We start from the raw sequence: 56967 nt of genomic DNA, 5'->3' as shown, positions 1-56967 counted from the left end.
GACGCGGGAGACAAGCAGGTCAAGTCCTACTCCGGCGGCATGCGCCGACGCCTCGACCTCGCCGTCAGCCTGATCGCGGCCCCGCCGGTGCTGTTCCTCGACGAGCCGACCACCGGCCTCGACCCGCGCAGCCGCACCGAACTGTGGGATGTCCTGCGCGACCTCGTCGCCGGCGGCACCACACTGCTGCTGACCACGCAGTACCTGGAAGAGGCAGATCAGCTCGCCGACGACATCGTCGTCATCGACAAGGGCAGGATCATCGCCCACGGCACCCCGCTACAACTCAAGGAGCAGGCGGGCGCGGCCAGCCTCGTGCTGACCGTCTCGCACGCCGAGGACCTCCCGGCGGCCGAGGCGCTGCTACGCAAGAACGGCACCGAGGTGTTCGTCGACGTCCCCGCACGACGCCTCACCGCCGCGACCGGCGGCCTGGGCGACCTCCCCCGCGTGGCCGCCTGGTTCGAGGAGAGCGGGATCTCGGTCGACGACTTCGGCCTCGCCCGCCCGAGCCTCGACGACGTGTTCCTGTCCCTGACCGGACACCGCGCCACCGACGACACCACCACCGACGACACCGACGAGGAGAAGTCCTGATGACCGCCACTGCCCAGACCGACGCGGTGGTCGACGACACCCCGCGCACCCATCCCACGACGCTCTGGCAGCAGTCGTGGATCATGGTGAAGCGCAACATGATCCACACCAAGCGGATGCCGGAGATGCTCTCCGACGTCACGATCCAGCCGATCATGTTCGTGCTGCTGTTCGCGTACGTCTTCGGTGCGTCGATCCAGACCGACAGCGGGTCCTACAAGGAGTTCCTGCTCCCCGGCATCATGGGACAGACGATCGTCTTCACCGCGTTCATCGTCGCCTCGGGCATCACCGCCGACCTGGAGAAGGGGATCATCGACCGCTTCCGCGCGTTGCCCATCCAGCGGTCGTCGGTGCTGATCGGACGCAGCATCGCGAGCCTGCTGCACAGCAGCATCGGCATCGTGGTGATGGCGGTGACCGGTCTCGCGATCGGCTGGCGCATCCGCGGGTCGTTCGCCGAGGCGGTGCTCGCCTTCGCCCTGCTGTTGCTGTTCGGGTTCGCGATGATCTGGTTCGGCATCCTCGTCGGGTCCTGGTTGCGCACCGTCGAGGCCGTGAACGGCTTCATGTTCTCGACGCTGTTCCCGATCACGTTCCTGTCGAACGCCTTCGTCCCGACCGCGCCGATGCCGACGTGGCTGCGGACCATCGCCGAGTGGAACCCGATGTCCTCACTCGTGCAGGCGATGCGCGTGCTGTGGGGCAACGGCCCCGCATTCGGCTCCGATGTCGCACTGCCGCTTCAGCATCCGGTGATCTCGACCCTCATCTGGGCGGTCGCCCTGACGCTGATCTTCGCGCCGTTCGCGATTCGCGCCTACAACAAGCGCACCGTGGACTGAGGCACCCGCGCGTCCGGGGCCACCCGCCGGGCGCGCGGGTGGGTCTCGCCGCGCGCTCGCCGGCGGTTGTGTGCGAGGGGCGGCGGCCCGCTCAGGCGGTCAGCGTGATCGCCTGCAGCGGGTCGCTGTAGATTGCGTCGAGGGAGACAGCGCCGGCCGCCTGCTGCTGCACGGTGGCACCCGAATGTGACACGCGCACATCGCGCTTCGTCGCGATCGAGGTCTCGCGCACTGCACGCGCCACGGTCGGCAGGGTCGCCGGGTAGTCGGTGAACGCCTGGCCGCCGAGGATGATGTGGTCGGGGTTGAAGATGTCGGCGATGAGTCCGACGGTACGGCCGAGCACCTGGGCGCGCTCCTCGAGGAGGGCGCGGGCGGTCGCGTCCCCGGAGCGGGCCAGAGCGTGGATGCCCTCCACGTCCTCGACCGAGAGTCCCAGTGCGCGAGCCGCTTCGACGACCCCGGTGTCGCTCACCGCAGGCTCGAGACGCCCCGTCTTCTCGGGGTCGAGCAGGGTGGTCGGGCCGGTCGGGAAGTGCCCGATCACGGGCGGGCCCGCGGTCGGGGTGTGGACGGTGCCGCCGACGCTGAAGGCGATGCCCAGCATCTCGCGGGCGTAGAAGTACAAGAAGCTCGACTGCTCGTCGTCGGGGTTGAGGACCAGCTCGGCGGCGGCCATCGCCTCGACGTGCGACGCCACCGACACCGGCAGACCCACCGCCTCGGCGATCACCCGACCGACCGGTGCGGACTCCCAGCCGAGCCGCGGATGGTCGACGAGGCCCCCCTCGGCGACCCGGCCGCCGATCGCGACGCCGACCCAGAGGACACGCTTGCCGGTCCAACGCTCGGCGAAGCGGCGGGCGCTGACGCCGATGGCGGCGAGGGTCTGCTCGGGGTTCTCGGCGACCGGGGTCGGGATCTGGATCGCGCCGACGACGCGGTGCAGCAGGTCGTGGGTGGTGATCGAGGTGACCTTGTAGCCGATGTGGATGCCCAGGGTGAGGAAGTCGGCGAGGTTGACCTCGAACGGCAGGCGCGGCCGGCCGATGGCGCCCGACGGGGCGAGGTCTGCGCGCTCCCGGATGAGACCGGCCTTCAGCAGGGCGCTGACCTGGCGGTTCACCGTGGAGATGGAGAGTCCCGTGCGCTCGGCGGCGTCATCGCGGAACAGGGGGCCGGCCAGGCGGGCGGCGCGCAGGACGAGCGCCGCCGGCTTGGTCGACAGCTCCAGGTGCGGCGTCGCGACGTGCACCCGCGGGTCCCCCTTTCCGAGTCCGCGCCGGTCGGCCGTCGCGCCGGGGACACGGCTCGGCGGAACCGGCGCGGGTACGGCCGACAACGGCGCGTTCGGGCGATTCACCTGCGGTCCACGACGGACCGGACGTGTCGCCGGCCGACGCGTGAGCGGCGTCGGTGCAGTACGCAGGTTACGGGCAGAGATGTCGGAAAGCGTGGCGGTCATGATCGTCCTCGTCGAAATGCCCCGCGCGGAAGACGGCGGGAAGGGGTGGGAATGCTCGAATCACCAGATCTGGAGCGACACCCCGTGGACGAGGCGTCGGCTCAGCGCATTCGACGACAACAACAGAGAACGCGAGCAAGCGGCAGACGGCAGCCCAGAGCGGTGGTCACGTAGGTGACCTCCGGCAGCTTGCGGTCCGTGCTCGACATGCGCATCAAGCTAGCAACGCCGACCCCGTCGCGGCAAGCCCGTTCCCCCAGGTCATACAGGACCGGGGCGGCGCGGGCACACGCGTGCACCGGCGAATCTAGGGCGGGATCAGGCAGTTCGCACCATTTGCGCTCAGCCTGATTTCAACATCCCGTCCAGCGTCTATCCGACCTGCGGCGACGCCGAAAACGGACCAAGGGCGCATTGCTCCTTCGCGGTCGATTGTGTCAGTGGGCGGCGGTAGATTGTGACCATGACCACAACAGCGGACGGGCCGATCTCCGACTCCGACTTCCTTGCCGCCGCCGAGCCCTACCGCCGCGAGATCGTGGCGCACTGCTACCGGATGACCGGCTCGCATCACGACGCCGAGGACCTGACCCAGGAGACGTTCCTGCGGGCGTGGAAGGCCTACGACAAGTTCGACCACCGGGCATCGGTCCGCACCTGGCTGCACAAGATCGCGACCAACACCTGCCTGACCGCGTTGCAGAGCTCGCAGCGCCGGCCGCTGCCCTCGGGGCTCGGCGGCGACGCCTTCGATCCCACCGACGACCTCCTGCAGAACCACGAGGTGCCGTGGCTGGAACCCTTCGCCGGGACCGTCGACGAGATCGCACCTGCCCCCGATGCCGATCCCGCCTTCGTGGTCGGCGCCCGCGAATCGATCCGCCTCGCCTTCATCGCGGCGTTGCAGCATCTGCCCGAGCGTCAGCGCGCGGTCCTGATCCTCCGCGACGTCCTGCAGTGGCGCGCCGCCGAGGTCGCCGAGACGATCGGGGTCACCACCGCGACCGTCAACAGCCTCCTCCAGCGGGCCCGTGCGCAGCTCGAGCGCGCGCGTCCGCAGGCCGACGCGGCGCGCTCCGACCCATCCGTCCTCGACGACGACGCCAAGCGCGAGCTGCTCGCGCGCTACGTGTCGGCGTTCGAACGCTACGACGTCGACGCGATCGCCGCGATGTTCACCGACAAGGCGATCTGGGAGATGCCACCGTTCACCGGTTGGTACCAGGGTCCCGACGCCATCGGCACCCTCATCAAGCGCAACTGCCCGGCCGAGAAGGCCGGCGACCAGATCATGCTGCCGACCGTCGCCAACGGGCAGCCCGCCTTCGGTCTCTACATGCGCGAGCCCGATGGCGTCCACCGCCCGTTCCAGCTCCAGGTCCTCGACATCGATCCGGCGGCGCGGAAGGTACGGCACACGGTCGCGTTCTTCAGCCGGACGATGGAGGAGGACTTCGCCCGGTTCGGTCTGCCCGCGACCCCGTACGACGCCCCGGCGCGCACCACACCCGCACCCTGGCACTGACGCCCGCCTCCGCCACCGGTCAGCGATCGGTGGTCCGGGGGATCTGGGCGGGGTCCATCCAGACGACCTCCCACGCGTGACCGTCGGGATCGCAGAAGCTGCGTGCGTACAGAAAGCCGAGGTCCTCGGTCTCCCGTAGCGGCGTGCCGTCCGCCATCGCGGCGTCCGCGATGCGGTCGACCTGCGCCCGCTCGTCCACGGCGAACGTCACGACCGACTCCCGCAGCCCCGGCCCCTCCAGCGGACCCGCCACCGCCAGACCCGCGAACCGCCGTCGATCCATCAGGACCACCATCGCGCGATCGTTGACCACCATGCACGCGGTCGAGTGGTCGCAGAACATCTCGTCGAACCGGAAGCCGAGCCTGCGGAAGAAGTCTCGGGATCGTCGGACGTCGGCAACGGGCAGATTGACGAACATCATCGATGCCACTGGCGGTCTCCATCTCCTCGGGCTGCCTCCCCGGACCGCCGGACGCATCACGCGGCGACTCCGTCCGGTGGAACGCGGTCTCCCCCATACAGACCATCCCGGTCGGACGAACTCATCGGCGTCGAATACTGTGCAGGTATGGGCGTCATCTATCTAGTGCGGCACGGTCAGGCAAATGCGTTGGCGTATGGGGTTTCCGACGACTCTGCGGACCTCCGCAACGGCCCCGGCGGGCTCACCGCGACAGGCGACACGCAGGCCGCGATCTCCGGGTCGTTCCTCGCCGGCCAGATCGACGGTTTCACCGACGCCGTCAGCGGCGACCTCGCCCGTCAGAGCCAGACCCTGCGCGGGGTCCTGGGGGCCTTCGACGCGCGGCCGGAGGCCCGCATCGACACCGGATGGAACGAGTACTCGCTGCCCGCGCTGGTCGGTCATGCGTCCCCCGAGATGTTCCGGGACGGACGCAACTACCAGCAGCAACTGGACAAGGGACTGGCGGCGTGGATCGCCGCCGGTGACCACGAGCCCGAACCCGGGCCCGACGGCGGCCCCGCGGAGAGCTATCCGCAGTTCCAGGCACGTGTCCACGACGCGGCCAAGCGCGCCGTCGAGCGTGCCGGATCGGGCCAGACCGTGCTCATCGTGTCGTCGGCGGGGACCATCACCCAGTGGATCGCCCAATTGTGGGGCATCCCCGACGAGCAGTGGCCGGCGATGGCCCGCACGATGGTCAACGCGTCGATCACCAAACTCATCGTGGGCCGCCAGGGGGTGTCGGTGGTGTCGTTCAACGAGCACGGTCACCTCTCCGACCGCTCCGGCGGCGTCGCCACCTTCCGCTGACCGAACCGGAACTCCGACCGAGACGACGAAGGTCCACTGCCCGCCGAGGGCAGTGGACCTTCTCCGTTCAGACGCGGGTTCGGCTACGCCCGATGCAGATTCGTGCCCGGACGGGTCAGGACGACGTTCGGCAGCACCGCATACCGCGACAACTGGGTGACCGAGTGCGCGACGACGGCGACGACGGCGGCGGTGATCATCTCCTCCTTCGGGATGCGGTCCTTGAGCCAGTCGGTCATGTCGGTGGCCACGTATCCCGGCGCGATCGTCGTCGCACTCACGCCGTCCTCCGACTCCTCGAGGTTGAACGTCTCGCAGAGGGAGATCAGCGCAGCCTTCGTCGCACCGTACGCGGACAGCTCCGGCTCCGGGTACACGCCCGTGATCGACGCCACCGCAATGACTTTCGCGGCACCGTGCCCCGCGGCCGTGGACCGCAGCGTCGGCAGCACCGACTGCAACAGAATGTACGGCGCACGCACGTTGACCTGGTAGAGCCGGTCGAAGCGCTTGACCGGCATCTCGGCGACCGCGCCCTTGGACCCCATGCCGGCGTTGATGACCAGCGCATCGCACCTACCGAAGGCCTCGCCGTGCGCGGCGCCGAGGGCGGTGACGGCGTCGGTGTCGGTCATGTCCGCCGGCACCACCTCGACTCGGCCCGCGCCCAGCTCACGGAGTTCGGCAGCCTTGGCCTCCAAGGCTTCCCGACCGCGCGCGCTGATGGTCAGGTCCCAGCCGTCGGCGGCGAGGCGTTCGGCGATCGCCGCGCCGATGCCGCGCGAGGCCCCGGTCACCAGCGCGGACCGGTTGGTCTGTTCACTCATTCGTGTGTCCCCCGTGGGTTGTACGTGATCCCTGAACCCGGCGACGACCGGGTCTCAGCCGACGAGCCGCAGGCCTTCGGCGATGAAGACCGCGGTCGCTTCCGCCGCGTTCTCGGCCCCGTCGCCCGAGGACGCGCCGGAGAGCGCGCGATAGGTGATCCCCTCGGCGATCACACCGAGCTTGAGGTTGGCCAACCCCAGGTAGAAGTCCCAGTCGCCGAGATCGGAACCCGTTGCGGTCGCGTACTTCTGGGCGATCTCGTCCACGGACGGATAGCGGTCGCTGGTCCAGGCCGCCGAGAAACCCAGGACTCGGTCGAACGCGCCGGTTCGGTACACGCACATCAGCGCGACATCCGTGATCGGATCGCCCAGCGTCGACATCTCCCAGTCGACGACCGCGGCGATCCGGCCCGGGTCGTTCGCGTCGACGATGGTGTTGTCGATGCGGAAGTCGCCGTGCACCACCGATTCCCGCGCTTCCTGCGGCACGCGCTCGGACAGCTTCTCGACGAGACGCTCGACGTCGGGGAGGTCGCGCGTCTTCACATGACCCCACTGCCGCGCCCACAGTTTCACCTGGCGGGCGGCGAACCCGGCGGGACGGCCGAACTCGCCGAGGCCGACGGCCTTGTAGTCCACGGCGTGGAGATCGGCGAGCGTCCGGACCAGGCCGTCGATGTTCGCCGCGACCTCCGCGTCGGAGTAGGCGGCGAGATCCTCTTCGGTCCGCACCACCCGTCCGTCGACGAATTCCACCACGGTACAGGGAGCCCCGATGATCGAGCCGTCCTCGTCGAAGGCCACTGTCGTGGCCACCGGCACCGACGTGGACTGCAGAGCGCTGGTGACCGCCCACTCCCGGCCCATGTCGTGCGCCGACGGGGTGAGGCCGCCGGTCGGGGGCCGACGGGCCACCCACCTGTTCACGCCGTCGGTGACGGTGTAGGTCAGGTTGGACTTTCCGCCGCTGATGAGGTTGATGTCGAGTTCACCGGCGGGCTCGACCCCGTTGCGGCGCAACAGTTCTTCCAGGCGCGCTGCGTCGAGCGCGTTCTCGATGGAGGTCACTTCGCCTCCGCCGCGGCTTGCGCCTTCTTCGCCCGGCCGATGGCGCGACGCGCGATCGCCCAGCGGTGCACCTCGGAGGGGCCGTCGTAGATCCGGAACGGACGCAGCTCCTGCGCCAGACGGGCGATCGGCAGGTCGGCGGACACGCCGAGGCCGCCGCACATCTGCATGCTGCGATCGGCGATCCGCGAGTATGCCTCGGCGGCAAAGGTCTTGGCGATCGAGGTCTCGTTGGAGGCATGGTTGCCCAGGTCCAGCTCGTGGCATGCCTTGAGCAGCAGTTGCCGGGAGGCGGCCAGGTCGATCTCGTTGTCGGCCACCATCTGCTGGATCATGCCGAGGTCGCCGAGCTTGCCGCCGAATCCCTCACGGCGGGAGACATAGTCGAGGGCGACGTCGTGGCAGCGCTTGGCCGCGCCGAGCCAGCGCATGACGTGCGTCATACGGGCCGGCCCCAGACGGACCTGTGCGTATCGGTAGCCCTGGTCGACCTCGCCGAGGATGTCCTCGTCGGGGACGAAGACGTCCTCGAACGTGACCTCGCAGTGGCCGCCGATCATGGCCTTGTCGATGGTGTTGATGTGCCGGCCGACGGTGATGCCAGGGGTGTCGGCGTTCGCCAGGAACATGGTGGCGCCGCCACGATCACCAGGCGAGCCGGCGGTTCGGGCCATGATGATGAAGAAGGCCGCGCCCTCGGCGCCGGTGATGAAGTGCTTGGTGCCGTTGATCTTCCAGCCGCCGTCGACGCGGACGGCCTGGGTGTTCAACGCATCGGGGTCCGCGCCCGCGCCCGGCGCCGGCTCGGTCATCGCGAAGGCCGAGCGCACCTCGCCGGAGGCGAGCGGGGCGAGGAACTTCTGCCGCTGCTCCTCGCTCGCGATGTGGTCGAGCATGTGCACGTTACCCTCGTCCGGCGCGCCGATGTGCAGGGCGACCGGGCCGAACGTCGAGTAGCCCGCGGCTTCGAAAACCGCTGCGCGGTCGGTCATGTTGAGTCCGAGCCCGCCGAACTCGACCGGGGCGTGTGGCGCGAAGATGCCCTCCGCCTTGGCCTTTGCGTTCATCTCACGACGCAGGTCGTCGCCACCGGCCGCGGTGATGTCACCGTTGTGGGCCTCTTCGATGGGCAACACGTAGTCGCGGATGAAACGTTCGGTCTTCTCGACCAGCTCGACCACCTCGGGGTCGTGGCGCAGGTCTATCGGCATCGTGACTCCTCTGACTGAACCGGCGGGGAAGTCCCCCGTCGCCGACCGAGCGATCGTTCGGCATGCCATACATTGCCAGGCGATGCCACCCCGGTCAAGACCGGGAAGCGCAATTCCGTGCTGTCCCGTCGGTACCCGACCGCACTATCTGGGTCGGTACCCGACCGCACTATCTGGGTCGGTACCCGACCGCACTATCTGGGTCGGTACCCGACCAGGGCCCGGGCGAGCTGGAGATTCCGCTGGATCAACTCGTCAGGGCCGAGGAGACCGTCGAGCTTGAACCACGTCGAGACCCCCACGCACATCGTGGCCACCGCACGCGCGGCGTCCTTCGGATACGGCGTGGTGAAGTCGCCCGCCTCGACGCCGGCGAACACGATCTCGTCGACCATCCGCTGCTGGCGATCGCGATGCCCGATGTACTTCGGACGGTAATCGTCGTCGAGACTGCGGATCTCGGTGGAACCCACGAACGCCTGCTCACGGCGGTACATGTGGAATCGAAGCAAGGACTCGACCACCGCGTCGAACTGCTTGACCGGCTCCGGGCCGGCCTCGCGGATGGCCGCCTCCGAACGGGCGAGGAGATCGGTCATCGTCCGCTCCAGCAGACCCTGCAACAAGGACTGCTTCGACGGGTAGTGGTGGTACAGACCGGGCACGGACAGGTTGGCCCGCGCGGCGATCTCCCTGACCGACGTGCCGTGGTAGCCCTGTTCAGCGAAGGCCTCGAGGGCCGCGGCGAGCGGGACCGGGAGCTCGGGCTCACCGTAGTCACGCCAGGATCCAAGAGGCTGCTTCGCGGGTCGGACGTCTGTTTCGCCGGTTCCGCTGCTCATGGGACAAACATATCCTCTTGCCGCAGACCTATCCGGCATCGGCGGTGCCGTCGACTGGAGCCGACTCCAAGATGTCGGCCGGCGACACGAGAAGCGCGACGGCCAGATCGACGACTTCCGGCTTGGCGAGGTCGACGTCGCCTTCGAGCCACGCCGCCAGCAACCGGCTGAGCCCGCCGACCTGGTAATGGGCCACAGCGGCGGCGCGTCCGGGGCCGACGTTGACGTCGACGAGGCTCGACGCACTCTGCCGCGTGAGGCCGGCGAACAGCGCGGTCGACTCCATGCGCTTGGCGGCGATCACCGGGCTGAGCAGCGCCTGGGAGAACAGGAGCCGACCCTTTCGACGATCCTCGTCGATGAGGTCGACGATCACCGCGACCGCGCCGGCAACCTTCTGGCGCATCGTCGCCCCCTCGGAGAAGGCGGCGAGTCCGGATGCGGCGATCTCCTCGATGACCTGGTCGTAGACGGTCTCCACGAGCTGGTCCACCGACTCGAAGCTCTCGTAGAAGTAGCGGGCGGTCAGGCCCGCGCGCCGGCAGACACCGCGAACGGTGACGGCCTCGGCGTCGTCGGCGCCGAGCAGATCCAGTGCCGCGTCGAGCAAGGCCGCGCGGCGGCGGGCGACCCGGGTGTCCCCGCCCTCGCCGCCGTACGCACGCAGCGATCCCGACGCCTCGGACGCGGCAGCATCGGCCTGGCCCTGCGGGGTCGAAGGTCCTCGTCCCATGGTTCCAATCTTGACACCCCGGTCGGTTGGGTGTGTCATAAAACGGGAAACATACGTTTCCTGAATTCGAGCAGGAGGGGTGTTCGATGGCAACGGAGCCTATCACCAGCGGAAGTTCTGCCCTGTCGCCGCAGGAATCGGCGAGCGTCACGCCGGAGGTCGAGGAGTTCCTCGCCGCCGAGAAGCCCGACACCGAGTTCCTGCCGTCGTCGGCCCGGATGTCGCGCGCCGAACTCGACGCCCTTCCCTCCGCCGAGAACCTGAACCCGCTGGGCATCGGCGTCATCGCCGGTGCCGCGAACGTGATCATGCAGCTCAGCCATCCGGCCGTCGGCTACGGCGTGTACGAGAGCCGCGTCGACTCGGGCAACCTGTTCAAGCACCCGCTCAAGCGCGGCCGCACCACCTTGAGCTACCTCGCCGTCGCCGGGCTCGGAAGCGCCAAGGACCGCAAGGCCTACCGCAAGGCGGTGGGCAAGGCGCACGCCAAGGTCCGCTCGACCGCCGACAGCCCGGTGAAGTACAACGCCTTCGACCCGGAGCTGCAGTTGTGGGTCGCCGCCTGCCTGTACCGCGGAACCGAGGACGTGCACCGCATCTTCGGCGGCATGACCGAGGTGACCGACGAGGTCTATCAGGCCGGCGCGGTGTTCGGAACCACGCTGCAGGTGCCGCGCGAGGCCTGGCCCGCCGACCGCGCGGCGTTCGAACAGTACTGGAACGACACGGTCGAGGTGCTGGAGATCGACCCGACCATCCGCGAGTACCTGCTGAGGATCGCGCGGGCGGAGTTCCTCGGCCCGGTGGTCACCAGGCTTCTCGGCTGGTACTTCTACATCCTCGCCGTCGGCTTCCTGCCGGAGGACTTCCGCCGGAAGATGGACGTGCGCCTGTCACCGTGGCAGGAACTCTTCTTCGCCAAGCACAACGCGGTGCTGGGTGCGATCATCCGGCGCTCGCCGAAGTGGATCCAGCAGTTCCCGTTCAATGTGCTGCTCGCCGACGTCCGGTGGCGCATGCGGACCGGGCGCCCGCTGGTCTGAGACCGGGCGGCCGCGGGACTCCCGCAGTCGCCGACGTACTCGCGGCTCGCCGCCGCGCACTCACCTCTTGGGAGCGGGGGTTCCCTCGGGGGCAGGTGAGTTGCCGCGGCGAGCCGCGATTTCATTTGTCTGACAACCCTTCTCGACGGGTTGCTGCGGGGCCGGCGCGCCGGCGGCTCAGATCCGCCGCAGGGCGTCCCGGTCGAGGTCGGCGACGTCGGTGTGGCCCGAGAGTCCCAGCGTCAGATCGAGTTCGGCGATGATGTCGGCGACCACGTCGCGCGCCCCCTCGGCACCGGCGATGGCCAGCCCGTACATGTGCGGGCGCCCGATGCAGGCGGCGTCGGCACCGAGGGCGAGTGCCTTGAAGACGTCCGAGCCGGTGTAGATGCCCGAGTCGATGAGAATCTTGATCCGCCCGTCGACCACCGGCGCAATGTCGGCGAGGGCGTCGATGGTGCTGATCGCGCCGTCGACCTGCCGCCCGCCGTGGTTCGACACGATGATCCCGTCGACCCCGGCGTCGACGGCGCGGCGCGCGTCGTCGGGATGCAGCACGCCCTTGAGCACGATCGGAAGTCTCGTCCGGTCGCGAAGCCCGGCGAGGTCGTCCCAGCTGAGGGATGGTCGCGAGTAGATGTCGAGAAACGTCTGCACCGCCGCGCGCGGTTGCGGCGAGGTGAGGTTCTTCCAGAAGCGCCCCGGCGCGTTCCGGGTGATCGAGATCAGCGTCGCGACGGCCCCGAGCGAGATCTCCGGCCGCTCGCCGACCGCGGTGCGGAGTCGCTCGGCGACGATCTCGACGAACCGGCGGTCTGAGGTGTACTGGGCGATCCCCTCTCCGCGCGCGAACGGCAGCGACCCGATGTTGAGGTCCTGGGGACGCCAGCCGAGCATCGTGGTGTCGAGGGTGACGACGACGGCGTCGGCGTCGACCGCCTCCGCCCGGGAGAGGAGACTGTCGACGAGGTCGTCGTCGGTGGACCAGTAGAGCTGGAACCAGCGCGGCGCACCCGGGCGAACCGCGTCCATCTCGGCGGCGACGGTCTCCATCGGGACGCTCGCCTGGTTCGAGAAGATGTAGGGCAGACCGAGTTCCGCGGCCGCGTGCCCGATCAGACGGTCGGCCTCGGGCGCCGCGAGCGACCCGGCGCCGACCGGGGCGAACAGCACCGGAGCCGGGATGCGGCGGCCGAACAACTCGACCTCGAGGTTGCGCCGCGAGACGTCGCGCAGGACGCGCGGCACAATAGCCCAGCGGTCGAGTGCGGCGCGGTTGCCGGTCATCGTGCGCCCCTCGCCGGCGCCCCCGGCGATGTAGGCCCACGCCCGCGCCGACATCGCACGCCGCGCACGTCGCTCCAGTTCAGCGAAATCGGTTGGCACACGCGGCTTCCGGCGATGAACGCCGGCGGTGTAGATGTCGTTCTGCCGCGCGCGCCCGTAGCCTCCTGGCCCTACCTGCGCGGACCCGTCAGCCCCCGGGACGACCGGTGCCCCCGCAGATCCGTTCTCCCCTGGTACCTCGTTTCCCACCGTCATGGGAGCCGATGGTACGTCGGCCCCGGCGGCGCCTGAGCCGGTTCGCCGTGGGATCAGCGGGTGGCCGCGGCGGTCGCGCCGGCGGCGACCGCCGTCACCACCGCGACCGAGGGCCACGCGCCGATCTTCTTGGCCAGCGGATGCGATCCGCCGAAGGCCGCGAGGTAGGTGCCGAGCAACCCGCCGGCCACCGCCGGGCCCTTCGTCTGCACCCATCGGCGAGTGCTCCAGGCCCCTGCCGCCGCGAGGACCACCCCGCCGAGTTCACGTCGGCCGCTGTAGCGGGCCGCGGCGAATCCACCCACCAGACCGAGCGCCACCACGGGCACCGTTGCATCCACTGCCATGGTGTCCAACCTACCGCCGGCCCGGCCCGACCCGGCGTCGACTCGCGCCGCCGGGACATACCCATCCGCTGGTGTCGTGACTCCGAAGACCGGGTAACTGTCAGGCCGACCCCCGCACGGCCGTATCCCCGCACGAAGGGCCCCGACATGACTCAGATCGCCGCGATCACCACCTCGCCCGCGCCGCGTCGCCCCGCGTCCGACGCCGCGCACCTGCGCGCGATCACCGACGAGATCACGGATGTGCCCACCGACCTGCGCCTCGTCGACGAGATGCTGTCCGCGCACTTCCGCGGGCACGCCGCCACGCTGCTGGAGGTGGGTTCCGAGCTCGCCCCCGCCGCCGAGGCGGTGGCGGCACGGCTGACCGGCGGCAAGCGTCTGCGCGCCGCGTTCTGCCTGTGGGGCGCGCGCGGCGCGGCCCGGGGCCGCCCGGTGCCCGGCGTCGTCGAGCTCGCGTCGGCGATCGAGCTGTTCCACCTCGCGGCACTCGTCCACGACGACGTCATGGACGACTCGGACACCCGCCGAGGCCTGCCCACCGTGCACCGGCTCTTCGCCGACGCGCACCTGGAGGAGAACCGTCAGGGAGATCCGGAGACCTGGGGGACGGCGGTCGCGATCCTCGTCGGCGACATGTGCCTGTCGTGGTCGGACGATCTCGCGGCCGCCGCCGTCGACGACGCGGGTCGCAGTGTCCGCGCCGCGGTCCGCCGCACCTGGACCCAGATGCGCGACGAGGCGTATGCGGGCCAGTACCTCGACATGCTGAGCCAGACCGAGGAGCAGGCAGACGCCGATCGCACCGAACGGGTGCTGCGCTACAAGAGCGCGCGGTACACCATCGGCCAGCCGCTGCGACTCGGCGGCACGCTGGCCGGCGCCGACGAGTCGTTGCTCTCCGACTACGACCGCATCGGGCTGACCGCCGGCGAGGCCTTCCAGTTGCGTGACGACGTCCTCGGCGTCTTCGGCGACGAGGCGGTGACCGGCAAACCGGCGATCGACGACATCCGCGAGGGCAAACGCACCATGCTCGTCGCGCTCGCCCAGGAGTCGGCGACGCTGCGGGAACGGAGGGTCCTCGACGACTGCCTCGGGAACCCGGATCTCGACGTCACCGGACTCGCGCGTGTCCGAGCGGTGTTCGAGTCGACCGGGGCGCTCGAACGGGTCGATCAGCGCATCGTCGAACTCGCCGAGGACGCCTTCGGGATCATTGCCGGTGCCGCCGTGGACGACGAGACCCGGCAGGCGCTCTCCGGACTGGTCGAACGCTGCGTGTGGCGACGCGCATGACCGCCGGAGCGGCACCGACCGTCGAACTGCGCGTCTGGGGAGTCGATCGGGCCCTCCCGGCGCTGCGCCGGATGGCATCCGGGCGGCGATCCCTGCGTGCCGCACCCGGATTGCGCTTCGCCAAACTGCTCGGCACGGGCACGGCGGACACGTTCACGCTGTCCGGCGCGGACCTGCGCCACTGGGCGGCGCTCACCGTCTGGGATGACGAGGGATCCGCACTCGCAGGAGCGGACTCGCCGGTCCTGCGCCGGTGGCAGGACTCGGCGACCGAGGAACTGCGGGTCGTGATGCGGCCGATCCGGTCGAAGGGCAGGTGGTCGAAGGTCGATCCGTTCGGCGCCTCCGCAGGGCCGGACGGGCCCGCCGATGCGTCCTCGAACGCGGGACGACCGGCGTCGTGGTCCGGCCCGGTGGCCGCGCTGACCCGTGCACGGCTGCGCCCGACGACGATGGCGTCGTTCTGGCGTGCCGTGCCGCCCGTCGCCGCCGAACTCGGCCGCTCCCCGGGCAACCGACTGGCGCTCGGGGTGGGCGAGCTACCGGTCGGGGTGCAGGGGACCTTCTCGGTCTGGGACTCCGCACAGCACCTCACCGACTTCGCCTACCGCTCCCCCGCGCATCTGTCCGCGGTACGGAGGACCAAACCCGCACGGTGGTACGCCGAGGAACTGTTCACCCGGTTCGCGGTCACCGACATCTCCGGCACCTATCAGGGGAAGACCGCATGAGCACGGCCACATCGAGTCCGATCACGACAGCCGATCAGACGCCGCGCGATCCGTCGACGACCTCCGCGCGCGGACCCGTCCGGCGACGGACCGGGTCCGCGGCGGCGCAGGACCGGGCCGCCCGCGCACCCTGGCGGCGACACCTCCTCACCCTGACCTGGGCGCTGCTCGTCGCGACGGTCGGTGTCCAGATAGCGTTCCCCCTCACCGGTGGCGGCACCCTGCCCCTGACCGTCGCGAGCGTCACCCTCCTCGCCTCGGCATCGGTCATCCATCTCGCCGCGACCCGCGGAATCGCCTCGGCGGCAGCACTGGTCGTGGTCGCCGGCGGCGGCGGACTCGTTGCCGAGGCGATCGGCGTCGGCACCGGGTTCCCCTTCGGCGCATATCTCTACACCGACTCGCTCGGCTGGAAGATCCTCGGAGTGCCGGTTCTCGTCCCGTTGGCGTGGATCATGATGGCCTGGCCCGCCCTGGCGGTGACGCGCCGTCTCCTCCGGGTGACGCGATTGTCCGCGGCGCGCGCCCGCGTCGTCACACCGTTCGTGGGCGCGTACGCCCTGACCGCGTGGGATGTCTTCCTCGACCCGCAGATGGTCGACCAGGGTCACTGGGCCTGGCGCCATCCCACACCGTCCCTGCCCGGCGTCGCCGACATCCCGCTGACCAACTTCGCCGGGTGGCTGCTCGTCTCGTTCCTCATGATCGGCGTTCTCGACCGCCTCGTCCGGGCCGACGCACAGGCCGACGACGGAGTCCCGATCGCGACCTACCTGTGGACCTACTTCTCGTCGGTGCTGGCGCACGCCGTCTTCTTCGGTCGCCCGACGGTCGCCGTCGTGGGCGCGCTGCTCATGGGGGTGGTCGCACTGCCGCTGCTGGCCTCGGTCCTGCGGCACAACCGTTCTCACAGAATCGAATCCGGCACGGTACCCGGGAGGCACCGTGCGCCTCGCTGACCTCGGCCGACGCGCGACCGCGCTGGGCACGGCGCTCTCGTTCGCCTCACTCGGCCTGACCATCGACAACGTGCTCCGGGTCCGGCGGCCCTCCCGCGGGACGGTCGCCGAGGCCGAACCGCTGTCGGTGCTGATCCCGATGCGCAACGAGGCTTCCACCGCGAGCCGCTGCCTGACCGCGGTGCTGGAGGCCGCCGACCGGTGGCCGGGGCCGGTGCGCGTACTCGTGCTCGACGACGAGTCCGACGACGGCACCGGCGCACTGGTCGCGGAGATGGCCGGGCGCGACCGGCGTATCGAGGTGATCGCGGGGTCGCCCCCGCCACCCGGGTGGCTCGGCAAAAGTTGGGCGTGCCGGCAGCTGGCCGACGCGGCTTTCCCCTACGGGGTCCTGGCCTTCCTCGACGCAGACGTCGTCCTCGAACCGCACGCGTTCACCTCCTCAGCGGCACTGCTCCGCTCGCTCGGCCTCGACCTCCTCAGCCCCTACCCGCGCCAGATCGCGAACGGCGCCGCCGAGCGGCTCCTCCAGCCCCTGCTGCAGTGGTCGTGGCTGAGCACGCTCCCCCTCGGTGTCGCCGAGAACTCCTCACGGACATCGCTGTCCGCCGCGAACGGGCAGTTCCTGCTCGTCGACGCGGTGACGTATCGGCAGGCCGGTGGCCACGAAGCCGTCCGCGACGTCGTCCTGGAGGACATCGCGCTTCTGCGCGCGGTCAAGGCCGCAGGCGGCCGAGGGATCGTCGCCGAGGGCAGCGAGGTCGCCACCTGCCGGATGTACGACGGCTGGCGCGAGGTCCGCGCCGGATACCGGAAGTCCTTGTGGTCCGCCTTCGGGTCGCCCGCGGGCACCGGGGCCGTCACCGCCGGCCTGTGCCTGACGTACGTGCTGCCTGCGCTGGCCGCACTCGCCGGATCACGCGTCGGGGCGGTGGGATACCTCGCCGGGGTCGCCTCGCGCGCGGTCTCCGCCGGGTGCACCGGCGGCCGGGCGTGGCCCGACGCGCTGGCCCACCCGATCTCGGTCCTGCTGTTCGCCGCCCTCGCCGCGGATTCCTCGCTGGCCCGACGCAAGGGCGAGCTTCGATGGAAGGGGCGCGTCCTGGAGGGCGTGCGATGAGCCGGATCATCGTGATCGGGGCGGGCGTCGGCGGACTCGCCGCCGCCATGCGTCTGCAGCACGCCGGATACGACGTGACCGTGCTCGAGCAATTCGACCGCGTCGGAGGCAAACTCGGCGTCATCGAGCACGACGGGTTCGTCTTCGACACCGGGCCCTCGCTGGTCACCATGCCGCACGTCCTCACCGAGCTGTTCGACGAGACCGGTGCCCCGGTCCATGAGCGGGTGCACCTGGAGCGACTGCCCGTCGCCGCGCGCTACCGGTTCCCCGACGGCACGGTGCTCGACCTGCCCGACACCATCGACGCGATCCCCGCCGAGCTGGACCGCGCGCTCGGGCCGGGCAGCGGCGCACAGTGGACGTCCTTTCTCCGGCGCGCGGAACAGATCTGGGATGTCACCCACGGCCCGTTCCTCGAGTCACCGATGAGCGTGCGGACCATGATCGGCGGCATCGCCACACCCCGCGCCGTGCGGGCCGTCGCCCCGTGGCGTTCGCTGCGCGGGCTCGGTTCGGACCATCTGCGCGACTCCCGCCTGGCGATGTTGCTCGACCGCTACGCCACCTACACCGGGTCGGACCCCCGCCGCGCCCCGGCCGCCCTCGCCTCGGTGCCGTGGGCCGAACAGGCCTGGGGCTCCTGGTATGTCCGGGGCGGCCTCGGCCGGATCGCCACCGCGATGCACGACCGGTTCGTCGAACTCGGCGGCACGGTCGAGCTCGGGGTCGAGGTGGCACGGGTGTCGACCGATCGCACCGGTCGCGTCGACGGCGTCGTCACGGCCGACGGGAGCACCCGACCGGCGGATGTCGTCGTCGCGAATGCCGATGCGCGCCAGGTGTACGACCGGCTCCTCCCCCGTCGCGCCGCGCGCCTGCCGCGCGTCCTGCTGCGCCGGTCGACGCCGTCGTTGTCCGGATTCGTCCTGCTGCTCGCACTCGACGATCCGCCCGCGGACCAGCCTCACCACCACGTGCTCTTCGCCGAGGACTACGACGAGGAGTTCGACGCCGTCTTCGGATTCAACGGGCCGCCGCGACCGGTCGCGCGTCCGACCGTCTACATCTCGGCGCCCGACGACCCGGAGATCGTCTCCGGTCCGGGCACCGGCTCCTGGTTCGTCCTCGTCAACGCTCCCCGGCACGACCCCGGGCACGGAGTCGACTGGGACGCCGAGGGTTTGGCGGAGGGCTACGCCGATCAGATCATGCGGGTGATGGCCGACCGCGGTCTCGACGTGCGCGATCGGGTCCGGCACCGGATCTTCGTGAGTCCGGCCGACCTCGAACGCCGGACCATGACGCCCGGCGGATCGATCTACGGATCGTCGTCGAACGGTCCGCGCGCCGCGTTCCTGCGGCCGAAGAACACCTCGCCGGTGCCCGGCCTGTACCTGGTGGGCGGATCGTCGCATCCGGGCGGCGGCCTGCCGTTGGTGATGCTGTCGGCGAAGATCGTGGCGGGGCTCATCGGCGAGCGCTGAGGGCACCCCCAGCGATCCCCTCGACCCAGGACGCGCACGGACGCGCGCCGATTGCCATGACGGACAACGCACATGACGAAGGCCCGGCGAGATCATCGCCGGGCCTTCGTCACATGTCCCTCCGGAGGGCGTCGTCACCGCGTCGGCGTCGGTCCCACCGAGTGATCTCCCTTGAGCCGCTTGCGGATCAACTCCGCACTGATCAGACACATCGGCAGGCCGATGCCCGGCCGTGTGCTCGACCCCGCATAGTACAGGCCCTCGACCTTGCGCGACCGGTTGGTCGGGCGGAAGAAGGCGCTCTGCCGCAACGTGTGTGCGGGACCGAGCGCTCCGCCGCACCACGAGTTCACGGTGTCGACGAAGTCCGCCGGGCCGACGGTCCGTCGCACGACGATGCGCTCGGCGAGATCGGGCACGCCGGCCCAGCCGGCGATCATCGCGATGGCACGGTCGGCGATCTTCTCGACGTCCGGGTCCCCGGCTCCGTCGACGCCACCGTGTCCGAGGCCCGGGTCCGCGGGCACCGGCACCAGGATGAAGATGTTCTCGTGGCCGGCAGGCGCCACCGAGTCATCGGTGGCCGACGGCTTGCAGACGTACAGCGACGCGGGATCTGGTATCCGCGTGGGACTTTCGAAGATCGCGTCGAAGTTGGTCTTCCAGTCCTCGGTGAAGAACAGCGAGTGGTGGGTGAGCTCCGGGAGTTCCCCTTGCACGCCGAGGTAGGCCAGCACGGCACCGGGCCCGGAGGTCGCGCGCTCCCAGTAGCGCTGCGGGAAGGTCTGCAGGCCCTCCGGGAGGAGCTTCGTCTCGAGGTGATGGAGGTCGGCCGCGCCGACGACGACGTCGGCCGGCAGGTCGCGGGTCGAACCGTCGGCGGTCTGCACCCGCACTCCGACGACCTCGGCCCGGCGCCGGCGGAACCTGCCCGCCGACGGGCGGGTGAGGACGGCGCTCGCGGCGGTGGAGGTGTGGATGCGCACGCCTCGTTCGCGGGCGACGCGTTCGAGCGCGTCGACGAGGGTCGTGAAGCCGCCGTTGGGGTATTTCACCCCGTCGGCGAGGTCCATCCAGCTCATGAGGTGGTACATGGCCGGGGTCCGTTCCGGCGACGATCCCAGGAACACCGCCGGGTAGCCGAGGACCTGCTGCAGTCGCCGGTCTCGGAACCGGTCGTCGATGTAGGACTCGAGCGTCCGCACCAACAACGACACCAGGGTGCCCGAGTTGCGTAGCACCGTCGGGCTGAGGAAGGCCCGCGGCGTCTCGAAACTCGTGTACAGGAAGCGATCCACCGCCAGGTCGTAGGCCTTCTTGCCGGTCTCCAGGTACTCGTCGAGTGCCGCCCCGGCGCCCGGCTCGATCGACTCGAACAGGTCGTGGTTGCGCTTCTGGTCGCTGTGGACGTCGATCGGCTCCTCGTCGGAGCCCTTCTCGCCGAAGAAGACCCGATACCCGGGGTCCAACCGGACGAGGTCGAGTTGTTCCGCGGTGGAGGTGCCGAGCATCTCGAAGTAGTGGTCGAAGACCTCGGGCATCAGCCACCACGACGGCCCGGTGTCGAAGCGGAAGCCCTCGTTCGTCCACAGCCCCGCGCGACCGCCGAGTTCGTCGTTCTTCTCGACGATCTCGACGTCGTGGCCGTCGTGTGCGAGCAGCGCCGCGGTGGCCAGTCCGGCGACGCCGCCGCCGATGACGACGACGTGTTTGCGGCCGGTCATGCGTTCACTCCTCGTGCCGTGCGGGGGATGCCCCGCCGGGCGACGGCGGCGGCCGCGATTCTCGCCTTGCCCGCGTTGGGAACCCGCACGCGGCGGATTCGCGCCTCGGCGGCCGACGACTGCCGCAGGCGTTCGGTCAGCTCGGCGAACAGGTCGTGGGCCGCGCACACCGCGACACGACAGCTCATCGGCAGTTCCGGGATCACGGCCGCGGCGGCGGTGAGGTCCAGGTCGATGTCGTCGAGCCACAACGACCAGGCCGCCTCGTCCGGATCGTCGGGGTCGAGGCCGACGAGGTATCGCCGGCCCAGTCCGTCGCTGTCGTCGCCGAAGTCGCGCAGGAAGTTGATCTTCTGGAAGGCCGCTCCGAGGCGACGGGCCCCCGGGGCCAGGTGTTCGTACCGGGCGTCGGCCTTGGGTTCGCCGGCGAGGAACGCGCGCAGGCACATCAGGCCGACCACCTCAGCTGAGCCGTAGATGTAGGCCGCGAGCGACTCGAAGTCGTGCCGGACCTGGGTGAGGTCGGACCGCATCGAGTCGAAGAACGGGGTGACCAGGTCCAGGTCGATGCCGACCCGCCTGGCGGTGCGGGCGAAGGCGTGCACCACCAGGTTGCTGCTCGACCCGGAGGCCATGGCGGCATAGGTCTGTTCCTCGAGCTGGTCGAGTTCGTTGCGGCGGTCGACCGAACCCTGGTCGGGGCGGGGTGCGTCGACGATCTCGTCGGCGACCCGCACCAGCGCGTAGATGTTGCGCACGTCGCGTCGCAGCGACGGGGCGAGAAGACGGGAGGCGAGCCCGAACGAGGTCGAGTAGGAGCGGATCACGAGTGCGGCGCTCGCCTCGGCGACCTCGTCGTAGCGGCGGTGTGGCGGGACCACTTCGGTATGACCTGGGAGATGCATCATCCGAATGCTCCTGAACTTCGATGGATGAGAGGACCTCGGCGATGGCCACCTCGTCGATGAGGGCGCCGGCCTGGATGTCATGTATTCGACGCCCGGGCGGTTCCCGGATGGGTCCCGCCGGCCGCCACCGCCGCGGCGCCGTGCGGCTGGGGTCCAGGGAGCCGCCGGACCTGATCGGCGAACCACGGGCTCACGGCCCACGGAGTGCGCTCGACCAGCGACCACACGTCGGCAACCGGCGCCCACGCGTACTCGGCGACCTCGTCCGGGTTCGGTTCGAGCTCGCCGACGGGCCGCGCGACGAAGACCGGGCAGATCTCGTTCTCCACGATCCCGCTCGCGTCGACCGCGCGATACCGGAAGTCGGGCAGCACGCAGCGGACGTCGGCCACGTCGATCCCCAGTTCGCGACGGGCATAGCGGTGCACGGCGTCGACGACGGACTCTCCCGGACGCGGATGCCCGCAGAAGGAGTTGGTCCACACGCCCGGCCAACTGCGCTTGGACAGCGCGCGACGGGTCATCAGGATGCGGTCGTCGTCGACGAGGTGACAGGAGAAGGCGAAGTGCAGCGGGGTGTCGACCCCATGTACGCCCTCGCGGTCGGCGGTGCCACAGGGGCGCCCGTCGGCGTCGGCGAGAACCACCGAGTCGTTGGTCATTCGTTCCTCATCACGGTCGAGGTCGAGCAGGTGTCTCCCATTGTTCGTCACCGGCACCGCGACCGGATGGGACGGCCGGGGCGACCGGGCAGGGCAGGAGGTCCTGGTTCGACGGGGCTCGACTCGATGGTAGGCGTGTCGGGGCGAATCAGCCCTCGTCGCCCAGACCCGCAGCCTGCAGCAACCGGCACCAGACCCCCAGGTAGGCGTCGACGTCGACGTCTCCGACGAGGGACTGCTGCACGACGAAGCCCTGCATCACCGACACCATGAGGACGGCGAGCGACGCCGGGTCCCCCGGCAACTCGTGACCGGCGTCGCGCCAACGCGCCAGGACGCCCGCGAACACCGAGCGGAGCCCGCGGATGATCTCCTGGACGATCTCGCGCAGGTCCGGGTTGTTGGCGGCCTCGCCCCAGATGGTCATCACCATCCGGAAGCCGTCGGTCAGCGGCGCGATCTCGGTCATGGCCCGCGAGGCGAGGAGGCGGACCACCTGCTGCGGCGACAGGGGTCCGTGCTGCTGGTCGGCGAACTCCTCGAAACCCGCTTCGTAGGCGCTGAACACCGACTTCGCGACGGCGGCGACCAACTCCTCCTTCGACGAGTAGTACGAGTACACCGCGCCGGCGCTCAACCCGGATTCGCGGATGACATCGGCCATCGACGCCCGGTGGAAACCCTTCTCGGCGAAGCACCGGCGCGCCGCGTCGAGTATCTGCAGGCTTCGCTCGAGCTTGCGTTCCTCGCTGATCTTCGGCACCCGAGCAGTATAAAACGAAGATTCGTTCTTGATTTCTCTTCCCGCCCGGCGCACACTCAGAAAAACGAGAGTTCGTTCTTTTAGGGGTGTCATCATGGGTACCTACACCGAGAACACCGCCCGCACGCAACGCCGGACGGAGCCTCCCGGGCCGAGCGAGACGTCCCGACGCCCCTCCTGGCGGGATGCGATCGGGATGATCGTCGCGATTCCCCTCGTGGTCACCGCCCTCGCCGCGATGTTCGTCTCGCTCGCCGTCGATCCCGAACCCCGCGAGGTGCCGCTCGGACTCGTCGCGCCGCCGCCCGCGGCCCAGAACATCGAGGCCGCGTTGTCTGCGCGCGCCGGTGACGACGCCTTCGACCTGCGCGCCTACCCCGACGCCGCCGCGGCGCGATCCGCGATCGAGCGCCGCGAGGTGCTCGGAGCGCTCGCTGTCGATCCCGGCGGGGTCACCGTGCTGACGGCCGAGGCCGCCTCGCCGGTTCTGGCGCAGGTCATCGCCGGCGTCGGCGCCGGGATCGGATCGGCCCAGAACATTCCCGTGGCCACCGAGTCGGTCGTCGCACCGCCGGAGAGCGATGCCCGCGGCACCGGCTTCGCCGCGGGTCTGTTGCCGTTGCTCATCGCCGGGATGGCCCTGGGCGCGGCGGCCGCGCTCGCGCTGGCCGGCCGAATCCGGATGCAGGCCGCCGTGGTGCTGCTGGGTCCGATCGTCGCGGGCCTCGGGTTCGCGGGCGTGTGGTCGTGGCTCGGCGTCGTCGACGAACGCTTCGTGCCGGTGGCCCTCGCCCTCTCGCTGATGATCGGGGCCATCTCCTGGTTCATCGCCGGCGCCGGGGCCCTGTTGGGCGCCCCGGGCGTCGGGATCGGGGCGGTCCTGATGGTCCTGATCTCCAACCCGCTCTCGGGTCTGGCGTCCTCGCCGTATCTGCTGCCGTCCCCGTGGGGCGCGATCGGCCAGTGGCTGCCCCCGGGTGCGGGCGGCACCCTTACCCGGACGGTCGCGTTCTTCCCCGATGCCCCGGTCGCGGGCGCGGTCTGGATTCTCCTGGGCTGGGTCGCCGTCGGCGCCCTGCTCCTCGGTCTCGCCGCGCTACGACCGCGCCGGGCGCCGGCGACGGCCCCGGCCTGACCCGCCGCCCGACGAGCAGGTCCGTCGTCGGACTGCGGGCCGGCCGGTTCATGCCGGACGGTCCCGCGTCTGACGGGCGACCGCGACCAGCAGCTGGATCAGCCCCGTCGCCGCCAGAAGCACCCCGATCCCGGCGATCACCGTGAGCCAGGTCCGCGTCGCGTCGTCGGACAGGCCCCACCACCACGCGGCGGCGGCCCACACCGACGCGATGACCGCGAGGATCACCCGGGACGGACGTTCCCAGACGGTGACGGTTCCCGGCCCGGTCATGCCCGCGGCCTGCGCGGTGGACCGGGTGCCCTCGAGGAGGAGGGTGAGCACGGCCAGTCCGACGCCGAGCCACGTCGGCGCACCGGCCATGACGACGATCCCGGCGAGGAACAGGTCCGAGCATCGGTCGGCCATCGTGTCGAGGACCCGGCCCCACTGGGTCGCCGAACCGGTCTGCGCGGCGAGGGCGCCGTCGACCCCGTCGAGCAACGCGGCGATCAGGACGATGAGCGCGGCCACCGGGAACCAGCCCCGGCCGGCGAAGGTCACGGCGAAGGCGACCGCGGTGACCACGGCCCCGACGACGGTGATCGTGTTCGCGGTGACACCGAGTCGGACGAGGGGTCGCGCACAGGCGTGACTGGCGAGGACCCAGTTCCGGACCCAGAACGACTGCCGGGGATCTATGCCGCCGTGCAACCGCGACCAGGCGTCGAGCACCTCCTCGCGACGGGCCTCACCCGACACGATCACCTCCGGCGGACCGCGCGAGAGCCTGTCCGACGGCCCACCCGACGATGACCAGCACGTGCAGAACGTACAGCCAGAGTCCGGCCGCCACCACCCCGCCGATGACGCGGAGACCCCCGTACGGGATGCCGACGTCGATCGGCAGCGACAGAACAACAGGAATCCCTGCGCGAACCCGGCGATGAACGACGCCGTGCCCAGCGCGGTGACGGCCGCGATCGGCCACGACGGCCCGGCCGGGGTCACCTTCCGGTAGACCCAGGTCAGCGGGACGGTGACGGTGAGCCAGACCGTCACGAAGCCGATCACCACGCGGGCGGCCAGGTCGGCGAGGCCGCCGTCGCCGCCCCCGTCGGGAGCGAGAGTGGTCATCGACGATCCGACAATCACCGCCACCGCGGCCAGCGGCGGCACGAACAGGACCAGCACCAGGACCGACAAGCGCGACCGCCAGCCGGTGAACCGGTCTTTGCCGGGGTGCATGCCCAGGCAGGCGCGACGAAGTCCCTCGCCGTAGAACGACGCCGGGAAGAGCAGCACCAGCGCGCCGACGACGCTGAGCCCGACGCCGATCGACACCGCCTCGGAGAAGGCGTCCCGCCCGCCCATGTCGGGCGGGATCAGCACCGCCAGGTCGTTCCACTCGCTCTCGGCCGCGGCCCGTCCCCGCAGCCAGGTCGTCGACCAGATCGCGAGGAGCACCCACGGGACGACGGCGATCGCCGCGTAGTAGGTCAGGGTGGCCGCCGCCGCGGCGAGGTCGCCGCGCGCCAGGGTCTCCCGGGTGTCGGTCAGGAGTCGGCGCGCGGCGTGTAGGGCCCGCCCTGTCGCGGGGGCCGTCCCCGTCACTGCGGGCGACACGGAAGCGGCGGAATCGGTGGTCACGCCGCCTGAGTACCCGAAACAGGCTGGTCCAGTCGTCGTTTATGGGACCAGGCGCGCCGACGACGTGCCCCGGCGACGATTCACACCGAGGCGAACAGCGCGATGGCCATCCCGATCATGATCGCCGCGACCACGGCGTCGAGAACCTTCCAGGCGCGCGGACTGGCGAAGAACCGTGAGAGCCGCCGGGCCCCTCCGCCGAGGGCGCCGAACCACAGCACACTGGCCGTGCAGGCCCCGATCGCAAAGGCCCACTTGCCGTTTCCGTGTCCGTTCGCGATGGCCCCGAGGGTCAGGACGGTGTCGAGATAGACGTGCGGATTCAGCCAGGTGAGGGCGAGCGCGGTGCCGACCGCCACCCAGCGCCCGACCGAGGTCGCCTCGTCGGCGTTGGCGGCGATGGCCTCGTCGCTGCGCAGGCAGCGTCTGGCCGCGAGGAGCCCGAGGACCAGGACGTACAGACCGCCGGCGATCTTCACGACGGTGATCACCTGAGGGAGGGCGGCGACGATCGCACCGAGCCCGGCGACCCCGGCGATGATCAGGACGATGTCGGAGATCGCGCAGACGGCCACGATCGTCCCGGTGTGCCGTCGCGCAACGCCCTGCCGCAGGACGAAGACGTTCTGGGGGCCGATGGCGACGATCAGGCCGGCACCGGTGAGGAGGCCGGCGAGCGCGGGGACGAGGTAACTGGTCACCCGGACGACGCTAGGGATCGCCCGTTCATCAGTACAGCGAATGTTTCTGATGAATCATTAGCTGTACTTCATCTAGCCTGGTGGCGTGGACATCACCCAGGAGGGATTGCGCACGCTGGCAGCAGTGCTCAGAGAGGGGACGTTCGACGCCGCGGCGGCCTCCCTGCACATCACGCCGTCCGCGGTGAGCCAGCGGATCAAGGCGCTCGAGGCCGCGGTGGGCCGGGTGGTGCTGCGCCGGACCAAGCCGGTCTCCGCGACGCCCGACGGCGAGGTGCTCGTCCGGCTGGCGCGCCAGTGGGAACTCCTGCTCGCCGAGACACGCGCGGCCCTGGTCGGCGAGCCCGCCGACGCCGCCGTCCCGGTCACCGCGCAGCCGCGGGTCCACCTGCCGATCGCATCGAACGCGGATTCTCTCGCCACCTGGCTGCTGCCTGTGCTCGCCCGTTTCCACCGGGAGCATCCGGTGGCCGTCGAAGTTCTCCGCGACGACGAGACGCGCAGCAGCGCCCTGCTGCGTTCGGGCGATGCACTCGCCGCGGTCACCTCCGAGCCGCTCGCGGTGCGCGGGTGTGCGTTGCACTCGCTGGGCAGCATGCGCTACCTGCCCGTGGCGACCCCGGAGTTCATCGACACCTGGTTGCGCGACGGCCCGGACGCCGACGTCCTGGCACGGGCTCCGATGGTCCAGTTCGATCGCAACGACCACCTCCAGCGCGACATGGTCGCGGCACTGGCCGGCCGGGCCGTCGACCCGCCCGCCGCATACATCCCCGCGTCGACCGAGTACCACCGCGCGGTGACCCTCGGGATCGGCTGGGGCGCCGTCCCCGACGTGCAGATCCAGAAGGCGCTCGACGACGGTCGCGTCCGGATGATCGCCGATCACCACCTGGACGTGCCGCTCTACTGGCAGTACTGGAAGCTGAGTTCCCCTCTGCTGCAGCACCTCACCGAGCTGGTGATCGCCGGTGCCGCCGCAGTGCTCCGATGACCCGCACCCGTGGGATCGCGGTCGAGCGGACTCAGTCGCCCACGGGCTGAAGCGCCGGCGCGGCGTCGTCGGCGAGCGGGTGGTCGATCTCGTCGCGCCACATGCGGGCCGCGGCGTAGAACGCCCACGCGATCGGCACCGGCAGCAGCCCGGCCAGGACGAAGGTCGCGGTCAGGCCGATCGCCGACGAGACCGGCGCCGCGATGGCCATCGACACCGGCATCAGCGCGATCGACACGAAGAAGTCCAGGCTCGCGATCCGGCCGAGCAGCGCCGGCGGCACGCGACGCTGCAGGAGCGTCCCCCACAGGACCATCGGACCGTCGAACAGGACGCCCATGGCGAAGCCGGCGGCGACGAACATCCACGTCGAGTCGGCGACGCCCATCAGCACCAGCGGCACGCTGGAGAACCCCCACAGCCCGAACATGACCGTCAGGTATCGCCGCGGCATCGGCAGCGAGGCGAAGACCAGCGACGCGGTGGCCGCCCCCGCGCCGAACCCGGCGAGCACCCACGCGTGCTGGGAGGCGCCGCCGTCGACGCGCTCCCGCAGGGCGAACGGCACGAGCACCTCGATGGGACCCATCGTCGCCAGCACCAGGACGCAGGCGAAGAACAGCGTCCCCCACAGCCACGGGGTGCGGATCATGTAGACGAAGCCCTCCGCGAGGTCGACGACGACGCCCCCGACGCCTCCGCGCCCGACGCGCACCTCCTCCGATTCCGGGTGGTCGGACTCCCCCAGCCGGCGTGAGGTCACCGGGGCCATCGCCAGGTAGCAGACGCCTGACGCGATGGACGCGACCGCGGCCAGCACCACCGCCTGGCCCGGGGCGCTGGCGGCGATGACCGCGCCGGCGATCATCGGTCCCACAGCCTGGAAGACGACAGGACGGAAGAATCCCTCGATCCCGTTGGCGGCCTGCAGTTCCGATGCCGAGACGACACCCGGCAGCAGGGCCGAGTAGGCCGGGTAGTACATGCCCATGGTGACGCCGGCGAGCAACGAGGCCACCACGACCATCCAGAGGTCGACCACGCCGAACACCGACGCAAGTCCCACCGCGCCGAAGGCCGCCATCTTGGTGACCTCGAGCCCGATCATGATGTGGCGTTGCGAGATCCGGTCGGCCAGAACGCCGCCGGCGAGGGTCGACACGAGCATGCCGACCGCCGCGACGCCGGTGGCGAGCGAGACCTGTCCCGGTCCGCCGCCGAGGGCGATGACCTGCCAGATCACTGCGACCGTCCATATCCCGTCGCCGAACATCGCCAGGATCAACCCGGATGCCAACAGCCGATACTGCCGTCGCGCCAAGGGCATGAGGGCGCGCGGCAACCGGGTGTCGACGCTGGTGTTCACCCTTCGAGCTTGCCCGATCCGCGCGATGCCGGGCCAGCGAATATCCGCGGCCGGGCCCCGGGGGAGATCAGCTCGCCTTGCGCGAGGACTTCTTCGCGGGGGCATTCTTCGCCGTCGACTTCGATCCCGACGAACTCGACCCGGTCTTCTTCGCGGTCGACTTCGTGGTCGCGGTCTTCTTGGCCGTCGTCTTCTTGGCGGCTGTCTTGGTGGCGGCCTTCTTGGCGGGAGCCTTCTTCTCCGCCTTCTTGGCGGGCGCCTTCTTCTCCGAGTCCTCGTCCCCGGACTCGTCGTCGGAGGACGCCGTTCCGCGATCCTTCACCGAAGCGCGCAGCGCGGCAAGCAGATCCGCGACCTCGGAATCCTCGTCCTCCGACTTCTCCTCGTCGGACTCGGGGAATGCCTCGCCGCCCTCGGCCTTCGCCTCGATGAGCTTGGCCAGTTCGTTCTGGTAGGTGTCCTCGAATTCCGACGGATCGAAGTCGGCGGCCATCGACTCGATGAGAGACGCCGCCATCTTCAGTTCCTGGTCGCGGATCTCGACGTCGTCATCGAGGAAGCCGAAGTCGGGTTTGCGGATTTCGTCCGGCCACAACAGGGTTTGCAGCGTGATCACTCCGTCGACCACCCGCAGGGCCGCGATACGCGTGCGGTTGCGCAGGGTGAACAGAGCGATGGCCAGGCGGTCGGTCTCCTCCAGCGCCCGGGCGAGGAGGGCATAGGCCTTCGGCGACTTCGACGACGGTTCGAGGTAGTAGGGCTTGTCGAAGTAGATCGGGTCGACCTGTTCGGCCGGGACGAACTCCAGGATCGAGATCTCCGGGCTCTTCTGCGACGGCAGGGTTGCGAGATCGTCCTTGGTGAGGATCACCGTCTCGCCCGAATCCGTCTCGTAGGCATTGGCGATGTCGGAGTAGTCGACCTCCTTGTCGGTACCCTCACGCACGCGCCGATATCGGATGCGGGTCCCGTCGGAGGAGTCCACCTGATACGACTTGCGATCGTGGCTCTCCGTCGCGGAGTAGACCTTGACCGGCACGTTGACCAGGCCAAAGCTCAGGTCGCCCTTCCATATCGAGCGCATGTCCGCCATTGTGCCAGGTGTCACGCGGCGGTGTCGTCGTCTGCGCACGATCGCCATGACCCGCCGGTACGGACCGACGATGTGGACAATGGAGGGATGGCAGGCGGCGAGATCCTGGAGGTCGACGGCCGCCGGATCTCGATCACCAATCTCTCCAAGGTGCTCTATCCGGCGACCGGGACCCGCAAATTCGAGGTCATCGACTACTACTCGCGTATCGCCGATGTCATGTTGCCGCACCTGCGCGACCGGATCGTGACCCGGAAGCGGTGGCCGAACGGCGTCGAATCCACCCCGTTCTTCGAGAAGGACCTGCCCGACAGCGCACCCGAGTGGGTGAAGCGCTTCGGGATCCAGCACAGCGAGCGCGTCATCGAGTACGTCCTCGCCGAGGACCGGGCGACGCTCGTGTGGCTGGCCCAGATGGCGGCGCTGGAGATCCACGTTCCCCAGTGGCGACTCCCGCTCGGCCCCGGCGGGCAGCGGATGGCCAACCGCATCGTCTTCGACCTCGACCCGGGTCCCCGCGTCCCCCTCCACGAGACCGCCCAGGTCGCACTCCAGATCCGCGACTGGCTGGCCGGCACCACCACTTATCCCGTCACCAGCGGCGGCAAGGGCATCCACATCTACGCGCGCCTGCCCAAGCCGGTGAGTTCCGAGGCCGCCCGCAAGGTCGCCCGGGAGGTGGCCAACGAATTCGCCCGCCAGCACAGCGATTTCATCACCGCCAACATGTCGAAGAAGATCCGGGACGACAAGGTCTTCATCGACTGGAGTCAGAACAACGCGTCGAAGACCACGCTCTCCCCCTACTCCCTGCGCGGCCGCGAGAAGCCCTGGGTCGCCGCGCCCCGCACGTGGGAGGAGATCGCGGATCCCGAACTGTCCCAACTGTTGTTCACCGAGGTGCTCGAGCGGATCGACGAGATCGGCGATCTCCTGGAAGGACTCGACGACCCGTACGACGAGGACGCAGTCGAGCACGACGCGGCCGACTCACGCGAGACGGAGGTCACCGACGCCGCGCTCGACGACGACACCGTCGGCGAGGTGGCGGAGGCGTTGCGGGAGACCATCACCGACGACACATCGGATTCGTCGCCGAAGGGCGCCCAGGACTCCGACGGGGGGACCGGCCAGGTCATCGACCTGAGCGAGTACGTCCGCAAGCGCAACCGTGCGAAGACGCCGGAACCGTTCGGCGACGAAAACCACCGCGCGCGCCGGCGGGAGGTCGCCGAACCCGACGACGCCGGCGGCGAAACGGGCCCCCACGCACCGATCTTCGTGATCCAGGAGCACCACGCGCGTCGGCTGCACTACGACTTCCGGCTCGAGCACGACGGCGTGCTGGTCTCGTGGGCGATCCCCAAGAACCTGCCCACCGACCCGGACCAGAACCGCCTGGCCGTCCAGACCGAGGACCACCCGATGGACTACGCCGACTTCGAGGGCGACATCCCGGCGGGCGAGTACGGCGGCGGGCACGTGTACATCTGGGACAAGGGCACCTACGAGCTCGAGAAGTGGCGCGAGAAGGAGGTCATCGTCCGACTGCACGGCGAACGCGTGCAGGGCCGGTACGCGCTGATCCGCACGGGCGAGAAGAACTGGCTGGCCCACCTCATGACCGACGAGCCGCGCCCGATCCTGCCCGACAGTCTCACCAGCCCGCGCCCGATGTTGGCCACCGACGAGCCGATCGACGAACTCGACGACAAGGACTGGGCCTTCGAGGGCAAGTGGGACGGCTACCGCCTCCTCGTCCGCAAGGTCGGCGAGGAGTTCCGGCTCACGTCGCGCTCGGGTGTCGACATGACCGCAGACTTCCCCGAGTTCGCCGAGATCGTCGACGCGCTCGGCCTCATGGATGTGGTGCTCGACGGCGAGGCGGTCGCGATCGACTCGTCGGGCCGCACCAACTTCACGCTCTTCACCTCGCGCAAGCACACCACCGAGCCGTACAGCCTCCGACTCCACCTGTTCGACATCCTCTACCTCAACGGGACGTCGCTGCTGCGCAAGCCGTGGTCGGTGAGACGCAAGCTGCTCGAGGAGCTCGCACCCGCGTTCCGCCACACCGCCCATGTCGACGTCCCGCCATTGCTGCCGACACCGGCGAGCGCGGCGATCGAGTACAGCCGCGAGCACAACCTCGAAGGCGTCGTGGCCAAGCGCCGCGACTCGATCTACCAGCAGGGGCGCCGCTCCACGAAGTGGCTCAAACACAAGAACTGGAGCGACATCGAGGTCGTCGTCGGCGGATACCGGCCCGGGCGCGGCAACCGCGCGAACACCATCGGCTCCCTGCTGCTCGGCCTGCCGGAGGAGACCGGGCTGCGATATGTGGGCCGCGTCGGCACCGGTTTCACCGAGGCCCAGCTCCGCGCGCTCGCCGAGGAACTCGAACCGTTGAAGATCTCGCGGTCGCCGTTCCTCGACAAGCTCGACCGCCCCATCGCGTCGAACGCGGTGTGGGTGCTGCCGAAGATCGTCGGCGAGGTCCGATTCATGGACTGGACGATGGACGGTCACCTCCGGCACCCCAGCTGGCGCGGAATCCGCCGCGACAAGCTGCCCGGCGACCTCTGAACGGCGACGACGACCCCAGGCCCAGGACGATACGCAATCCCCCGAGAGGCATGAGATGACCGGCGAGACCCTCACCATCACCGCCCCCGACGGCGACACCGAGATGTACGTCGCCCGCCCCGACCCTTCCGACGGCACGCCGCTGCCCGGGGTCCTGTTCCTCACCGACCTGATCGGCCTGCGGCCCCGGACCCGCGCGATGGCCGATCGCATCGCGTCGTGGGGGTACGTCGTCGCGGTGCCGCACCTGTTCTATCGCCACGGCACCGCCGACGAGTGGGTCCCGCCGGCCGAGGATCTGGCCGACCCGGACTCGCTCGGGGCGTTCTTCGCCTCGGCGCTGCCGAAGGCGCGATCGCTGACGCGCGAGCGCGCCCGCGCCGACCTCGAGTCCTACGTCGACGCGCTGCGCGCACTTCCGGGCGTCGCGGGCGGGCCGATCGGGGTGACGGGCTACTGCATGGGCGGCCGGTTCGCGCTCGACGTCGCCGCGGCCCGCCCCCACGACGTCGCGGCGGTGGGCATGTTCCACACCGGCGGTCTGGTCACCGACTCGCCGGACAGCCCGCACCTGCACCTCGTCGGGATCGACGCCTTCGTGCTGGCCATCCACGCCGACAACGACCGCTCGCTACCGCCCGAGGCGATCGCAAAGTTCGAGCACGCCCTGACCTCGACGGGCGTCACGCACTCGACGACGGTCCATCCGGGCGCCGCGCACGGCTACACGATGTCCGACATCCCCGCCTATCACCACGAGGCGTGCGAGCATCACTTCGCCGAGCTCGAGTCCCTGTTCCGCCGCACGCTGCATCCCTGACAGGGGCCGGAGGCGTCGGGGACCCGCGCCTCGACCAGGCCGCGACACCCTGGATGCCGCCCCGGATCGGAAGCGGCAGGCGGGCTGAAACACAATGTCGGGACCGACGTGTGTTACGACTCCCCGCGGCCCGGCAATGCACGTTTTCACCGGGCCCGAGGACTAGCCTCGTGAGAGTCAGTGACCGTGACAGGAGCCTTTTCGTGTTCGTCGTCGCCCACATCAGCGACCTGCATTTCAACGGGACGCGGTTCAACCGGAACCGCATCCAGTCGACGTTGAGTTATGTCAACGCGCGCGCGGCCGGCATCGACGTCCTCCTGATCACCGGCGACCTCGCCGACGAGGGCACTCCGAGCGAGTACCAGGAGGCCTACGGCGTCCTCGAGAGTCCGTTGCCGATGCTCATCACCGCCGGCAACCACGACGTCCGCGAGCCGTTGAGTTCGACCCTGCTGGGTGCCGAGACCTCCGGACCGATCAACCAGGCCCGCAAGGTCGGCGACGTCCTGTTCCTGGTGGTCGACAGTTCGATCCCCGGCCGCAACGACGGCCACATCGACGACGAGACACTCGCCTGGATGTCGGAACGCCTCGCCGCGGAGGATCCGCAGACCCCCGTCTTCGTCGCGTTCCATCACCCGCCGGTGGATCTGCACATGCCGTTCATGGACTCGATCCGGCAGACGGGCGAGGAACGCCTCGTCCCCCTGGTCGAGACGCATCCGAACATCGTCGCGTTCTTGTGCGGGCATGCGCACACCCCGGCGGTGACCCAGTTCGCCGACCGCCCCCTCTGCGTCGCACCGGGTGTGGCGTCGACGCTGAACCTGCCCTTCGAGGGCCGCGACGTGATCAACCGCGGGCAGCCGCCGGGCATCGCCTTCCATGTCTACGACCAGGGACGCCTCGTCACCCACTTCCGCTCGGTGATGTTCTAGCCGAAGGCCTTCGCCTCGCGTCGCGCGTCAGCCCGCGCCCGATCCGATCGCCGACGACCCTGCGTCGAGCAGCTTCCGCAGCACCTCCCCGCCGATCTCGCCGAGCAATCCGGTGCCCGCGTCGGGCAGATTCCCCGGCAGGCCGGGTTCGCGCGTCGCGGGGATACGCGCCGCACGCGTCGCCTCGAGCCGGATCCCGGTCTGCCGGTCCTTGCTCAGCGGGGCGAGGTACTCGTCGAGTTCGGTGGCGGTGGTGACGGCCCCGACGACGCGCAGGCCGGTTGCCCCGAAATCGGCGGCGCCGCGCCGGAGGTGACTCGGCGAGGTCACCAGGACGATGTCGCGGATCGATCCCTCTCGCACGCAGGATCTCCGAGGTGTTCTGCGCGTTGGCGACGGTGGAGGTCGACTTGTCCTCGGTGATGATGCGGGAGGCGTCGATGCCGTTGTCGACCAACCACGTTCGCATCGCGGCCGCCTCGGTGACCCCGTTCTTGGGAACGCCCCCGGTCACGACGACCGGTGCCGTCGGGGTGAACTCTGCCTGCGCCCGGCCGGCAGAGACCCGGTTCACCAGCTCGGGAGGCATCCTCCCGTCGGCGTTGAGCCCATGTCCGAGGATGACGATCGCAGAACGCCCCGTGACCGGCTTCGGGTTCGTGTCGGGAACGAGCCCGGCGGCGGTCGCGACGCCGGCGATCACGTTGCGGGCGGTGGTCGCGAGCCGCGGGTCGAGCACACCGAGGCGTCCTAGAGCCGCGCTGCGCGCCGCCGCGTCCTCCGCCTGGTCGGCCCAGATCGCCTGCAGCGCGAGGGCGTCGGTGTCCGTCGGCGCCAGCGTCAGCGCCTGTCGCAGGGCGGCGAGTCCGCCGGCGACGTCGCCGGCGGCGAATCTCGACTGGGCTTCGTTGTACAGCCCCGCCGGGTCGACCGCACTCGCCGTCGTCACCACACGCGAGCTCTCCGCGGGAAGGCAACCGACGGCCACACCACCGAGAGCTGCCGCCCCGATCGTCGCGACGGCCACCATCCTCCGTTTCACTCTGGCAACATCAGACACTCAGGAAACACTAGGATTCTCACGCAACGACCCCGCACCCGTCCGATCCCAAGTCGGTAACGGGCGCGGGGCGTCGAGCAGGAAGACGTCGCCGCAGGTCAGCGGCTCAGCCCCGCGACCTTCAGCAACTCCGGCCGCCGGAGCACCAGGCCGATCCACATCAACACGCCGAGGTAGACGGCGAACAGGATGGAGCTGAACAACGGCGCCTCGATGCGCATGTTCGCGGTGACGGCGCCGCCCAGATATGCGGTGATCCCGAGCGCCCCGAGCACCGCGGTCCGCGGGATCGCGTAGACGACCAGACAGGTCAGCAGCACGACCCCCATGACGACGGCCTGGTAACCGGGAAAGCCCAGTTCCGCGGTGCCGTCGACGACCGCCTGCGGACGCGTCAGCTTCCCGACCACGTCGAAGGCGAGAAAGGCGCCGACGAGGACGCTGATGACGATGCCCGCGATACGGCGCAGGTTCCGTCCGCCGGTCGCGGGCGAGTCCCCGCCGGCCGTGGGTGCGGTGGCGTCGGGTTCGGTGGCGCCGGATTCGGTGCGGTTCTCCAGGGTCATGATCGTTGTCCTCCTGTCACGAGTGGCGAGTGTGTCGTGCAGGGGTAGACCCCACTCGTGCCCGGAAGTCATCGGCGGGGAGAGAACCCGGCAAGAACGAAAGACCCCGGCGCCCCCGCGATTCGCGGGACCACCGGGGTCTTCTCGTCGGCCTGGTGTGCCGTTACAGCGCCTTGAGCTCCTCGATGACGCTGTCGACGCTCTGCTTGGCGTCACCGAACAGCATCGACGTGCCCTCCGCGTAGAACAGCGGGTTCTCGATGCCGGCGTAGCCGGAGCTCATCGACCGCTTGAGCACGATCACCGAGCGGGCCTCGTCGACGTTGAGGATCGGCATGCCGTGGATGGGGCTGCTCGGATCGTTGCGCGCCGCCGGGTTGGTGACGTCGTTGGCGCCGATGACGATCGCGACATCGGTGCGGGCGAACTCGCCGTTGATGTCGTCCATCTCCTTCATGGCGTCGTAGGCGACGTCGGCCTCGGCCAGCAGCACGTTCATGTGACCGGGCATACGGCCGGCCACCGGGTGGATCGCGTACTTGACCTCGACGCCCTTGGCCTCGAGCAGGCTCGCCATCTCCTTGACCGCATGCTGGGCCTGTGCGACGGCCAGACCGTAACCGGGCACCACGATGACCTGATTCGCGTAGGCCATCTGGATGGCGGCGTCGGCGGCCGAGGTCGCCTTGACCGTGCCCCCGGTGCCGCCCGGGCCACCCGCGGCAGCGGCGTCGCCGCCGCCGAAGGAGCCGAACACGATCGCCGGGATCGAGCGGTTCATGGCCTTGGCCATCAGGTTGGTCAGGATCGAGCCCGACGCGCCGACGATCATGCCGGCCACGATGAGCGCGGTGTTGTCCAGCGCGATACCGGCGGCCGCCGCGGACAGGCCGGTCATGGCGTTGAGCAGCGAGATGACGACGGGCATGTCGGCGCCGCCGATCGGGAACACGACGAACAGACCCATCACGCCCGCTGCGACGAGGACGCCGACCATCCACCACACGCTGGCGCCGCCGCCGTCGGTGGCCTGGACACCGAGGTAGATCGCCAGGCCCAGGGCCACGGCCAGCAGCACGATGTTGGCGAACTGGAACAGCTTCGCGTTCGACACGAAGGCCTTCTCCAGGCCCTTCGGCATGATCTCCTGCAGCTTGGCGAACGCCACCAGCGAGCCCCAGAACGAGATCGAACCGATGATCGCGGCGATCAGCGAGCCGATCACCAGCGGCGACGCGGGCTCGGTGTTGTGGAAGACCGAGTACCCGGAGGTCTCGATGAACTCCGCCCACGCGATCAGCGCGACGGTGCCGCCGCCCACGCCGTTGAACAGCGCGACCAGCTGCGGCATCGCCGTCATCTTGGTCTTCAGGGCCGGCGGGATACCCAGCACCACACCGAGCGCCAGGCCGACGACGATGAGGATCCAGTTGATCGTCGGGACACCGACGGTCGAATGGCCGTCATCGCCGACCGCGCCGGAGTTCCAGATGTAGAGCAGCGTCGCCGCCACCGCCAGGCCCATGCCAGTCGCGGCGATCCAGTTGCCGCGCACCGCGGTCTTCGGGCCGGTCAGGCCCATCAGGCCGTAGATGAACAGCGAGAACGAGATGATGTAGAGCGCGGTGACCACATACCCGACGCCTTCGCTGGGGGTGTGTGCGTCTGCCGCCAACAGCAGTTGCGAGCCGATCACTTGGCGGCCTCCTTCTTACCCTTGAACATGCCCAGCATGCGGTCGGTGACCGCGAAGCCACCGATCACGTTGAGCGTGCCGAACACCAGCGCGACGAAGGCGATGATGCGCACGCCCCAGCCGGCGTCGGCGGGCAACTTGCCCAGGACCACCAGCGCGCCGAGCACGACGATGCCGTGGATGGCGTTGGTGCCCGACATCAGCGGGGTGTGCAGGGTGTTGGGGACCTTCGAGATGACGGCGAAGCCGACGAACCCGGCGAGCACCAGGATCGCGAGATTCGCGAGAAGTCCGGAGTACATCAGGCAGTCGCCTCCTTCGAATTCGGCCCGCTCACTCCGTTCCCGGCACCGGACTCACGCGTGACGCACGCAGCGGCCAGCACCTCGTCGTCGAAATTCGGTGTGAGGGCACCGTTCTCGTCGAGCATCAGTTCCAGCAGCGCCTGCAGGTTCTTCGAGTACAGCTCGCTGGCGTGCTCGGGCATGGTCGCCGGCAGGTTCAGCGGCGCGGTGATCGTCACGTCGTGGCGGACGACGGTCTGGCCCGGCTCGGTCAGCTCGCAGTTGCCGCCGGTCTCGCCGGCCAGGTCGACCACGACGCTGCCCGGCTTCATCCCCTCGACCGCGGCGGCGGTCACGAGGCGGGGAGCGGGACGGCCCGGCACCAGCGCGGTGGTGATCACCACGTCGAAGCCCTTGATGGCGTCCTCGAGCGCCTGCTGCTGCTTGGCGCGCTCCTCGTCGGTCAGCTCACGGGCGTAACCGCCCTCGCCGGCGGCGTCGATGCCGAGGTCGAGCCACTGCGCACCGACCGATCGCACCTGCTCGGCGACCTCCGGCCGCACGTCGTAACCGGTGGTCCGGCCGCCGAGACGCTTCGCCGTCGCCAGCGCCTGCAGGCCGGCGACACCGACACCGAGCACGAGCACGGTGGCCGGCTTCACGGTGCCGGCGGCGGTGGTCAGCATCGGGAAGAAACGCGTCGACAGGTCTGCGGCGACGATCACGGCCTTGTAGCCCGCGACGTTGGCCTGCGAACTCAGCGCATCCATCACCTGGGCGCGAGAGATACGCGGAATCGCCTCGACCGCGTACGCCTCGACACCCGCCTTCTTCAGGGCACCGATCTTGTTGTCGGCATTGCGCGGGGCCAGAAAGCCGATGAGCTTCTGCCCGCTGCGCAGCTTCGCGATCTCCTCGTCGGAGGGCGGCGACACGCGCAGCACCACGTCCGCGGAGTACGGATCTCCGATCGTCGCTCCGACCTCGGTGTATGCCTCGTCGGGGATCAGGGCGCCGAGTCCGGCCCCCGACTCCACGACGACGGGCACGCCCTTGCCCACGAGCGAGGCGACCACCTTCGGGACGAGCGCCACTCGGCGCTCTCCCGGGGCCGTCTCGCGCACGACTCCCACTGTCATCTATCTCACCTTGTCTGGGCGACGCTGCGGACAGCGTCGCGTCGTTCGGCGCCGATGGTCGGCGCACGCGTTGTACAACGGCGTGACCTGCGTGCAAATCGTGCAGCTCCGCCATGTATCGGCGGTGCGGACGACCTGACGCAGGTCACGAATGCTGGGTCCGACAGTGATGACTGTCACCCTGCTCACATATGGGTCCGAAGAACATAACACGTGGTGAAAGCCCGAAATGAACCGGAGTCGGAAACCTCACTCCGACCTTGACATCTGAATGCTCATGATCTTTGTGCGTACTCGCCGGTAGCCGCGAAAGCCACCGACCGAGACCGGGTTTCCGGCGGCCCACTCAGGTGATGGTGTACCGGCGTTCGTCGAGTCCGGTCGCGCCGTCCGGCGCCGGTGGTCGGTAACGCTCGACCTGGGGCCGCCCCAGCCTGTCGATCGCGCGGACCTCGACGACGTGATCGCCAGGGGCCGCCTGCCAGACGTACCTCCACTGCCGCCAGGTGTCGACGCTGTACTCGGCCGCCAGGTCGGCGGGCCGCCACTCGCCGCCGTCGATGCGGACCTCGACGCGGTCGACCCCCGTGTGCTGCGCCCAGGCGGTTCCCGCGATCACGACCTCGCCCGCGGGATACCTCCCGGGATCGGGTCGGTCGATGCGCGACGACAGCTTGATCGGGCCGAGCGCCGACCATCCGCGACTCGTCCAGTACGCCTCGGCCTCGGAGAAACGGGTGACCTCCCAGTCGACGACCCACTTGGTGGCCGAGACGTATCCGTACAGTCCCGGCACCACCTGCCGCACCGGGTACCCGTGCTCGACGGGGAGCGGATCGCCGTTCATCCCCACCGCAAGGAGCGCGTCGCGACCGTCGGCGATCGCGGAAATCGGTGTGCCACAGGTCCATCCGTCAGCGCTCGTCGACAGCAACAGGTCGGCGCCAGGCCGGACGCCGGCGAGGTCGAGCACGTCGCGCATGGGGACGCCGAGCCAGCGGGCGTTGCCGATCAGGTCGCCGCCGACGTCGTTGGAGACACACGCGAGCGTCACGTATCGCTCGACCATCGGCATCGCGAGAAGGTCGTCCCAGCTCAGGACGACCGCCCTCTCGACGTCACCGTGTATGCGCAGCCGCCATCCGGCGGTGGTCAGCGTGGGCACCTGCAGCGCCGTGTCGATGCGATAGAAGGCGTCGTTGTCGGTGACGAACGGGGTCACCCCGTCGACGTCGAGCCGCGTTCCCTCGGGTACGGGCGGCGCGGGCCGGACGGGGCGCGGGAGCATCAGCCGCGCGCGGTCCGCGAGGGTCTCCGCGGTGTCGGCGAGCATGCGCCGGCCGATGACGCCCAACGCGACGGCCGCGACGGAGACACCGCCGGCGGTCAGGATGAACCGCCGAGTCAGCGGTGCGTTCCCGTTGACGCCCACGCGCAGCTCCGACTGCTCCTCGTACTGCCCGGATCTACACTGCGCCACAAGGATTCGCAGGACGACCACCCCCACCGCCGCGGCGATCACCGACGGCAGCGCGTGTGTCCACACCGCGCCGGGCCGGTCGAGGGCGGCGACCACTCCCACACCGCCGAAGACCGCGATGAGCAGCGAACCCACCGGCGGCCGACGGTGCTCCAGCGACCCGGCGACGGCCGCGATGATCGCGATGAGGAGTCCCATCCCGAGGAACAGCGCGACCTTGTCCGCGGCGCCGAAGGTCTCGATCGCCCATTCGCGGACCGCCTCCGGCGAGTGGTCGACCACCGACGAGCCCACCGCGAAGTACGGAGAGGCGTCCGGCGACACCGGGATCGCGGCGATCTCCCCAGCCGCCAGACCGGCCCCCGCGGCGACGACGCCCGAGATCCAGGGGCCGAGCGGATTCGCGTGCGGGGACGTCGAGGAGGTCACACTTCTTGATACCGGAGTTCCGACGGCCACGGCGGCGGCGCCCCCCGGACCCCGTCGATCGTCCGACGACCGTTCGGCCGACGCACGGCGCAGAGGGCGGCGAAACCGGTCCTCCCGCTGTTCGGGAGAACACTAGAACAGGTTCTATTTTGTCGGCTAATCTGGCCGCATGGCTACCAGTACCGAGATCCCGGAGACCGTCGCCCTCGATTCGGTGACCGACTTCTCCGACGAGGTCGACGTCGTCGTGATCGGATTCGGCATCGCCGGCGGATGCGCCGCCGCGGAGGCCGCGGCCCACGGGGCGCGCGTCCTCCTGCTCGAGCGTGCCGCCGCACCGGGCGGGACCACCTCGCTGTCCGGCGGCTTCTTCTATCTCGGCGGCGGCACCCCCGTGCAGGAGGCGACCGGCCAGCACGACACCCCCGAGGAGATGGAGAAGTACCTCACCGCGGTGTCGATCGATCCCGAGGTCGACAAGATCCACGCCTACTGCGTCGACAGCGTCGACCACTTCCACTGGCTCGAAGGACTCGGTTTCGAATTCGAGCGCAGCTTCTACCCCGAGAAGGCCGTCATCCAGCCCGGCACCGAGGGCCTGATGTACACCGGCAACGAGAAGGTGTGGCCGTTCAACACGATGGCCAAGCCGGCCCCGCGCGGCCACAAGGTGCCGGTGCCCGGCGAGACCGGCGGCGCCTCCCTGGTCATCGACCTGCTCGTCAAGCGCCTCGACGAGCTCGGCGTCGAGGTCCGGTACGAGACCGGCGCGCGTCAGCTCGTCGTCGATTCCGACGGCTCGGTCGCCGGTGTCACCTGGAAGTCCTCCGACGGCCAGGGCGTGATCCGGGCCGGTTCGGTCATCATCGCCGCGGGCGGCTTCGTGATGAACCCGGACATGGTCGCCGAGCACACGCCGTACCTCGCCGAGAAGCCGTTCGTCCTCGGCAACACCTACGACGACGGTCTCGGCCTGCGACTCGGACGGTCGGTCGGCGCCGAGCTGAAGTACATGGACAAGGCGTTCATCACCGCCCCGATCTACCCGCCCGCCAGCATGGTCATGGGCGTCATCGTCAACAAGTTCGGCGAGCGCTTCGTCACCGAGGACTCCTACCACGCCCGGACGTCGGGATTCATTCTCGAGCAACCGGATTCGGTGGCCTACCTCATCGTCGACGAGGCGCACATGAATCCAAACCAGAACTACCTCATCCCGCTGATCGACGGCTGGGAGACCATCGAGGAGATGGAGAAGGACCTGGGCATCCCGGAGGGCAACCTGCAGCGGACGATGGCCCGCTACAACGAGAACGCCGCCAAGAAGGAGGACCCGGACTTCCACAAGGCGGCGGAGTTCCTCGAACCCCAGGACACCGGCCCGTGGGCCGCCTACAACCTCTCGCTCGGCAAGGCCATGTACGCCGGCTTCACGATGGGCGGCATGGCCACCTCGCTCGACGGCGAGGTCATCGACGAGTCGGGCAAGGTCATCAAGGGCCTGTACGCGGCCGGCGCCAGCGCCTCCAACATCGCCCAGGACTGCAAGGGCTACTGCAGCGGCACGCAGCTCGGCGAGGGTTCGTATTTCGGCCGGCGCGCCGGCCGGCACGCGGCGGCGCGGGTGAAGGCCGACGCCTGAGTTCTCGCACCCACCGACCGGAAGCCGCCCCTGAGATCAGCCCCGCGGAGCGAAGCGGGTGACATATCGTCATCCGCTTTCCCACGGAGGGTCGTTCTCAGGGGCGGCTTCTCGCGTCGGACGACGCGTCAGTTCTGACGCCGAGGAGCAAATCGCCGCAGCCGCAGGCTGTTGCCGACGACGAACACCGACGACAGCGCCATCGCGGCACCGGCGATCATCGGGTTCAGCATGCCCGCAGCGGCCAGCGGGATCGCCGCGACGTTGTACCCGAAGGCCCAGAACAGATTTCCCTTGATCGTCCCGAGCGTCCGGCGTGCCAGGCGGATCGCGTCCGCGACGACGCGAAGGTCGCCGCTCACCACGGTCAGGTCACCGGCCGCCATCGCCACGTCGGTTCCGGTGCCCATCGCGAGACCGAGATCGGCCTGCGCCAGCGCCGCGGCGTCGTTGATGCCGTCACCGACCATCGCCACGACGTGACCGCGCGACTGCAGCTCGGCGATCACCTCGAGCTTGCGCTGCGGACTGACACCGGCGGTCACGTCGTCGATGCCGACCTCGGCCGCCACCGCCCGGGCCGCGCCCTCGTTGTCTCCGGTCAGCAACATCGGGGTGAGGCCGAGGCGCCGGAACTCGGCGATCGCCGCCGCCGACGTCTCCTTGATCCGGTCGGCGACCACGATCACGCCGACCGGCGCCGGGAGCGCCTTCCCGTCAGGTGCGCCGGTCTCGTCCGCCAGGACGACGACCGCAGTGGCCCCGCCCGACTCCGCGGCGGCGACCGCGTCGGCGAGCACATCGGGGAGATCGGCCTCGACCTTCGACGGTGACACGACCGAGACCCGGCGGCCGCCGACCGTTCCCGACATCCCGACACCCTGTTCGGCGACGAAATCAGTTGCTTTCTCGGGCAACGGATTCGGTGCTCCGGCGACGATCGCGGCACCGATCGGGTGCTCAGAACCGGCCTCGACCGCGGCCGCGGCCGCGAGGACCTGCTGCTCGTCGTACCCGGGCGCCGCCGTCACCGATGACAACGTCATCTCTCCGGTGGTGACGGTTCCGGTCTTGTCGAGCACGATCGTGTCCACGCGACGGGTCGACTCCAGGACCTCGGGCCCCTTCAACAGGATGCCGAGTTGCGCACCGCGCCCGGTGCCGACCATGAGCGCCGTCGGCGTCGCCAGCCCCAGCGCGCAGGGGCACGCGATGATCAGCACCGCGACGGCGGCGGTGAACGCGAAGGTCACGTCGCCTCCGGTGAGTCCGCCGGACGATCCCGACCCGAGCCAGAATCCCAGCGTGGCAACGGCGATCGCGATCACCGCGGGCACGAACACCGCGGAGATGCGGTCGGCGAGACGCTGCGCGTCGGCCTTGCCCTCCTGCGCGGCGGCGACCATGCGCGCCATCTGGGCGAGTGCGGTGTCCGCGCCGACAGCGGTGGCGCGGACCACGAGCAGTCCGCTGGTGTTCACCGTGGCCCCGATGACGGAGTCGCCCACGGTCACCTCGACCGGGACGGACTCGCCCGAGACCATCGATGCGTCGACGGCCGACGACCCCTCGACCACCACGCCGTCGGTGGCGATCTTCTCACCCGGGCGGACGACGAACTCGTCCCCGACGGCCAACTGCCCGATCGGGATTCGCGTCTCCACACCGCCGCGCCGGACCACGACGTCCTTGGCGCCCAGGCCCATCAGCGCGCGCAGCGCGTCACCGGCTCGACGCTTCGCGCGCTTCTCGAAGTAGCGCCCGGCGAGCAGGAAGGTCGTCACGCCCGCCGCGGCCTCGAGGTAGATGTGCGAGGCGCCGTCGGTCCGTTGTGGCAACAGGTCGAAACCGTGTGTGAGACCGGGTGTTCCGGCGGTGCCGAGGAACAGCGCGTACAACGACCACCCGAATGCGGCCAGCGTTCCGACCGACACGAGGGTGTCCATCGTCGTCGCGCCGTGGCGCAGGTTGATCCACGCGGCCCGATGGAAGGGGTAGGCGCCCCAGACGACGACCGGCGCGGCGAGCGTCAGCGACAGCCACTGCCAGTAGGTGAACTGCCAGGCCGGGACCATCGCGAGGACGATCACCGGGGCGGTGAGCACCGCCGACACGATCAGCCGCTGCCGCAGCGCGTCGAGCTCGGGATCGGCGGCACCGTCCGGACCGTCGGAGGCGTCTTCGGCCGGCGTCTCCGGCTCGGTCCGCACCGGCGCGGCGTCGTATCCCGCGGCCCGCACGACCTCGATCAGTTCCTCGGCGGACACCCCTGCCGGGGCCTCGACGTGCGCGCGTTCGGTCGCATAGTTCACCGTCGCGGTCACGCCGTCGAGTTTGTTGAGCTTGCGCTCGATGCGGTTGGCACAGGATGCGCAGGTCATCCCGGAGATGTCGAGGTCGACGAGCCGGAGGTCGGCGGCCGAGGTCAGTTCGGGGCCTGCGGACATCAGTGCTCACCCCCGTCCTGGTCGTGACCGCCCTGACCGTGGCGGCCGGCGTCGTGGTGGGCGTCATCGTGAGCGGGCGGCGGCGCCGACCCGCCCGTCTCGACGGTGGTCGTCTCGACGACACCGTGCGTCGGCGACTCGTGTGTCGCCGGCTGCGGGTCGGGGCCCCACGCCCTGCCGACGCCGAAGGCGATCACGAAGATCGCGGCCAGGGCGATCACGTACAGCAGGGGTCCCTTGGCGAAGGCGGGCATGTCACGCCAGCGCATATCCCGCTTCGGTGACCGCCTTCTCGATCTCCTCGCGCGGGATCTCGTGCTCGGAGACGACGCGGACGGCACCGGTGTCCACGGACACGTCGACGCTCGTCACGCCGGCGATCTCCTCGATCTCCTCGCGGACCGAGGCGGCGCAGTGACCGCAGGTCATGCCGGTGACGGTGTAGCTGCTGGTGGTGCTCATGGTGTCTCCTTCTCTCTGGGTTCGGTGCGGGTCGGCTCGTCAGGACTTCACGAGGCGGGCGATGGCCGCCATCGCCTCCTCGACCTTCTCCCGGCCGGCCTCGTCGCTTTCCTGTGCGGCGTGCACGACGCAGTGCGCGAGGTGTTCCTCGAGCAGGCCGAGGCCGACGGCCTCGAGCGCCTTCGTCATCGCCGACACCTGGGTGAGGATGTCGATGCAGTACGAATCCTCCTCGACCATCCGCTGCAGTCCGCGCGCCTGGCCTTCGATCCGACGCAACCGCTTCAGGTAGTCGTCCTTGCGGCCGATGTAGCCGTGCTGATGCTGGTCCATGCGACTCCTGCCGTTCAGGTACCCCCTAGGGGTATCTGACCTTCGGTATACCACCACGGGCGAGACTGCACAACCATACCCCCCTAGGGTATGCCTCCGGGACCGGGAAGGGCATGACGGAGCGCCGTCCGGCGGGTGCCGCGCGGACGGACGCGGGGTGGGAGAAGACCTGGTCGAGCTAGTCGCGCAGAGCAGCCGCGAGCTTCGCGAGCGCGGCGGCGACCTCGTCGAGGGCCTCGCTGACGGCCGCGCGACGGGCGGGATCGAACAGCACTCCGTCCGTCGACGCCGGGGCCGGCGTCGCGGCCTCGCCGGCGTTCTCGAGGGCGGGAACCCCGGAGACCACAGGCGCGGAACCCACCGGGGCCTCGACGCGCGAGGCGACGACCGGCGACGGCTCGGGAGCGGCGTGCTGAGGCGGCACGACGGACTCGGCCGGCTCTGGCGCCGCATGACCGCCGCCGTGCCGGCCGGGCCCCTCCGCCAGCGGGGCCGGTTCGGCGCCCGCCGCGTCGGGACGGTGACGGCGACCGTGACGGTCCTGTGCGACCGGGGCCTCGGCACCGGTGGATCGGCGCCCGCCCTGATAGGTCGACTGCGGTTCGGCGCCCGCGGGATTCGGCCATCGCTCGGCGGCCGGAACATCAGGTGGGGCCGGCTGATGGGAGTCGGGAAGCCGGTGCGAGCCCGCCCGCGGGTGCGGCGGGCCTGCGGGCTCGGCCGGCGGAGGTGTCGGCGCGGCGACGCCCGGGGGCGTCGGGGAGGCCGAGGCCGGGCTGCGTCGGTTGCCGGCGCCGGTCATCACCGACGGCGCATGCCCGTTCGACGGCGCGAAGAAGTGCGCGCCTCCGTGACCTGCGAAGTACACGCATCCCCCGGCGCCGTCCGCAGACGGGACCGGGCAGGGGTTGCGCTCGATCAGGGACTGGGCGCGGTTGTCGAAGTCGTTCCACTCGAGCCAGAGACGGCGATCGTGGCGCGGATGCGTGCTCGCATCGGTGGCGTGGTTCCCGCGGTGCCCGATCGGGAGTCGGCACTGCAGCAGCCAGTCGGAATCCCCGGACAGTCCGAGCGCCGCGCGTTCGGTCGGTCGGCACACCACTGTCGACCAACAGCCTTCGCCGTGCATACGGACTCCCCTTCGTACCTGCAGTGATCCCACTGTCTACGCGCGCCGGCCGGCCCGCCCTGGCTTCTGTGTGTCTGAAGCTCCCGTGCGGTTCCCACGCAGCCCCGGCACGCGTCGCCTCGTTCCCCCTCCGATCGCGGCGCTGAAGATCTCGGGCGTCAGTCTACGAAGGAGTAGGTTCCGGTGCCACCCCCCTGACCCCCGCGCGTCCGGGCGACAAACGTCACGATGATCTTGTTCACCTCAGCCGGGCGATCGAGGTGCAGGAAGTGTCCGGCGTTCGCGATGACTGCGGCCGCGCTGCCGTGCGGCAGCACGTCGTGAACGTGATCGGTGAGCCTCGACTGCATGCATCCGTCATCGGCTCCGTGCAGATAGAGAGTGGGGCAACGCGGTTCGCCCAGCCAGTCGTCGCGCAGGGGCGCATACCGGGGATCGGTGCGACGCCGGCGCAGCGCGCGGTAGTAGCCGAGCGCTGCGCTGCGGTGGGCGCGCGTGGACATCGCCGAGAGGGCGTGATCGATGTCGGGTCGGTAGTCGGGACGCGGCTGTCCGCGATGCCGCAACCGCCACCGTCGCCACAGCAGCGGGACGAGCCACCCCAGGCTCCGCTCGGGCAGCCAGGGCAACTGGTTGAATCCGATGTACCAGCTCATCGCGGCCTGACGGGCGAGGAGTCCTACGGCGCCGAGGCCGTCGGTCGCGGCACGCCGGATCGCGGGTATCGGCGGCACGGCCATCGAGACCACCACCGCGTACGGGTTGTCCTCCCGATGCGCGAGGGCGTTGGCGGTGAGCGCTCCCCAGTCGTGTCCGATCAGGACGGCGTCGGGGCCGCCGCCGAGGGCGCGGTGGATCTCGCGCGCGTCGTGCGCGAGCGCCGCGACGTGAAAATCCTTGTCGGCCGGGATGTCCGACGGGGCATAGCCCCGCGTGAAGGGGGCGACGACGCGGTGGCCCGCGGCGGCGAGCTCCGGCCCGAGGAATCGCCAGGTCCATGCGGAATCCGGAAAGCCGTGCAGACACACCGCGAGAGGGCCGTCGGCCGGCCCCCACGTGAGGGCGTGCAGGGTGATGTACCCGAGATCGATGACCTCGCGTCCCGGTGTCGCGGGGTCGGCGGAACGGTCCGCAGCGGGAAGGGTCGCGCCGTTCCCGGTCATCGCGCGGTCGTGGGGAGTGTCGGGATCAGGGGATGACGACATACCGGCCAAATCTAGTGGCCGGACCCCGGCGGCGCATCGGCTTCGCCCGACTCCCCCCCGCTCGGACAGCCCGCTCGAGCCCGGCTCTCGGGCCGCCTGGGCCGGGCCGCGGCCCTCAGACCGCGGCGGCGAGAACCGCGGCGCGCACCTCGCCGTCGACGAGGCGGAATGCATGTGAGCAACCGGCCCCGGACGTCTCCGGGAAGTCGATGCGCACGTGCGAGCCCCGTGACTCGGTCCTGGCCTCGGCCGCGGCGACCACCGCCGCGGCGGTCAAGGTCAGTGCCGCATCCTCGATCTCGCGCACCGTCGTCGGGACCCGCCTCGGTGCCGAGCGGAGCAGCGCGGACGCCTCGGCGAGACCGTCGGCCGACCGTCTCAGTGCGACGCGTCGTGTCATGGTGTCCTGCAGGAGATCCCGGTCGAGGACCGGGACCGCGCCCCCGCTCGACGGTCCGTCCGGCGACGCGAGATCTGCGATCGGCAGGTCTCGCCGTCCCACGGCGACCCGGGCGGCGCGACGCCCCATCACCAGCCCTTCGAGGAGACTGTTCGACGCCAGGCGGTTGGCCCCGTGGAGTCCGGTGCGGGCCACCTCGCCGGCCGCGAGCAGACCATCGACAGCGGTGCGCCCCTCGTCGTCGGTCACGACGCCGCCGCAGAGGTAGTGCGCACCCGGTACGACGGGAATCCGGTGGTCCGCGGGGTCGAGGCCCGCGGCGCGGATTCCCGCGCTCACCGTCGGGAACCGCCGTTCGAAGTCGGCGACCGCAGAGGTGTCCAGGTAGACGCAGGGGTGGCCGCTCGCCTCGATCGCGGCCTCCACCGCGTTGGCGACGACGTCGCGCGGGGCGAGGTCGCCCATCGGGTGCACGCCCGCGGTGACCGGGCGACCGAGGACGTCGACGAGGCGGCCGCCCTCGCCGCGCACCGCCTCGCTGACGAGCGTGCGGCGACCACGGGCTCCGGGGGTGTGGAGCATGGTCGGGTGGAACTGGATGAACTCCAGGTCGGCGACGAGCGCGCCGGCGCGCAGGGCCAGCGCGATCCCGTCGCCGGTGGCGCCGGCCGGGTTGGTCGTCGCGACATAGAGGTGCCCCGCTCCGCCGGTCGCGAGGAGCACCGTCGGGGCCGCGACCACGCCGCGCCGTCCCGCCGACAGGTATTCCACGCCCGTCGCCCGCCCCTCGTCGAGCAGGACGCGGGTCACGATCGCCTCGTCGAGGAACTCGATCGAACCGCCGCGCGTGAACCGCGCGACCGCGTCGTGCAGGGCCCGTTGGATGGCCGCCCCGGTGGCGTCGCCGCCGGCGTGGATGATGCGGCGGACCGAATGTCCGCCCTCGCGGGTGCGCAGCAGCTCGCCAGACCCGTCGCGGTCGAAGTCCGCGCCCCAGTCGATCAGGGCCGACACGGCAGCCCACCCGTCGGCAAGGATCGGACGCGAGGCGGCGGGGTCGGTGAGCCCGGCACCGGCGGCGAGGGTGTCCTCGAGGTGCAGTTCGACCGAATCGGCGTCGTCGGCGACGGCCACCCGCCGCCCGGGCATGACCACCGCGACCCCGCCCTGCGCGTAGAAGGTGGAGGTCGGCTGTTCGCCGCGGTCGGGGCTCCACTGCGGGCCCTTGTTGACGACGACCACCGACAGGCCGCTCTCGGCGGCGCTCAACGCGGCGGTGAGCCCGGCGACGCCCGCGCCGACGACGACCAGATCGGCACGGCGGAGGGCGCCGCGCAGGAACTCGGCCTGCGGCGCGGGGTGCCCGGGCATGTTCATGGTCGTCCGCCTCTCGTCGGATGCGTCGTCATCAACCCTCCGCAACCGTTTTCGATTCCCAGTCGAAAACCTTACCCGCAGCTCGCACGCGCCGACAGTCGGCAGGTTCCCGGCAGGTACGCGACCGGCCGACATGTTTGACAAGCGCCGGCCGGGGCAACCCCCACGGACATGAAGACCCTCTGGTTCGACCCGGCCACCGACACCGATCTCGGCGGCCTGCCCGACGTCCGCCCCGAGACGACGCCGTTCGGCACCGTCGAGACCTACGATCAGGTCGTCGTCGGCGCCGGGATCACCGGACTGACCACCGGTCTCCTGCTCGCCCGTGCCGGCCGGCGGGTCGCGGTCCTCGAGGCCCGCCACATCGGCGCCGCGGCGACCGGTCACACCACCGGCAAGCTCTCGCTGCTGCAGGGCACAAGACTCTCGTCCATCGCGAGTCGCCACGGCAAGGGCGCGGTCGAGGACTACATCCAGGCGAACAGGGAGGGCCAGGCGTGGCTGCGCCACTACCTCACCCACCGCGGCCTGCAGGTCGACGAGCGGGCGGCACTCACCTTCGCCGCCACCTCGTCGGGAGCGAAGAAGGTGGAGCAGGAATACCGGGCCTGTCGCGACTTCGGCATCCCGGTCGAGCACGTCGACGCCCCGGAGCTGCCGTTCGACGTCCGGTCCGCGATCCGGCTCGACGGACAGGCCCAGATCGACCCCATGGTGGTGCTGAGAGCTCTCGCCGACGATCTCCGGGCCCACGGCGGGCACCTGTACGAGGGGGTCCGCGTGCAGGGGCTGCGCCATGGGACACCCCACACCCTCACCACCGATGCCGGTGAGGTGCAGGCGGACTCTGTCGTCCTCGCCACCGGCGTCCCGTTCCTCGACCGCGCCGCCTTCTTCGCGCGCCTCCACCCCCAGCGGTCCTACGCGGCGGCGTTCACCGTCGACGAGGAGATCCCCCGTCAGATGTACCTGGGCGCGGACAACCCGTCCGTCTCGTTGCGGACCGCCACCCGGCCCGGCCACGACGGGGAGCTGCTGATGGTCGGCGGCTTCGGACACGAGGTCGGGCGCACGAAGTCCGAGCGCCGACATGCGCTGGACATGATCGAGTGGACACAGGAGCACTTCCCCACCGCCCGGATGGTCGCGCGGTGGTCGGCGCAGGACTACACGACCATCGACGAACTGCCGTACGTCGGCGAGTTGCTGCCGAAGATGGAAAGCGTCCAGGTCGCAACAGGATTCGCGAAATGGGGTCTCACCAACGGGGTGGCCGCGGCGCTGTCGATGACCGGCCGCATCCTCGGGAAGGAGCCACCCTGGTCGAAGAGTCTTCGTCCCTGGCGCTCCACCGAGGTGACGAGGCCGGGCTCGCTCCGCTCGGCGGCATCCGCGAACGCCCAGGTCGCCGCGTACATGGCCGGCGGCTACCTGAGCCTGCTCAAGCCCACCGAGTCCTCTCCGCCGGAGGGCGAGGGCAGTGTCGGGCACTCGGGCGTGGCACCCAAGGGCGTGTGCACGGTGGCCGGCCAGACCCGCTCGGTCGCACCCCTGTGCACCCACCTCTACGGCGTGCTGCGTTGGAACGACGCCGAACAGTCCTGGGACTGCCCTCTTCACGGCTCGCGATTCAGCCACACCGGCGAGGTACTGGAGGGGCCGGCCACCCGGCCGTTGCCCACCGCCCCGTCGCCGTCGCACGATCGATGAGCGACGTCACGCCACGATCATCCGCCGGAACACCGGTCCGGTGATCGTGGCGAGTGGCCGCTGGAGTGCCCCCGCGAACACTCGCACACCGATGTCGAGGGCGCGGGCGTCCGGCCCCACGAGAATCCGGTCGCGTCCGGCGACGACGCCCGAGAGGATCGCCGCCGCAGCGGCCCTCGGGCGGGTGCCGGGCAGCCGATGGTCGAAGCCGCGGGTCACGAAGTCGCGGACCGCAGGATCGACATACCGGGCGCGCCGCGCTATCGCGGTGTGCACCGCGCCCGGACACACGATTTGGATGCGTACCGGTGAACCGTTGTCCCGCAACTGTTTCTGAACCGACTCCGAGAAGCCGCGAACCGCGAACTTCGACGCCGAGTAGGCCGATTGCGCCGGGGCGCCGAGCAGTCCGAACGCGCTGGAGGTGTTCACGATGTGCCCGCCTCCCGCGGCCTCGAGGTGCGGCAGGAACGCGGTCGTCCCGTTCACCACGCCGCCGAAGTTGACCGCCATGATCCGGCGGGCGTGTCGATCGTCCTCTTCGTGCACGCCCGCGACCATGGTGATCCCGGCGTTGTTCAGGACCAGCGCGGGCGGCCCCTCGCGGCCGACCACGTCGTGAACATAGGCCGCCACCGCGTCGGCGTCCGCGACATCGAGTCCGGCCGCGACGAGCGGTGCGCCCCCGCCAGGCGAGCTCGTCACCGTCTCACCGAGCGCCGCGTCGTCGATGTCGCTGACCAGTACCCGGACCCCGGCCGCCGACAGTCGGTGCGCCAGTTCCCTCCCCATGCCCGACCCGGCCCCGGTGACCACCGCGGGCCGGCCCCCGCACAGGCGGCGCAGCCTCTCATCGGTCACTCGCGGGTACCAGGGCATGGTGGGATCTCGGGGGAACGTCACGCCGTCGGACTACCCGTGCGGCAGACGCCCACACCTCCCGCGACGACCGGCCGCGCGTTTATCACCCCTCGTCACGGGTAGACGTGACTACCGTGAGCCGAACACGCCCGTGACCGAGCGGGCCGTCTCCAGCACCGGAACAGGGGGTCACGTGTCTGATGCAGTCGTCGTCGGCGCCGGGCACAACGGGCTGATCGCGGCCATCCGTCTCGCCGACGCCGGCTGGGACGTGACCGTCCTCGAAGCCGCGCCGCAGGTCGGCGGGGCGATCAAGAGCGCCGAACTGACACCGGGATACGTGACCGACCTGTTCAGCGCCTTCTTCCCCCTCGCGGTGGCCTCTCCGGTCTTCGCCGATCTCGACCTGGGGTCGCACGGTCTGACATGGAGTCGGGCGCCGTTCGCCTTCGGACACCCGGCCGGCCCCTCCGACGACGACGCCCCGGTGGTCCACCCCGACCCCGCCGACACCGCGGCGCACCTCGCGCGGTTCGCCCCCCGCGACGGCACGAGGTGGCTCGACCTCGTCGCCCAGTGGCAGACCACCGTCCGGCCGATCCTCCTGAACTCGCTCTTCGGCCCGTTTCCACCGGTCCGCGCGCTGCTGCGCGCACTGCGGTCGTCGGGCACCGCCGATGCGCTGCGCCTGGCCCGGTTCCTGCTGTTGCCGGCGAACCAGATGGTCCGCGAACTGTTCCACGGCGAGAAGGCACGCCTGCTCATCCTCGGCAACGCCCTGCACGCCGACATCCCCCTCGACGCCCCCGGCAGCGGGGTGATGGGTTACCTGCTCACGATGCTGGGCCAGGACACCGGTTACCCGGTTCCCGTGGGAGGAGCCGAGCAGTTGGCACAGGCGCTCCGGCGCAGGGCCGAGAAGGCCGGCGTGCAGGTGCACTGCGACACCCCGGTCACGCGGATCGAGACACGGGGCGGCCGGGCGGTCGGCGTCGTCGACGGCGGGGGCCGCCTGTGGCCCGCCCGACGGGCCGTGCTCGCCGACGTCTCCGCGCCCGATCTGTACACCCGACTCCTGTCGGCCGACGACGTGCCCGCCCGTGTCCTCGCCGATCTGGAGACCTTCACCTGGGACACCCCGGTGGTGAAGATCAACTACGCGATCGGCGGCGCGATCCCGTGGCGCAGCGAGAACCTGAGTGGCGCGGGCACGGTTCACCTCGGCGCCGACTCCCACACCATCGCCTCCTCGACCACCGACATCGAGACCGGCAACATCCCCGAACAGCCGTTCCTGCTGTTCGGACAGATGACGGCCGCCGATCCCACCAGGTCGCCGGCCGGCACCGAGAGCGCGTGGTCGTACAGTCACCTGCCGCGGGGTGTCACCGACGACGAGGCCGCCCGATACCTGGCGGCGCGGATGGACGCGGTCCTCGAGGCCCATGCCCCGGGCGTGTCGGACCTGATCGTCGAGCGCCACGTGCAGACGCCGCGCGACCTCCAGGCGGCCGACGCCAACCTCGTCGGCGGCGCCGTGAACGGAGGGACCTCGCAGTTGTTCCAGCAGTTGGTCTTTCGCCCGACGCCCGGCCTGGGCGGTGCGATCACCCCGGTCGGACGCCTCTATCTCGCGGGCTCGAGTGCCCACCCGGGCGGCGGCGTCCACGGCGCGTGCGGGAACAACGCCGCACGTGCGGCACTCGCACACGACGGACTGCGCGGACTACCCCGGCGGGCGTTGAGCAGACGGGTGACCGAGCTCCTCACCAAGCCCCCGCGACCCGATACCCCACAATCGAACGGAGCACGACGATGAACCGCGTCGAACGACACACGTCAGCGACCCCGGCCCAGGTGTGGTCGATCCTCTCGAACGGATGGCTCTACGCCTCCTGGGTCGTGGGAGCCTCCCGCATCCGCGACGTCGACGATCACTGGCCCCAGGCCGGCGCCCGGATCCACCACTCGGTCGGTCTGTGGCCCGCCCTGCTGAACGACGAGACCGAGTCCATCGAATCGAAGGCCGGACTGCTCGAACTGTCCGCCGCCGCATGGCCTTTCGGCCGGGCCCGGATTCGCATGACGATCGAGAAGGACGGCGACGGCTCGCTCATCGGCATGGAGGAGTTCGTCGAGACCGCCCCGCTGAAGTGGATTCCCCCGGTGATCCAGCAGACCGCGATGTCGCCGCGGCTGAACGAGTGCCTACGGCGCCTCGCGATGCTCGCCGAGCGCAAGGCCGGCTGACGTCCTCACCGGGTGGACCCGGTCATCCCGAGTTCTCGGGTCCCTCGGACTTCTGGCGGCGCAACCGCTCGCGGTAACCATAGGTGGCGCGCAGCACGTCGTCGTGGCTGTCCACGCTGGAGCCCAGCGCGCCCGCGAAGACACCCATCGACGTCGCCAGCCAGGCGAGGTGGACATAACTGCGGAACTCCGCGGGAAATCCCAACTGAGAGCTCAGGAACGACTCGTCGATGACGATCATCGCGGCGACCAGGGTCGCGCCGAACAGGAATGCGTACAGAACGATCCAACTGAATGCGACAGTGCAGACCGTCGCCGTGTTGTAGAGCCGTGCCCGCGGCGTCGACGTCACCGAAGTCCGTTCCCACAGCCGGTTGTTCACGATCAGCCAGACCGACGCGAGGACAAGGGCGAGCACGGAGATCGCGGCGAGGCGCCAGCTGCTCAGGGCGTTGGCCATCGACCAGATCGTCGAGAAGAAGACACCGAACGAGGCCGCGGCGGCGGCCGCGGCCGTCATGCCCGTCAAGGTGGGTATCAGGCGCCACGGCCGGTTGCCCCGCACCATCCCGACCGTCAGGCGCAGCCGGTTGCGAAACCCCACGGCCAGAACGTGATCGGTCTCGTCCTCGTGGACGACGGCCAGACCCCGGCGGCCGGTGAAGGGGTCTGGCGTACCGCCCTTCAGGGATTCGATGACGGCCTCGAGGGCCGACAGGAAGCGACGCCTCGGCAACGCGCCGAAGGCGGGCAGCGACACCACGGCCGCGCTGCCGCCGGTGTCGAGCTCTGCCATCACCACGCTGTTGCGCGACCGCTTGCCGAGGAGCGGCGCCTCCGGACCCGACGCGTACAGACGCGGCATCTCGGTGACGAACACGATGACCTCGTCGCCGGCATCAGCAGCGCCCCAGACGGTCTCGAGGTCACCCCGCGGCGTCGCCTGCAGGGTCACCTCACGGGTGACGGTGACACCCCGGAACTCGAGGTCGTAAGCGTCGGCGATCTGCCGGATCCGGTCCTCGGCTCGGCCGATGAGATCCTCGGGCAGGCCGTGTTCGGCCACGATGCGCAGTCCTGCGATCGTCGTTCCCCCTTCGCGTTCACGGGTTCGCTCCCGTTCCGGCACGGCGGTCGGGTCACGCATCAGTCCGGTGGCTCGGGTTCACCGACGGCCGGGGTCGCCAGGTCACTCTTGTCGTCCTCGGTCGCGGCCGGTTCCGCTTCTCTGTCGCGCTCGGAGGGTTCGTCCACGAGCTCTTCCTCCAGCTCGTCGACCGTGCGCCGCGCGTCGTCGGGAGACGAGACCGACGAGCCGGTCTCCGCGGGCTCGATCGGCGTCGATCCGGACGGTTGTTCCTGTGACATGGACTCTCACACACCACCCATCGGGTGTCGGGGACGGTCACGTCCGGTTTCCCCGGTTACCGGCACCCCAAACACCCGACTTCTCCCCGGCTCCGGATCGGGTTGCCGAGTGCCGAGGACGGCCACCTGTGTAGGGCGCCGACGCGCTGGGTACTCGGCAACCATGTCCGACAACGAGCACCAGTCCTTGGATGATCCGTGCGTACCCAGCGCCGTCCGCCGCTGCCACGGACTCAGCGGGGGTTGCCGCGGCGAGTTTCGTCGACCCCGAGGACCTCTACCGGTTGCAGGGTGCCCAGCACCAGGTCGGGGGTGCTCGATGAACGCGGCGCGTGCGGTCGTCCACGACACGCCGGAACCGGCGGCGACCTCGACCACCGACCGGGTCGCATCGCCGACGTCCCGGCCGACAACCCCTGACCAGACATTGCCCGTGCAAGCTCGAAGAGCCCTTATAGGTCAAGCCCCAAGTAGTGGTGTAACCCGGGACTGCTGCACCATCAGGTGACAGTTTCGGTGTCATGCCGCGGAGGCGGCTGTGTTGATGATGGTCTCGTATTCGATCGGGGTCAACCGGCCGAGGCGGGCTTGCCGGCGCCGACAGTGATACGTGCGTTCGATCCAGGTGACGATCGCGATCCGCAGCCGCTCACGGGTGGTCCAGCGTTGCCGGTCGAGGACGTTGCGCTGCAGCACAGCGAAGAATGATTCCATCGCGGCGTTGTCACCCGCGGCTCCGACCCGCCCCCATCGACCCGACCAGGCCGTGCCGGTCGAGCGCCGACACAAATCTGCGGGATCGGAATTGACCGGGCTCAACCAGTCGATGCAACACCGGCTTGTTGGAGCAACAATAGCTGCTCGTTGAAGGCCTCAGCGGC

The 56967-nt window shown here is 70.1% G+C and carries 51 protein-coding genes and 2 pseudogenes (1 of these 53 only partly in view); 19 read left to right on the top strand and 34 right to left on the bottom strand.

All coding sequences use genetic code 11. The features are described 5' to 3' along the window. Both GP2_RS13345 and GP2_RS13340 read left to right on the top strand, forming a co-directional pair. On the top strand, positions 1-597 hold the 3' portion of the coding sequence (locus tag GP2_RS13345) for an ATP-binding cassette domain-containing protein (protein WP_006901042.1). 426 nt of this gene lie to the left of the window's left edge; the window shows 597 of its 1023 coding nt (coding positions 427-1023); its start codon lies beyond the left edge, outside the window; it ends in the stop codon at positions 595-597. After that, positions 597-1442, top strand: a complete 846-nt coding sequence (locus GP2_RS13340; protein ID WP_006901041.1) for an ABC transporter permease — start codon at positions 597-599, stop codon at positions 1440-1442. Before GP2_RS13345 ends, GP2_RS13340 begins: the two co-directional genes overlap by 1 nt. Before the next feature lie 91 nt (positions 1443-1533). Here the strand turns inward: GP2_RS13340 and GP2_RS13335 are convergent, their stop codons facing one another. Beyond that, positions 1534-2697: an ROK family transcriptional regulator gene (locus tag GP2_RS13335; RefSeq protein WP_040527020.1), complete on the bottom strand. Its 1164-nt coding sequence runs from the start codon at positions 2695-2697 to the stop codon at positions 1534-1536. Positions 2698-3370: 673 nt separating this feature from the next. On the opposite strand from GP2_RS13335, the gene GP2_RS13330 reads away from it, so the two are divergent. Beyond that, positions 3371-4432 carry a sigma-70 family RNA polymerase sigma factor gene (locus GP2_RS13330; RefSeq protein ID WP_040527037.1) on the top strand — a complete coding sequence of 354 codons (1062 nt, stop codon included), beginning with the start codon at positions 3371-3373 and terminating at the stop codon, positions 4430-4432. Positions 4433-4451: 19 nt separating this feature from the next. On the opposite strand, the gene GP2_RS13325 is transcribed toward GP2_RS13330, so the two are convergent. Further along, entirely contained in the window at positions 4452-4865 is a 414-nt protein-coding gene (locus GP2_RS13325) for a VOC family protein (protein WP_006901038.1), read from the bottom strand. Between the two features lie 138 nt (positions 4866-5003). On the opposite strand from GP2_RS13325, the gene GP2_RS13320 reads away from it, so the two are divergent. Next, complete coding sequence (locus GP2_RS13320) at positions 5004-5711, top strand: histidine phosphatase family protein (protein ID WP_006901037.1); 708 nt, start codon at positions 5004-5006, stop codon at positions 5709-5711. Positions 5712-5794: 83 nt separating this feature from the next. Here the strand turns inward: GP2_RS13320 and GP2_RS13315 are convergent, their stop codons facing one another. From GP2_RS13315 to GP2_RS13295, 5 genes are all read right to left on the bottom strand, one after another. Beyond that, positions 5795-6538, bottom strand: coding sequence for an SDR family NAD(P)-dependent oxidoreductase (locus GP2_RS13315; RefSeq protein WP_006901036.1), 744 nt, complete (start codon positions 6536-6538; stop codon positions 5795-5797). 54 nt (positions 6539-6592) lie between these two features. Beyond that, the gene (locus GP2_RS13310) at positions 6593-7609 is read right to left on the bottom strand and encodes a phosphotransferase family protein (protein WP_006901035.1); all 1017 of its coding nucleotides are present in this window, start codon (positions 7607-7609) and stop codon (positions 6593-6595) included. After that, positions 7606-8820 carry an acyl-CoA dehydrogenase family protein gene (locus tag GP2_RS13305; protein ID WP_006901034.1) on the bottom strand — a complete coding sequence of 405 codons (1215 nt, stop codon included), beginning with the start codon at positions 8818-8820 and terminating at the stop codon, positions 7606-7608. Before GP2_RS13305 ends, GP2_RS13310 begins: the two co-directional genes overlap by 4 nt. Positions 8821-9014: 194 nt before the next feature. Then, positions 9015-9662, bottom strand: a complete 648-nt coding sequence (locus tag GP2_RS13300) for a TetR/AcrR family transcriptional regulator (protein WP_006901033.1) — start codon at positions 9660-9662, stop codon at positions 9015-9017. A gap of 28 nt (positions 9663-9690) precedes the next feature. Next, the gene (locus tag GP2_RS13295) at positions 9691-10395 is read right to left on the bottom strand and encodes a TetR/AcrR family transcriptional regulator (RefSeq protein WP_006901032.1); all 705 of its coding nucleotides are present in this window, start codon (positions 10393-10395) and stop codon (positions 9691-9693) included. Between the two features lie 86 nt (positions 10396-10481). Here GP2_RS13295 and GP2_RS13290 point away from each other — a divergent pair, with 86 nt between their 5' ends. Further along, the gene (locus tag GP2_RS13290; protein ID WP_040527019.1) at positions 10482-11438 is read left to right on the top strand and encodes an oxygenase MpaB family protein; all 957 of its coding nucleotides are present in this window, start codon (positions 10482-10484) and stop codon (positions 11436-11438) included. Between the two features lie 177 nt (positions 11439-11615). Here the strand turns inward: GP2_RS13290 and GP2_RS13285 are convergent, their stop codons facing one another. After that, positions 11616-12980, bottom strand: a complete 1365-nt coding sequence (locus GP2_RS13285; protein ID WP_006901030.1) for an alpha-hydroxy-acid oxidizing protein — start codon at positions 12978-12980, stop codon at positions 11616-11618. Positions 12981-13033: 53 nt separating this feature from the next. Next, positions 13034-13327, bottom strand: coding sequence for a hypothetical protein (locus tag GP2_RS13280; protein WP_006901029.1), 294 nt, complete (start codon positions 13325-13327; stop codon positions 13034-13036). A 147-nt stretch (positions 13328-13474) separates the two neighbouring features. Between GP2_RS13280 and GP2_RS13275 the strand changes: the two genes are divergently transcribed. The 5 genes from GP2_RS13275 to GP2_RS13255 are packed head-to-tail and all read left to right on the top strand — an operon-like array spanning position 13475 to position 18923. Next, positions 13475-14626, top strand: a complete 1152-nt coding sequence (locus GP2_RS13275; protein ID WP_006901028.1) for a polyprenyl synthetase family protein — start codon at positions 13475-13477, stop codon at positions 14624-14626. Next, the gene (locus GP2_RS13270; protein ID WP_006901027.1) at positions 14623-15357 is read left to right on the top strand and encodes a hypothetical protein; all 735 of its coding nucleotides are present in this window, start codon (positions 14623-14625) and stop codon (positions 15355-15357) included. Before GP2_RS13275 ends, GP2_RS13270 begins: the two co-directional genes overlap by 4 nt. Next, entirely contained in the window at positions 15354-16316 is a 963-nt protein-coding gene (locus GP2_RS13265) for a carotenoid biosynthesis protein (RefSeq protein ID WP_006901026.1), read from the top strand. The genes GP2_RS13270 and GP2_RS13265 overlap by 4 nt, the downstream gene beginning before the upstream one ends. Then, the gene (locus tag GP2_RS13260) at positions 16303-17436 is read left to right on the top strand and encodes a glycosyltransferase family 2 protein (RefSeq protein WP_006901025.1); all 1134 of its coding nucleotides are present in this window, start codon (positions 16303-16305) and stop codon (positions 17434-17436) included. The genes GP2_RS13265 and GP2_RS13260 overlap by 14 nt, the downstream gene beginning before the upstream one ends. Then, entirely contained in the window at positions 17433-18923 is a 1491-nt protein-coding gene (locus GP2_RS13255) for a phytoene desaturase family protein (protein ID WP_006901024.1), read from the top strand. Before GP2_RS13260 ends, GP2_RS13255 begins: the two co-directional genes overlap by 4 nt. A 134-nt stretch (positions 18924-19057) precedes the next feature. Here GP2_RS13255 and crtI read toward each other — a convergent pair whose 3' ends face one another. From crtI to GP2_RS13235, 4 genes are all read right to left on the bottom strand, one after another. Then, positions 19058-20647 carry a phytoene desaturase family protein gene (gene crtI, locus GP2_RS13250; RefSeq protein ID WP_006901023.1) on the bottom strand — a complete coding sequence of 530 codons (1590 nt, stop codon included), beginning with the start codon at positions 20645-20647 and terminating at the stop codon, positions 19058-19060. Further along, positions 20644-21555: a phytoene/squalene synthase family protein gene (locus GP2_RS13245; protein WP_040527018.1), complete on the bottom strand. Its 912-nt coding sequence runs from the start codon at positions 21553-21555 to the stop codon at positions 20644-20646. The genes crtI and GP2_RS13245 overlap by 4 nt, the downstream gene beginning before the upstream one ends. A 77-nt stretch (positions 21556-21632) precedes the next feature. Next, complete coding sequence (gene idi, locus GP2_RS13240) at positions 21633-22217, bottom strand: isopentenyl-diphosphate Delta-isomerase (RefSeq protein WP_006901021.1); 585 nt, start codon at positions 22215-22217, stop codon at positions 21633-21635. A 148-nt stretch (positions 22218-22365) separates the two neighbouring features. Further along, a complete protein-coding gene (locus tag GP2_RS13235; RefSeq protein ID WP_006901020.1) occupies positions 22366-22980 on the bottom strand; it encodes a TetR/AcrR family transcriptional regulator in 615 nt (204 codons plus the stop codon). 94 nt (positions 22981-23074) lie between these two features. Here GP2_RS13235 and GP2_RS13230 point away from each other — a divergent pair, with 94 nt between their 5' ends. After that, positions 23075-24115 (top strand): hypothetical protein, encoded by a 1041-nt coding sequence (locus tag GP2_RS13230; protein WP_006901019.1) that lies wholly within the window; start codon positions 23075-23077, stop codon positions 24113-24115. A gap of 48 nt (positions 24116-24163) precedes the next feature. Here GP2_RS13230 and GP2_RS22420 read toward each other — a convergent pair whose 3' ends face one another. Beyond that, positions 24164-25744 (bottom strand): CDP-alcohol phosphatidyltransferase family protein, encoded by a 1581-nt coding sequence (locus GP2_RS22420; RefSeq protein ID WP_006901018.1) that lies wholly within the window; start codon positions 25742-25744, stop codon positions 24164-24166. An 80-nt stretch (positions 25745-25824) separates the two neighbouring features. Further along, on the bottom strand, positions 25825-26445 hold the full coding sequence (locus GP2_RS13215; RefSeq protein ID WP_006901017.1) for a LysE/ArgO family amino acid transporter: 621 nt from the start codon (positions 26443-26445) through the stop codon (positions 25825-25827). 85 nt (positions 26446-26530) lie between these two features. On the opposite strand from GP2_RS13215, the gene GP2_RS13210 reads away from it, so the two are divergent. Then, the gene (locus GP2_RS13210) at positions 26531-27439 is read left to right on the top strand and encodes a LysR family transcriptional regulator ArgP (protein WP_006901016.1); all 909 of its coding nucleotides are present in this window, start codon (positions 26531-26533) and stop codon (positions 27437-27439) included. Positions 27440-27470: 31 nt separating this feature from the next. On the opposite strand, the gene GP2_RS13205 is transcribed toward GP2_RS13210, so the two are convergent. Then, entirely contained in the window at positions 27471-28805 is a 1335-nt protein-coding gene (locus tag GP2_RS13205) for an MFS transporter (protein ID WP_040527017.1), read from the bottom strand. 67 nt (positions 28806-28872) lie between these two features. Beyond that, positions 28873-29889 (bottom strand): non-homologous end joining protein Ku, encoded by a 1017-nt coding sequence (ku, locus tag GP2_RS13200; RefSeq protein WP_444542630.1) that lies wholly within the window; start codon positions 29887-29889, stop codon positions 28873-28875. Between the two features lie 96 nt (positions 29890-29985). Between ku and GP2_RS13195 the strand changes: the two genes are divergently transcribed. The 3 genes from GP2_RS13195 (at position 29986) to GP2_RS13185 (ending at position 34245) form a co-directional block, all read left to right on the top strand. Continuing rightward, entirely contained in the window at positions 29986-32484 is a 2499-nt protein-coding gene (locus tag GP2_RS13195; protein ID WP_006901013.1) for an ATP-dependent DNA ligase, read from the top strand. A 55-nt stretch (positions 32485-32539) separates the two neighbouring features. Next, positions 32540-33304, top strand: a complete 765-nt coding sequence (locus tag GP2_RS13190; RefSeq protein WP_006901012.1) for a dienelactone hydrolase family protein — start codon at positions 32540-32542, stop codon at positions 33302-33304. 203 nt (positions 33305-33507) lie between these two features. Next, positions 33508-34245, top strand: coding sequence for a metallophosphoesterase family protein (locus tag GP2_RS13185; RefSeq protein WP_006901011.1), 738 nt, complete (start codon positions 33508-33510; stop codon positions 34243-34245). Positions 34246-34272: 27 nt separating this feature from the next. Here GP2_RS13185 and GP2_RS13180 read toward each other — a convergent pair. The 6 genes and pseudogenes from GP2_RS13180 to GP2_RS13155 all read right to left on the bottom strand — a co-directional run bounded on the left by GP2_RS13180 (position 34273) and on the right by GP2_RS13155 (position 40899). After that, a pseudogene (locus GP2_RS13180) lies at positions 34273-35275 on the bottom strand (YdcF family protein). Positions 35276-35403: 128 nt separating this feature from the next. Beyond that, positions 35404-35871, bottom strand: a complete 468-nt coding sequence (locus tag GP2_RS13175; RefSeq protein ID WP_006901009.1) for a DoxX family protein — start codon at positions 35869-35871, stop codon at positions 35404-35406. A 163-nt stretch (positions 35872-36034) separates the two neighbouring features. Beyond that, positions 36035-37567 (bottom strand): NAD(P)(+) transhydrogenase (Re/Si-specific) subunit beta, encoded by a 1533-nt coding sequence (locus GP2_RS13170; protein WP_006901008.1) that lies wholly within the window; start codon positions 37565-37567, stop codon positions 36035-36037. Beyond that, complete coding sequence (locus GP2_RS13165; protein WP_006358004.1) at positions 37564-37869, bottom strand: NAD(P) transhydrogenase subunit alpha part 2; 306 nt, start codon at positions 37867-37869, stop codon at positions 37564-37566. Before GP2_RS13165 ends, GP2_RS13170 begins: the two co-directional genes overlap by 4 nt. After that, a complete protein-coding gene (locus GP2_RS13160; protein WP_006901007.1) occupies positions 37869-38990 on the bottom strand; it encodes a Re/Si-specific NAD(P)(+) transhydrogenase subunit alpha in 1122 nt (373 codons plus the stop codon). The genes GP2_RS13165 and GP2_RS13160 overlap by 1 nt, the downstream gene beginning before the upstream one ends. A 346-nt stretch (positions 38991-39336) precedes the next feature. After that, positions 39337-40899: a molybdopterin-dependent oxidoreductase gene (locus GP2_RS13155; RefSeq protein ID WP_006901006.1), complete on the bottom strand. Its 1563-nt coding sequence runs from the start codon at positions 40897-40899 to the stop codon at positions 39337-39339. Between the two features lie 169 nt (positions 40900-41068). Here GP2_RS13155 and GP2_RS13150 point away from each other — a divergent pair, with 169 nt between their 5' ends. Further along, positions 41069-42541 carry an FAD-binding protein gene (locus GP2_RS13150; RefSeq protein ID WP_006901005.1) on the top strand — a complete coding sequence of 491 codons (1473 nt, stop codon included), beginning with the start codon at positions 41069-41071 and terminating at the stop codon, positions 42539-42541. Between the two features lie 128 nt (positions 42542-42669). Here GP2_RS13150 and GP2_RS13145 read toward each other — a convergent pair whose 3' ends face one another. The 7 genes from GP2_RS13145 to nadB form a co-directional block, all read right to left on the bottom strand. After that, positions 42670-44988 (bottom strand): heavy metal translocating P-type ATPase, encoded by a 2319-nt coding sequence (locus GP2_RS13145; RefSeq protein ID WP_006901004.1) that lies wholly within the window; start codon positions 44986-44988, stop codon positions 42670-42672. Further along, positions 44988-45242 (bottom strand): hypothetical protein, encoded by a 255-nt coding sequence (locus GP2_RS13140; RefSeq protein WP_006901003.1) that lies wholly within the window; start codon positions 45240-45242, stop codon positions 44988-44990. Before GP2_RS13140 ends, GP2_RS13145 begins: the two co-directional genes overlap by 1 nt. Position 45243: 1 nt before the next feature. Next, positions 45244-45450, bottom strand: a complete 207-nt coding sequence (locus GP2_RS13135; RefSeq protein WP_006901002.1) for a heavy-metal-associated domain-containing protein — start codon at positions 45448-45450, stop codon at positions 45244-45246. Between the two features lie 39 nt (positions 45451-45489). Then, on the bottom strand, positions 45490-45783 hold the full coding sequence (locus GP2_RS13130) for a metal-sensitive transcriptional regulator (RefSeq protein ID WP_006901001.1): 294 nt from the start codon (positions 45781-45783) through the stop codon (positions 45490-45492). A 178-nt stretch (positions 45784-45961) separates the two neighbouring features. Further along, complete coding sequence (locus GP2_RS13125) at positions 45962-46912, bottom strand: hypothetical protein (protein ID WP_040527014.1); 951 nt, start codon at positions 46910-46912, stop codon at positions 45962-45964. Positions 46913-47070: 158 nt separating this feature from the next. After that, the gene (locus GP2_RS13120; protein ID WP_006900999.1) at positions 47071-48117 is read right to left on the bottom strand and encodes an alpha/beta fold hydrolase; all 1047 of its coding nucleotides are present in this window, start codon (positions 48115-48117) and stop codon (positions 47071-47073) included. Between the two features lie 115 nt (positions 48118-48232). After that, positions 48233-49894 (bottom strand): L-aspartate oxidase, encoded by a 1662-nt coding sequence (nadB, locus tag GP2_RS13115; protein WP_006900998.1) that lies wholly within the window; start codon positions 49892-49894, stop codon positions 48233-48235. Between the two features lie 171 nt (positions 49895-50065). On the opposite strand from nadB, the gene GP2_RS13110 reads away from it, so the two are divergent. Then, the gene (locus GP2_RS13110) at positions 50066-51607 is read left to right on the top strand and encodes an FAD-dependent oxidoreductase (RefSeq protein ID WP_006900997.1); all 1542 of its coding nucleotides are present in this window, start codon (positions 50066-50068) and stop codon (positions 51605-51607) included. A 6-nt stretch (positions 51608-51613) separates the two neighbouring features. Here GP2_RS13110 and GP2_RS13105 read toward each other — a convergent pair whose 3' ends face one another. Next, positions 51614-52486 (bottom strand): SDR family NAD(P)-dependent oxidoreductase, encoded by an 873-nt coding sequence (locus tag GP2_RS13105; protein WP_006900996.1) that lies wholly within the window; start codon positions 52484-52486, stop codon positions 51614-51616. 175 nt (positions 52487-52661) lie between these two features. Here GP2_RS13105 and GP2_RS13100 point away from each other — a divergent pair, with 175 nt between their 5' ends. Next, positions 52662-54287, top strand: a complete 1626-nt coding sequence (locus GP2_RS13100; protein ID WP_006900995.1) for a phytoene desaturase family protein — start codon at positions 52662-52664, stop codon at positions 54285-54287. After that, positions 54284-54718 (top strand): SRPBCC family protein, encoded by a 435-nt coding sequence (locus GP2_RS13095; protein ID WP_006900994.1) that lies wholly within the window; start codon positions 54284-54286, stop codon positions 54716-54718. Before GP2_RS13100 ends, GP2_RS13095 begins: the two co-directional genes overlap by 4 nt. 22 nt (positions 54719-54740) lie before the next feature. On the opposite strand, the gene GP2_RS13090 is transcribed toward GP2_RS13095, so the two are convergent. The 3 genes and pseudogenes from GP2_RS13090 to GP2_RS13080 all read right to left on the bottom strand — a co-directional run. Then, on the bottom strand, positions 54741-55865 hold the full coding sequence (locus tag GP2_RS13090; RefSeq protein WP_006900993.1) for a hypothetical protein: 1125 nt from the start codon (positions 55863-55865) through the stop codon (positions 54741-54743). Then, the gene (locus tag GP2_RS13085; protein ID WP_006900992.1) at positions 55865-56086 is read right to left on the bottom strand and encodes a hypothetical protein; all 222 of its coding nucleotides are present in this window, start codon (positions 56084-56086) and stop codon (positions 55865-55867) included. The genes GP2_RS13090 and GP2_RS13085 overlap by 1 nt, the downstream gene beginning before the upstream one ends. A gap of 519 nt (positions 56087-56605) precedes the next feature. Next, positions 56606-56894 (bottom strand): annotated as a pseudogene (locus GP2_RS13080) (integrase core domain-containing protein); the annotation flags it as partial. Positions 56895-56967: the final 73 nt, after the last annotated feature.

Origin of the sequence: Gordonia paraffinivorans NBRC 108238 (assembly GCF_000344155.1) — a bacterium.
Classification (GTDB): domain Bacteria; phylum Actinomycetota; class Actinomycetes; order Mycobacteriales; family Mycobacteriaceae; genus Gordonia; species Gordonia paraffinivorans.
Note: the sequence above shows the minus strand (reverse complement) of the source record. Positions and strands in the feature narration are given on the sequence as shown.

Excerpts from the sequence above, each read along its gene's own strand:
- GP2_RS13230 (WP_006901019.1), top strand. The coding sequence starts at position 23,075 with ATGGGTACCTACACCGAGAACACCGCCCGCACGCAACGCCGGACGGAG.
- GP2_RS13095 (WP_006900994.1), top strand. The coding sequence starts at position 54,284 with ATGAACCGCGTCGAACGACACACGTCAGCGACCCCGGCCCAGGTGTGG.
- GP2_RS13085 (WP_006900992.1), bottom strand. The coding sequence starts at position 56,086 with ATGTCACAGGAACAACCGTCCGGATCGACGCCGATCGAGCCCGCGGAG.
- GP2_RS13090 (WP_006900993.1), bottom strand. The coding sequence starts at position 55,865 with ATGCGTGACCCGACCGCCGTGCCGGAACGGGAGCGAACCCGTGAACGC.
- GP2_RS13195 (WP_006901013.1), top strand. The coding sequence starts at position 29,986 with ATGGCAGGCGGCGAGATCCTGGAGGTCGACGGCCGCCGGATCTCGATC.
- GP2_RS13150 (WP_006901005.1), top strand. The coding sequence starts at position 41,069 with ATGGCTACCAGTACCGAGATCCCGGAGACCGTCGCCCTCGATTCGGTG.
- GP2_RS13300 (WP_006901033.1), bottom strand. The coding sequence starts at position 9,662 with ATGAGCAGCGGAACCGGCGAAACAGACGTCCGACCCGCGAAGCAGCCT.
- GP2_RS13160 (WP_006901007.1), bottom strand. The coding sequence starts at position 38,990 with ATGACAGTGGGAGTCGTGCGCGAGACGGCCCCGGGAGAGCGCCGAGTG.
- GP2_RS13320 (WP_006901037.1), top strand. The coding sequence starts at position 5,004 with ATGGGCGTCATCTATCTAGTGCGGCACGGTCAGGCAAATGCGTTGGCG.
- GP2_RS13340 (WP_006901041.1), top strand. The coding sequence starts at position 597 with ATGACCGCCACTGCCCAGACCGACGCGGTGGTCGACGACACCCCGCGC.
- GP2_RS13255 (WP_006901024.1), top strand. The coding sequence starts at position 17,433 with ATGAGCCGGATCATCGTGATCGGGGCGGGCGTCGGCGGACTCGCCGCC.
- GP2_RS13265 (WP_006901026.1), top strand. The coding sequence starts at position 15,354 with ATGAGCACGGCCACATCGAGTCCGATCACGACAGCCGATCAGACGCCG.
- GP2_RS13245 (WP_040527018.1), bottom strand. The coding sequence starts at position 21,555 with ATGATGCATCTCCCAGGTCATACCGAAGTGGTCCCGCCACACCGCCGC.
- GP2_RS13130 (WP_006901001.1), bottom strand. The coding sequence starts at position 45,783 with ATGGACCAGCATCAGCACGGCTACATCGGCCGCAAGGACGACTACCTG.
- GP2_RS13165 (WP_006358004.1), bottom strand. The coding sequence starts at position 37,869 with ATGTACTCCGGACTTCTCGCGAATCTCGCGATCCTGGTGCTCGCCGGG.
- GP2_RS13145 (WP_006901004.1), bottom strand. The coding sequence starts at position 44,988 with ATGTCCGCAGGCCCCGAACTGACCTCGGCCGCCGACCTCCGGCTCGTC.
- GP2_RS13315 (WP_006901036.1), bottom strand. The coding sequence starts at position 6,538 with ATGAGTGAACAGACCAACCGGTCCGCGCTGGTGACCGGGGCCTCGCGC.
- GP2_RS13330 (WP_040527037.1), top strand. The coding sequence starts at position 3,371 with ATGACCACAACAGCGGACGGGCCGATCTCCGACTCCGACTTCCTTGCC.
- GP2_RS13175 (WP_006901009.1), bottom strand. The coding sequence starts at position 35,871 with ATGACCCTGGAGAACCGCACCGAATCCGGCGCCACCGAACCCGACGCC.
- GP2_RS13295 (WP_006901032.1), bottom strand. The coding sequence starts at position 10,395 with ATGGGACGAGGACCTTCGACCCCGCAGGGCCAGGCCGATGCTGCCGCG.
- GP2_RS13105 (WP_006900996.1), bottom strand. The coding sequence starts at position 52,486 with ATGCCCTGGTACCCGCGAGTGACCGATGAGAGGCTGCGCCGCCTGTGC.
- GP2_RS13290 (WP_040527019.1), top strand. The coding sequence starts at position 10,482 with ATGGCAACGGAGCCTATCACCAGCGGAAGTTCTGCCCTGTCGCCGCAG.
- ku (WP_444542630.1), bottom strand. The coding sequence starts at position 29,889 with ATGCGCTCGATATGGAAGGGCGACCTGAGCTTTGGCCTGGTCAACGTG.
- idi (WP_006901021.1), bottom strand. The coding sequence starts at position 22,217 with ATGACCAACGACTCGGTGGTTCTCGCCGACGCCGACGGGCGCCCCTGT.
- GP2_RS13285 (WP_006901030.1), bottom strand. The coding sequence starts at position 12,980 with ATGACGGTGGGAAACGAGGTACCAGGGGAGAACGGATCTGCGGGGGCA.
- GP2_RS13135 (WP_006901002.1), bottom strand. The coding sequence starts at position 45,450 with ATGAGCACCACCAGCAGCTACACCGTCACCGGCATGACCTGCGGTCAC.
- GP2_RS13305 (WP_006901034.1), bottom strand. The coding sequence starts at position 8,820 with ATGCCGATAGACCTGCGCCACGACCCCGAGGTGGTCGAGCTGGTCGAG.
- GP2_RS13190 (WP_006901012.1), top strand. The coding sequence starts at position 32,540 with ATGACCGGCGAGACCCTCACCATCACCGCCCCCGACGGCGACACCGAG.
- GP2_RS13125 (WP_040527014.1), bottom strand. The coding sequence starts at position 46,912 with ATGCACGGCGAAGGCTGTTGGTCGACAGTGGTGTGCCGACCGACCGAA.
- GP2_RS13270 (WP_006901027.1), top strand. The coding sequence starts at position 14,623 with ATGACCGCCGGAGCGGCACCGACCGTCGAACTGCGCGTCTGGGGAGTC.
- GP2_RS13120 (WP_006900999.1), bottom strand. The coding sequence starts at position 48,117 with ATGTCGTCATCCCCTGATCCCGACACTCCCCACGACCGCGCGATGACC.
- GP2_RS13140 (WP_006901003.1), bottom strand. The coding sequence starts at position 45,242 with ATGCCCGCCTTCGCCAAGGGACCCCTGCTGTACGTGATCGCCCTGGCC.
- GP2_RS13275 (WP_006901028.1), top strand. The coding sequence starts at position 13,475 with ATGACTCAGATCGCCGCGATCACCACCTCGCCCGCGCCGCGTCGCCCC.
- nadB (WP_006900998.1), bottom strand. The coding sequence starts at position 49,894 with ATGAACATGCCCGGGCACCCCGCGCCGCAGGCCGAGTTCCTGCGCGGC.
- crtI (WP_006901023.1), bottom strand. The coding sequence starts at position 20,647 with ATGACCGGCCGCAAACACGTCGTCGTCATCGGCGGCGGCGTCGCCGGA.
- GP2_RS13110 (WP_006900997.1), top strand. The coding sequence starts at position 50,066 with ATGAAGACCCTCTGGTTCGACCCGGCCACCGACACCGATCTCGGCGGC.
- GP2_RS13280 (WP_006901029.1), bottom strand. The coding sequence starts at position 13,327 with ATGGCAGTGGATGCAACGGTGCCCGTGGTGGCGCTCGGTCTGGTGGGT.